Genomic DNA, 56,518 nt, shown 5'->3' with positions numbered 1-56,518 from the left:
TCCCTGGCGTCCCGCATGCGGACGTTCTCGAACGCCGCCTCGACAGGGCATCCGCAGTATGGGATGCACGGCCTGTTCTGGTCGCTGCCCGAGGGGGGGCCATGTCCACCAGCTCCGTCTATGGATTCTTCCGCCAGGCCCTCTGGGACGCAGGCATATCGCACGGGGGTCGCGGCAAGGGACCGAGGGTCCACGACCTCCGCTTCACCTTCGCCTGCCACCGGCTCCGCGCATGGGTGAGGGAGGGGGCCGACGCCAACGCCCTCATGCCGGTCCTCGCCACCTACATGGGGCATGCCGACACCCGGTGCACGGAGTATTACCTCCGGCTCACCGCCGAGCTCCATCCCGGCATGGTCGCCCAGGTCGAGCGCGAGTGCGGGTGGGTGGTGCCGTCATGAGCGAGAGAGCGGACTTCGCCCGCTACGTGACCGCCTACCTCGGCCTTCATCTGCCGGGACAGCGAAACCTCAGCACGAACACCATCGCATCCTACAGGGACGCGTTCAGGCTGCTCATATCGTATCTCGGCGAACGGGGGAAGAGGCCGGAGAGGCTGTCCATGGACGATCTCGGGAGGGACACGGTCGAGGGGTTCATGGCCTGGCTCACGGCACGCGGGTGCTCCGACAGCACGGCGAACCAACGACTGTGCGCGATCAAGGCATTCGTGAACTACGTCAAGGCCGAGGATCCGGCGAGACTGCTTCAGCATCAGCAGGTTCTGGCGATAAGACAGCGAAAGAAGGCCCCGGCGCCCATGGTCCTCCCGGGGCGCGGGGGCGTCGCCGCGATCCTCGCCCGTCCCGACGCATCCACGGCGAGGGGTCGCCGGGACATGGTCCTGCTGACGATGCTCTACGACAGCGGGGCCAGGGTCTCAGAACTGTGCGGCATCACGCTCCGCGATGTCCGCCTCGATGACCCCGCCACCGTCACGCTCATGGGGAAGGGTCGCAGGGTCAGGGTCGTTCCCCTGATGAGCGCGACCGCAGGACTTCTGAGACGGTACATCGACGAGACATGCTCTCGTCCCGATGCGTCGGACCTGGACGGGCCGCTGTTCCCGAACTCCCGTGGCGACCGTCTGACCAGGGCCGGCGTCGCCGATATCGTCGCCCGTCACGCAAGGGGCGCCAGGGAGTCGGGAGCGTCCGTCCCCGATGGGATCTCGCCCCACTCCCTCAGGCACCAGAGGGCCGTCGACCTGTTGGAATCCGGTGTCAACCTCGTATATATCAGGGATCTGCTCGGCCACAGGAGCGTGATCACGACGGAGATCTACGCGACCGTCAGCGTCGCGCGAAGGCGGAAGCTGCTCGAAGAGGCCGCAACCGCCCCCAAGACACGGGACTACCCCGACTGGTCGGAGGACAGGGATCTGATGTCGTGGCTGAAGAGCCTGTGCTAAGAAGGTTATGCAAAGGAACAGGGCTGTCGCGATCGCTCGACCTGCGGCGACAGCCCATTCCTCAACATAATCCGTTTGCCCGCATAATTCCCGTTATGGAAAACTTTCCATAACGGGAAGACGCGCATGGCCTCGGCGCTCTGCATGGCGTGCTGCCAGTCCGACGTCGAGGCCAGGTTCTTCACCGCATCGTCCCTCGTCATGAGGCTCCGCCGTGCCCGTGACGACGGGAGGCTCGACCGTGAGCCCAACCAGGTGGGCAGGGCAGGGCTCCTCGTCATCGACGAGCTTGGGTTCCTGCCGCTCGACACGGACGGCGCGAGGCTCCTCTTCCAGGTGGTCTCGAACGCCTACGAGAGGCAGTCCGTCGTCTTCACGACAAACCTCGAGTTCAGCCGGTGGGGCTCGGTCTTCGGCGACGACCAGATGGCCGCGGCCGTCATCGACAGGGTGGTGCACCACGGACGGCTTCTCCGGTTCCGAGGCGAGCCGCATCGAGTCACCCACGCGCTGATGCAGGACGGGGGTGCTCAATAAGCTGCCCGGCACTCTTGCGATATCTGCTCAGAAACTGATGCGATTTCTGCTCAAGTGCTATTGACTCAACACACCCACTGCGGACGGCGGTGCCCTGTCCCGCCTCTCCGACAGGCTGGACTCCCGCGAGGGGCGAGGGGCGGGTCAGCGTCCCGCGCGGGGGCGCGCGGCCGCCCGCAGGGAGACGACGGGCCCCGGTGTCTGACGACGGGGCCGTGACCTATACTCTTTCCCACGCCCGGGGCCCGCGGCGAGAGCGCGGCGGGCCCGTCATCCCCAAGAACCCGGAGGCGCCCATGGACGCACAGCAAGCCGAAGCCGCGCGCACCCCGCCAGACGCGAGCCTTCTTCGGGGGTGGCGCCGCGACCTGCACCGCATCCCCGAGTGCGGCTTCGACCTCCCCGAGACCCTCGCCTACGTCCGCAGCGTCCTGGGGGGCCTCGTACGGGACTCCCCCGCGGGCAGGGAGGGCACCCTCGGCGTTCTCGAGCCCTCGCGGGGCTGCATCTGCGCGTACTTCGACCGCGGCGGCGCGCCGGCCACGGCGTTTCGCGCCGACTTCGACGCCCTCCCCATCACAGAGCGGACCGGGGCGCCCTACGCCTCCACCCACCCCGGCCGCATGCACGCCTGCGGCCACGACGGCCACGCGGCGATGCTCCTGGGCCTCGCCCGGCGCCTCGCGCTCGACCCCCAGAGGCTTCGCCGGGGCGCGCTGCTCGTGTTCCAGCCGGCCGAGGAGGCGCAGGGCGGCTCCCTCAGCGTCTGCGAGAGCGGCGTCCTGGAGCGCTGCGGCGTGGACCGCATGTTCGGCATGCACCTCTGGCCCGGCCTGGCCGCCGGGGCCGTAGCCTCCCGGCCGGGCACGCTCTTCGCGGCCGGCAACGAGGTGGACGTGGGCTTCTCGGGCACGCCCGTCCACATAGCCCGACACGAGGAGGGCGCCGACGCCCTCGCGGCGGCCGCCCGGTTCCTCACGGAGGTCTATCGCGCGGTCGACGGGCTCGCCCGCGAGGAGCCCCTCGTCCTGCGGTTCGGCTGCGGGCGCGCGGGCCAGGTGCGCAACCAGGTAGCCGGCGAGGCGGTCCTCTCGGGGTCGCTCAGGACCCTCTCGTCAGACATGCGCGCTCGCGCGATGGACGAGGTCCGTCGCGTCGCACGCGAGCAGGCCGCGGCGCTGGGCTGCACGGAGCGCGTCGGCTTCTCGGAGGGAAACCCCACCGTGAGCAACGACGCCGGCCTGCTCGAGGTCGCGCGCGGGGCCCTCCCCGCCCTCGCAGACGTCAAGGAGCCCACCTACACGACGGACGACTTCGCCTGGTACCAGCGGCGCATGCCCGGCGCCTACCTGCTGCTGGGCGCGGGGACGCAGACCCCCCTGCACTCGGACCGGTTCGACTTCGACGAGTCGGTGCTCGCGGTGGGGCTCGACGCCCTCGAGAGGCTCGCGCTCCTCCCCTAAGCCCGCCCGCGCGGGGCGCGGGGCCCTACAACGCGCGGAGGGCCTCCACGAGGGCGGTCTTGGAACTGGTGCGGGCGTCCTTGCGCTTAATCACGCGCGCGGGGCACCCGGCGACCACGGTCCCGGCGCCCACGTCCTCCACGACCACGGCGCCCGCGGCGACCACGGCCCCGGCCCCCACGCGGCACCCCTCGATGACCACCGCGTTGGCCCCCACGAGCACGTCGTCCTCCACGATGACGGGCGTGGCGCTCGCCGGCTCGACCACGCCCGCGAGCACGGCGCCCGCCCCCACGTGGCATCGCCTCCCTACGGTCGCGCGGCCGCCCAGGACGGCGCCCATGTCGATCATCGTGCCCTCGCCCACGACCGCCCCGACGTTGATGACGGCCCCCATCATGATGACGGCACCGTCGCCGATGGTGACCCGGTCGCGGATGAGGGCCCCCGGCTCGATGCGGGCGTTCACCCCCCTGAGGTCGAGCAGCGGCACAGCGGAGTTGCGGCGGTCGCAGTCGACGACCACGTCGGCCAGACGGTCCGCGTTGGCCTCGAGCAGGCCCCGGACGAGGTCCCACTCCCCCATGATCACCTTGTCGCCTGCGCCAAAGACATGCAGGTCGGAGGTATCGGCAGAGCCGTCCCCGCCGGCCGAGAGGTCGAGCGGGTCGCCCTCGGGGTCGCGCTCGCGTATCCAGGCGCGCACGGGGGTGCTCTTCTGGGCGTGCGCTATGAAGTCGATGATCTCCCGGGCGTCCATCTGGTGGGCATCAGCGCCCTGGGCGTCGCCGCTCTGTGCGTCGGTTGCGTCAGTGCTCATGGGTTCTCCCGTCAGTCGAGCATGAGGTCTTCGAAGGTGTAGAGGCCCGCCTCACGGGCTAGAAGCGCGCGGGCGGCCGCGACGGCCCCTGCGGCGAAGATGGTCCGGCTCGTCGCGCGGTGCGTGAACTCAACTTCCTCGTCGGTGCCAAAAAAGCAGACCGTGTGCGTACCCGCGACGGTCCCCCCGCGCAGCGAGTGCATACCCACCTCGTGCGCGGGCCGGGGTCCCACGACCCCCTCGCGACCGTAGGCGACCGCGTCCAGGCCCTGGGGGTCGACGGCGTCGAGCAGGGCCTTTGCGGTCCCGGAGGGCGCGTCGACCTTCTGGTTGTGGTGGGTCTCCACGATCTCGACGTCAAATCCCGACAGCGCGCGGGCAGCCTCGGCCACGAGCCTACGCAGGACGGCCACGCCAAGCGAGAAGTTGGACGCGTGGACCACCCGCGCGACCTCGCCGAGCGCGCGCACCTCACCCATCTGCGCAGCATCGAGCCCGGTCGTGCCCGAGACCAGGGCCGCCCCCGTGCGTCGCACGTAGGCCGCGACGTGTGCGAGCGCCTCTGGCGCGGAGAAGTCGATCACCAGGTCCGCGGGCGCAAGTCCCTCGTCCAGCTCGCCCACGTCCGCCGAGGACAGCGTGGCGACCCGCTCGAAGCCGTCTTCCTTGTCAATAAGCTCTCCCACGAGCGCGCCCATGCGCCCCGCGCCCACGACGACGACCCTCGCGGGGGCCGCGGCCCCCGCCGCCCTCTCAGATGCGACGTCGCCCGTCGCCAAGCCGGCGCTAGCCAACGAGACCAGCCCCCTCGAGCGCGGCAGTGAGGCGGGCGTCGCCCGCGTCGGAGAGGGGCCACAGCGGCTGGCGCCAGACGGGCTCCATCATGCCCATCTTGGCAAGGGCGGCCTTCACGGGTATGGGGTTGACCTCGCAGAACAGCGCATGCACGAGCTCGAGGTTTTGGAGCTGCACCGCGCGCGCCCGCGCGACGTCTCCGACCAGAAACGCGGCGCACAGGTCGTGGACGGTCGCAGGCGCCACGTTCGCCCAGACGGAGATGACGCCGCTCGCGCCGAGCGACATCAGCGGCACGACGATGTCGTCGTTGCCGGAGAACATGCGGAAGTCATCCGAGAGGTAGCGCGCCACCGCCGAGGCGTACTCGATGGACCCGGAGGCCTCCTTGAGGGCCCAGGCGTTGGGGTGTTTAGCCAGGCGCTCGACGTTTCTCTCGGAGATGGAGCAGCCCGTGCGTCCCGGGATGTTGTAGAGCACGCAGGGCACGCCGACGCGGTCGAGCACGTACAGGAGGTGCTGGTAGATTCCCTCCTCGTTGGACTTGTTGTAGTACGGCGTGATGAGCAGCAGGCCGTCGCAGCCCGCCTTGACGAGCATCTCGGCCTTGCGCATGGACTCGGCGGTGGAGTTGGAGCCCGCACCGCCGATCACGGGCACGCGGCCGCCCACGCGCTCGACCACGCAGCGCGCCACGGCGACGTCCTCCTCGTCGGTCATCGTGGAGGACTCCCCGGTGGTGCCCAGCACCAAAAGACCGTCGGTGCCGTGGGAGAGCTGGAAGTCGACGAGCCGCTCCAGGGCGGCGAAGTCGACCGAACCGTCCGAGGAGAACGGGGTGACGAGGGCGGTGATGGAGCCGGTGAGATGGGACATGTCCATGGTGGTTCCTCCAGGTGTGACGTGGGTGACGGGTCAAAGGCGGGCTGGGGCAGGAGGCGCGACCGGGCGGCTAGGCGTCGGGCGGGCGCGCCTCCTCGAGCTTTCGTCTGACCCTCTCCCCGAGGGCACCCACCTCGACGGTGACGAAGTAGTCCTCGGGGGTCTCCGCGCGGCGGACGAGCTCGACGTGGCCGTCCTCGTGCAGGAGGAGCTCCGCCGAGCGGAGCCGGCCGTTGTAGTTGTAGCCCATGGAGCGGCCATGGGCTCCCGCGTCGTGAACGAACAGCAGGTCGCCAATGTGAACCTGGGGCAGAGGACGGTCGCGGGCAAACTGGTCGGAGTTCTCGCAGAGCCCGCCGACCACGTTGTAGGTGCGCGTGGGCGCGGCCCCCTCAAAGCCCATGACGCTGATGTGGTGGTAGGCACCGTAGACGGCCGGGCGCATGAGGTCGGCGGCGCAGGCGTCCACCCCCAGGTAGTCTCGGTAGGTGACCTTCTCGTGGATGACCCTGGTCACAAGGGCGCCGCACGGGGCGAGCAGCCAGCGGCCCAGCTCCGAGAAGATCGCGACGTCGCCCATGCCGGCCGGGACGAGGACGCGCTCAAAGGCGCGGCGCACCCCCTCGCCCACGGCGGCGATGTCCACGGGACGCTCCTCGGGGCGGTAGGCCACGCCCACCCCTCCCGAGAGGTCGACGAAGGTGACGTCCACGCCCGTCTCCCGGCTCACCCGCACGGCCAGCTCGAAGAGGATCCGCGCGAGCGCGGGATAGTAGCCGTCCCCCTGGGCGTTGCTGGCGAGAAACGCGTGCAGCCCGAACTCCCTCACGCCGGCGGCGGCGAGCTCCTTGGCCGCGGCCAGGGTCTGCTCGACGGTCATGCCAAACTTGGAGTCCTCGGGCGCGCCGATGATCTGGTTGGCCGCCGCGAACGTACCGCCCGGGTTCACGCGCAGGCAGACGACGTCGGGCAGACGCCCCCCGAGCGCGTCTGCCAGGCAGGCGACCATGTCGTAGGAGTCCAGGTTGATGAGGGCGCCCATGCGATCGGCATGGACGAAGTCCGCGGGAGGCGTGTCGTTCGAGGAGAGCATCACGTTGCGGCCGATGACGCCGCAGGCGTCCGCGAGAAGGAGCTCGGTCGCGCTGGCGCAGTCGCAGCCGCAGCCGAGCTCCGCGAGGAGCGCCACGATGGCCGGGGTGGGCGTCGCCTTGACGGCGAAGTACTCCTTGAAGCCCGGGTTCCAGGCGAAGGCCTCCTGCAGGCGGCGCACGCGCTCGCGAATCAGAGCCTCGTCGTAGAGGTAGAAGGGGGTTGGGTGGCGAAGCGCCACCTTCTCGAGCTGCTCGCGCGAGACGAACGGTCGCTTGGCCCGCTCAGCCCGCGCGCCCGCCGCTTCCGTGGTGCCGTTCTCGATCGCTTCCAAAACATGCCTCCCGAGGACAAAAGACGCTGGCCGGGGCACGTGTCCCGGCCAGCGTCTCACGCGCTCGTGAGTGCCTCGCGGGTAGCGCCCCTGCGGGTGACTCCCGCAGACAGTCCTGCGAGTGTTTATCGCAGGCCCACCCCTCGCGCCGCGCCCGACGCGTGAGGTTCGGCGGAATTCGCCTCCCCGAGGGGTCACTGCCTGCCGGCTCTCCCACGGCTCTTCTTATCCGCACCTCTACCGTTCTGGCAAATCTAGTGCGCCCCATCGCTGCGCGCAAGGGCCGGCCGCCAGACGTAACACTCCGGCAATCGGCAAGGAGCGGGCGCCGCCGTCATCTCCTCCGGCTACTTTCTAGGGCCATGGCTCGAGAAGCTGTAACGCATGGGTAGGCTTCGCTACATATTTTAGATGAGGAAGCTGATTCCTAACGTGAGCTACTCAAAGGGTAAGAGTCTGCGACGCGTGCGAGAGCGCGTGCGAAAAGACGCACAGTGCCCTACCTTGCCGCCAGGTCCTCCAGCGCCGCACGCGCGATCGACGCCAGGAGGCGGGCGGCGGGCGCGAGCTGCGCCGGGTCGGCGCGAAACGTGGGCGTGTGCAGGGGCGTCGACTCCCCCACGCCCGTGTGCAGGAAGACCGTACGGGCAATCCCCTGGTACTCGGAGAAGTCCTCGCCCCCCGTCGAGGGTCCCTCCTCCACGAGGGTGAGCCCGTCCTGGGAGCGCACTACGTCGCGCACCAGCTCGGTGAGCCCGGGGTCGTTCACGACCGACGAGCAGCCGCAATACCAGTCGACGGAGGTCACGTAGCCCTCCGCCTCGAGCGCCTGGGCCCGAGCTCGGACCTCTCCCTCGACGACGGAGCGCACCGCGGTGTCGAAGGTGCGCACGGTGCCCTCGAGCTCGGCCGTCTCCGGCACGATATTCCACGTGGTCCCCGAGGTGAAGCGCGTGACGCTGAGCACCACCGGCGCAAAGGGGCTCACCACGCGGCTCGGGATGTCCTGGAGCGACCCGACGAGCCGCGCCGTCACGGGGATGGGGTCGCGGCCCAACTCGGGATGGGCGGCATGGCACCCCCTGCCGCGCACCCTGATCAGGAAGCGGTCGACCGAGGCGCTTATCGCCCCGTCGTCCACGGAGATGGAGCCGCCAGGCAGCTCAGCTGACACGTGCTCCCCAAAGAGCTCCTGCACCCCCAGCTCCTGGAGCCTCCCGGTCCCCACGACCTCGCGCGCGCCGACGCTCGTCTCCTCGGCCGGCTGGAAGAGTAGGATGACCGTTCCGGGGAGCTCGTCCCTCTGTGCAGAGAGCAGCGAGGCCGCACCGAGCAGCGCCGTGAGGTGAAAGTCATGCCCGCAGGCATGCATCCTCCCCTCGTGGTGCGACGCGTAGGCAAGCCCGCTTTGCTCCCGCAGGGGAAGGGCGTCGATGTCGGCCCTGAGGCCCACGACGGGGCCGGCGGGGTCGCCCACCACCCGGGCGAGCGCACCGGTGGGCAGGCCCAGGTCGAGCGGCTCCACCCCGTCGATGCCCCCCAGGGTCTCCCTGATCCTCTCGGTGGTCCCGACCTCCTCGAGCGCGAGCTCGGGGTTCTCGTGGAACCAGCGAAAGAGGCGCACGAGGTCTTTGGCGGACGCCCCCCTCGCCTCTGCCTTGCGGTTCCCCGCCGCGGCGCTGATGCTCATTGCACATGCTCCTTTCCAGGACGGCGCGGCACCGACCTCGCGGTGGTGCCGACAGCGCCCGTCACACGTTGTTGTTAGGGCTGCAGCAACCGGGAAGTCGGCCCTCTGACGAGGCCGTGCTTTGTCCCCCCGGGTCGTCTGCCACGGACACGGTCTCCGCGCGCGGCGCCTCGATGATCTCTGGGACCCGCCCGCGCGCGGAGAAGAGCCAGGCCCCTCCCGCGAGCGCAGCCGCGAGCGCCGCGATGACCAGGACCACGGTCAGGGCCCTCACGTGCCTGCCCCGCCTCCTGGCACAGCCCTCCGGCCCCTCTGCGGCGAGAGCTTCCCTCTCAGCGTCACTCATGTCCCTTGCTCCCTTCTGCTCGTGTTGGTCATCCTATGTCGTGGCCCCTGCGCGCGTCGCCGGCCCGCCCCGCGCGCGACAAGGTCCGATGCTAGCGTGTCGCGACGAGGCCCGCGTCATCTGCAGGGGCGGCGTCCGAGGCCTCCGCTCCCACGCCGGCCAGATGGAGCTTGTCAAGGATCCTCGTGCGCAGCGCCAGGAACCCGTCGCTCGTGCGGTCGCGGGGCCGCGCGATGTCCACCCGAATCTCCTCGGAGACCCTACCGGGGCGCGGGGTCATGAGCACGATTCGATCGCTCAGGTAGACGGCCTCATCCACGTCGTGCGTGACGAGGATCATCGTCGTGTGATTGCGCTCGCGCAGAGCAAGGAGCTTGTCCTGGAGGTCGGCGCGGGTGAAGGAGTCCAGAGCCCCCATCGGCTCGTCGAGGAGCAGGACGCGCGGGTTGTTGATGAGGCTGCGTGCAATGGCGACGCGTTGGGCCATGCCGCCACTGATCTGGTGCGGGTACGAGTCGCCGAACCCGTCCAGACCAATGAGGCGAAGGTACTCGTCCACATCGGCGCTGCGCGTGTCGTAGGTGCCCCGAGCCTTGAGGCCAAAGGCGATGTTCTGGCTTACGGTCAGCCACGGGAAGAGGCCCCCCTGCTGGAAGACGAAGCCGCGCTCGGGACTCGAGCCCGCGATGGGCTCGCCGTCGAGCAGGAGCCTGCCCTCCTGGGGGTCGTCGAGGCCGGCGATGAGACGCAGGAGCGTTGTCTTGCCGCAGCCGGAGTGGCCGATGAGAGAGACGAACTCCCCCTCCGCGACGCCGAAGGAGACGTCTTCCAGCGCGACGGTCCGTTTGTCCTCCTCGTCGTCGTAGACCCTGCCCACGTGCTCGACGCTCAGAATGCTCGCTTTGGTGCTCATGACCCGATGACCCCCTTCTGCCAGCGCAGCGCTCTGGCCTGGATGAGACCAAGCAGCTTCGTGATGAGCGAGAAGAGGATGGCCATGATGACGATTGCCGCGAACACCTTGTAGTACGTGGACCACATCTTGGCGGCGTTGATGTAGTAGCCCAGGCCGCCGGGCTGGCCCATCATCTCGGAGATGACGAGCATCACGAAGGCGTTAGCGCAGGCCGTGGTGATGCCGGTGAAGATCTGGGGCAGCGCGTGCGGGACCGAGACGTGCCAGATCCGATAGGCCTTGGACGCGCCCAGCGTGCGGGCGGCCTCGAAGTAGGTCGTAGGTGTTGACATGACGCCCGACGCGGTGCCGAAGGCTATGGGGAACCAGGCGCTGATGGAGATCAGGAACACCGCCGCCGAAAAGGGCGTGGGGAACAGCGTCAGGGCGAACGGCATCCACGCGACGGCCGGGATGATGCCGGTCATCTTGAGGACGGGATGGACCCAGTAGTACACGCGGGGGAACACGCCGATCAAGATACCCGTGCCCACGCCGAAGACGACGCCGGCGAGAAATCCCACGCTGAAGAGGCGCAGGGAGTAGAGCAGGTTCGAGAAGATGTAGGCACCCTCTATGAGGAAGGATTCGAGCACCTGCGACGGACCGGGGAAGAACGGCTGCTGGAGAAGCTGGTACTTGGTGCCGAAGACGTCCCACAGGAGCAACGCGATCCCCATCACGAAGCGAAAAGCCGACCTGTTGTCGAAGTGGAGGCGCCGGGTCTCGTTGCGCGTTGAGACGATACCCGACACCAGGTAGATAAAGGCGATGGCGAAAAGCACGATGCGATAGAGGCCGTTGCGGTTGAGCAGGAGGATCCCCACCCGATACGTGTCGAGGGGAACCGAGGAGACCTGCGGTACGAGCACGTTAGCGGCGACCGCCAGCAGGAAGCCGGCAAGTGTGAAGACGATATGACCCACGTGACGCACGAGCACGCCGTCCTTTTCCTCCACGCCCTGCTGGAAGCGGGCTTGTTCGATAGATGCGGTAGAAGCTTGTGACATTACGAGGCCTCCTAGGCAGGCTCGTCGCCGGTGTCAAGGACCGCGGAGGAGCTCTGCGCGAAGCCGTCGGGATCATCGGTCTCAAGGTAGCCGACCTGCTTGAGCTGCTCGGAGAAGTACTTCACATCATCGACGAAGTTGTGGTCACCGGCTGCGCGCTCCTCAAGGGTCGGGTACTCGTAGTGGGTGAGAAGCTCCGTGGCGAGTTCGACGTCGGTGATGGCGGAATACTGCTTGTCGGAGATGATCTGTGCCGCCTCGGCGGGGTTCTTGGCAATCCAGTCCTGCGAGAGGTGGTAGGCGTGCAGGAGGGCTCCGGCACGCTCGGGGTCCTCCTCGACCCAGGTGGCCGAGCCAAAGAGGAAGCAGCAGTACTTGTCCTTGAACGCCGGATCGGTGGCGATGTCACAGATCACCCGCAGGTCGCCGGACTTCTCCTGGATGGAGGCGACGGGGTCCCACAGCGCCGCGACGTCGATCTCACCGTTGTGGAGCGCCTCGACCTCGAGGTTCGCATCACTGTACGGTAGGAAGGTGACCTCTTCGTCAGCAGGATCCGTCGAGATACCATGGTTCTCGAGCCACAGGAGCGCGACCTGGTGCGGGGTGCCTCCGACCTCGTCGATGCCGATCTTCTTACCGCGGACGTCCTCGGCATCCTGAATCGCGGAGTCAGGCAGGACCTCGAGCTTGATGCAGCCGTTGTGCAGGCCGTCGACGACCTTCATGTTCACGCCCTGCTCGATGGAGGGGAAGAACTGGAAGTCCCCGTTGACGATAGGGATGGTGCCGTTGTTCAGGCCGATCTTGCGTGTCTCGGTATCGGCGGTGATCAGATTGACCTCGAAGCCGGCGTCGGCGAAGTATCCGTTCTCGTAGGCGATGTAGCAGGGGGCGTTGCACAACGAGCCTCCCTTGCCGGGAATGTCCACCTTGCCATACTTGTACTGGGAATCGTCGGTTGAGGAAGCGTCGGAAGCCGTGGAGTCAGCGGAGTCCGTACCGTCGTCAGAGGCAACGCTGCAGCCCGCAAGCGCGAGACCGGCACCGATGACGCTGGAGGCTTTAAGGAACTGACGGCGGGAGATCTGCAGGGAAGAGTACATCGGAGGGTTCCTTTCGTGTGGATGGGAGAAACGGATGTTTCCTCGTCTCGCGCTGAGGCGCAAGGGCACTCCGGCAATAAAAAACCGGGAGGCCAAAGAGGTCTCCCGGACAATGAACGCTACAGGCAGGCTGTCTTGAGCTAGTCTTGCCCCCGTTTGACAGTAGAAAGGGGAAGACGCACAGGAAGCCCCTCGCGGCCCAAAGCCCGGGAGCCGAGCATCCGCATCGGACACATTGCCGTACACATAGTGGCGTTGCTGCTCTGCATGGCGTTTCCCTCCCCTATTTCCTATCGCGGCGCTTGGTTTATAACCATAGCAGCGACCGGTGGCCTGTCAAGGACTTTTCTACGAGACCCCCGGAACCGAAAAAGAATGCAGCGTATTCATTCCGATGAGAGGAACTTCGCGCGTCAACGCAGCTCTCGCCACGCCCCCTACTCCGTCTCCGGCACCCACTCGGTGAGGCAGGCGTCGAGGCCGTCCGCGAGGGCCTCGGTGTCCATGTGCCGCCCGATGAAGCAGACGCGGGTCTCGCGGTCGCCGCAGACGTCGTCCCAGTCGCCCATGACCTCGGGATTGTCGGCGATGAGCTGGCGCTTGGTGTCCTCGGGCGCGGAGTCGATGAACAGCCCCCGCTCCGAGAGCGTGGTCTGACGACCGGCCTGCTCGAACAGGAAGCCCATGTCCGGGTCCTGCGCCACCCAGAGCTGGCCCTTGGCGCGAATGACCTCCTGGGGCCACGTGGTCACGAAGTCGCTGAACTTGTCGATGTCAAAGGGGCGACGCCGCTCGTAGACGAACGTTGAGATGCCGTACTCCAGCACCTCGGGGTCCTCGTGCTCCTCGGGGTGGGCCATCGCGTCGAGCCAGGAGGCGGAGTTATACGCCCTCTCGAAGTCGAAGCGATCGGTGTCCAGGAGCTGGTCCATGGGCACGTCGCCCTGGGTGGCCTCGACGATGACGGCATCGGACTGCAGGCTGCGGATGATCTCCCGGAGCTCGTCGACCTGCGCGCGCGTGACGCGGTCGACCTTGTTGAGCACGACGGTGGTGCAGAACTCGATCTGCTGGATGAGCAGGCTCTGCAGGTCGTCCTCGTCGATGTCGTCGGCGAGAAGGTCCTTGCCGCCGTTGAACTCGTCCCACATGCGCGCGCAATCCACCACGGCCACGATGTTGTCCAGATCGAGCGGGGCGCGGCTGGCGTTCTTGGTTTGGTCGCAGTAGCTCGAGATGGTGTAGGCGATGGGGATGGGCTCGCAGATGCCCGAGGCCTCGATGAAAATGTAGTCGCAGGCGCACGCAGCGGCGAACTGGCCCAGCTGGCGAGAAAGGTCATCGGACAGGGTGCAGCACAGGCAGCCGTTGGTCATGGGGATGAGGTCGCCGCCCATCTCGGACAGGCCGCCCCTGGCTATGAGGTCGGCGTCGACGTTGATCTCGCCGATGTCGTTGACGAGAACCGCCGCCCGGATGCCCTGCTCGTTGGAGAGGATGTGGTTGAGCAGCGTCGTCTTGCCGGCGCCGAGGTAGCCCGTGAGCAGGATGATCTTGATGGGCTTAGGGGTGGTCCTAGTGGTTGGTGCGATGGTCATGTGCTGCCTTTCGTTCGTACGCAAGCGTCTCGTAGGTGGTCGTCGTGCGACGCCGTCACGCGAGTAACCCGATGCTTACCGCGGGGTTCGAGTATAGGCCGCCGACACTGCCAGAAAGCGTCTCTAGTATGTGAAGCCTGTAGTTCTCCAAGAAGACAGGCACTCCGCTCGAGAATCGGGTGAATAGTGCTATCGAATGGAGGACTATCGCGTGCTTTGTGAGATTCGGGACGAGACCCTCGTGGTGCCAGCCCTTGAGATAGGCCATAGGAGCAGCGTTTATTAGGATCCGGCTTTACAAGGCCGCATGAGCAAAACACGAGCAAAATGCGAGAGGGAATGAGAACGTCAGATGGGAACGTCAGAGCTGCCACCAGGCAAAGCCGCGACATAGGAGGGGCAAGACACATGAACCCACTCGACGCCCTCCCTCGCCCTCCCGCCCTCACGCCCGGCCAGAAGGTCGCCTGCGATGCCATCATGTCCGGCGAGAACGTCTTTCTCAGCGGCTCGGCGGGCACGGGCAAGAGCTTCGTGATCGCCCGCGTGCTCGAGGAGCTCGCCGCGCGCGACAGGGCCACGATCGCCTGCGCGCCCACCGCCCGCGCCGCGCTCGTCATCGGAGGCACGACCATCCACAGCGCCTTTCACCTGCCCGTGGCTCCCATCGTCAACCCGTCCGCGCTCGAGGTGCCCGACGCCGTCCACGTCTGCGAGACGGTCCTTATCGACGAGGTCTCCATGGTTCGTCGCGACGTGTTCGACGCCGTCTCCACCCTCATCGCTCGCGAGAACACCCTGCGCCGCCTGGGAGCCAACCCCGAGCACCCCGAGCCCATCCAGCTCGTGTGCGTCGGGGACTTCTGTCAGCTGCCACCCGTCGCTGACAGGGGACAGGGCGCCGCGCTCGCGGATCACTTCGGCGTGAACGCCGCAGATCTGGGCCGCAGCCTGTTCGCCTTTCAGTCCGACTCCTGGGCCTCGTGGGACTTCCAGAACCACTACCTCACCCAGGTCGTGCGCCAGCCTGACGCGGACTTCGCCCGCTCGCTCGACCGGGCGCGGGTGGGTGACCCCTCCTGCATCGGCTGGTTCAACGACCGCTCGTGCCCCCAGAGGCCCGAGGGCGCCGTCATCATCGAGGGCAGAAACCGCGACGTGGACGCCCTGAACGACGCGGAGCTCGACCGGCTCCCCGGAGAGGCGCGCACCTACCTGGGCCAGGTCGTCGGTGACGCGTTCCAGCCGCTTCCCGCCCCAACCGAGCTGCGCCTCAAGGTCGGAGCGCGCGTGATGGCGACCTACAACACGGGCTCGCTCGCCAACGGGGAGCTGGGAAGCGTGGTCGAGCTGCGTCCGAGCTCCGTCGTGTTTCGCTCCGACGAGGGCGTGGCCTGCGAGGTCAAGCCGAACACCTGGACCTACTTCACCTACGGCGTCAACCAGCGCGGCGGCACAGACCGGCTCGTGGGCCAGACCGTGGGCGCGTACACGCAGCTGCCCCTGAGGCTGGGCTGGGCCGTCTCCATCCACAAGAGCCGGGGGCAGACCTACGACAGCGTGGAGGTCGACCCCGCCGCCTGGGACGCCGGGATGCTCTACGTGGCCCTCTCACGCGTCCGGCGCGTCGACCGGATGCATCTCACCCGCCCGATCAGCCGCTCCTGGCTCATGACCTCGCAGGAGGTGGTGGACTTCTACGCCACCATCCCCGGGGCGCCGCGCTTCTTCGGGCGCGTCTTCTCAGGCTTCACCAAGGAGCGGCCCGCCAAGGACTTCTCGCCCGCCGACCCGGACCACATCGACCAGGCCAACCCCCTCTGGGGCAAGGGGGTCGTGTTCACGGGGGACTTCTCGGACGGGACCGAGCGCGACTCTCTGCGCCAGCTCGTGTGCGACCTGGGGGGAAAGCCCCAGACGAGCGTCTCGGGCAAGACCGACTACGTGGTGCAGGCAGATGCCGACTATGCCGTCGGCCGCGAGACGGGCAAGACGAGAAGGGCTCGCGAGAACGCGGCGTCCGGCAAGAGGGACACCCAGGTCATCTCCGAGACGCAGTGGCATGCCCTTGTCGATGCGTGGGTCTCCGCCTAGGAGACGCTCCGGGCGCCTGCCGTCGCGACTTTCGCGCACTCGATGCTGAAAGGCCCCCGACGCTCGCTTCTCAACAGGGGTTTTCCTGACGGCGTCTCATCGAGTGCGCGAAAGTCAGCCAAAATCCTCCCACTGGTATCCTCGACGCATCGCGCATGTCATATAGGGGAGAGAAGGCTCTCCAGCGTGCTCTGAGTGGGGCTACCGCGCCACCGCAAGCATCACGGCAGACTCGATCGCCGCGGCGACGAGCGGCACCGTCCCGTCGATAAACGCGGGCAGGGGGTCAAGCCGGTAGTAGAGCACGTAGCAGACGAGGCTCGCGCACGCGAGCAGGGCAATCAGCACGTAGAGGGCCGCGCGCGCACCGCCTCCCACGACGCCCGCCGCGGCAAGGCACGTGACCACGCACGCCTCGAGCGCGACCCAAGCCACGATAAGCACGAGCTCCGTGGTCGCCTGGCGCTCGAGCGCGAGCGTGGTGACGGCGAGCAGCGCAAGATAGGCGAGGGCCCCACCCACGAGGAACCCCGCGAGCGGCACGTCCTCGGCACCCGGAATCCTGCCCAAGGAGCCAGCCACCAGAGGGGCGCCGATGAGCCCGCACGCCGCCGCCCCCACGATGCAGGCGACCCCCAGCGCGTAGCCCACGCCCCTCACCTGCGCACCGGGCCTGAAGAACGTCACCCACCAGGCAAGATAGAGCATCGCGCACGCGAGGAGCAGCACGTGCCCGCGCCACACCGGCACCAGGGCCGCACCCACATGAGCGTCCGTCACCGCGACCATCTCCTCTCCCCAGGACCGTACGCGTCCCTTAGTCTAGCTTCTGGTCAGAAAGGCAACAGAGCGGGCCATCTCCCTTAACGCCGTCTTTACGCCCCGCGCCCATTCTTCACGTCCTCTTTAGGCCACCTGCGGTCTACTCGAGTCGCACGAATGGATTCGTTGAAAGGGGCATCCATGAACGTAGCCCACACCCGGCCAAACGGCTCCGACGCGTCTTGTCTCGACGCTCTCTTCCTCGACAGAGTCACGTCCCGCATCGTGCTTCTCATCTGCGCGGCCCTCCTGGCGCTCTGCGTCTGGGAGTTCGCTCTTGACGTTTTCGCCTCCTAGGACAACGCATTCGAGCTTCCCTGAGAAATCTCGCGGCGAGTTCCTCCACAAACACCGGAAGGGGAACTATCATCAGTCAGTCGCGCTCGAGGAGGCGAGAAATGCAAGAGGCTCCGATCAGGAAGGAAACGGGTGCGAGCAGCCCCCACAGGCAGAGATGGACGCTCTTTCCCAAGGAGAGCCGCACGCTCGCAGATGCGGCCAAGACGCTCGGCATCCTGGCCGCAGTGACGCTCGTCTCGGCCGCCTTCGAGTTCCTCGGCCTCACCGAGGCGACCATCGTCGTGATGTACGTGCTGGGCGTTCTTCTCACAGCCATCGCCACGCCGAAGCGCGCCTACTGCTTCCTAGCGAGCGCGCTCTCAGTCCTGGCGTTCAACTTCTTCTTCGCCACCCCACGCTACTCCCTCGAGGCCTGGGGGACCGAGTACCCCGCCACGTTCGTCGTCATGTTCGTGGTCGCCTTCGTAGCGAGCTGGCTGACCATGCAGTTGCGCGAGCGCGCGAGCGCCGAGGCAATGGCCTCCCGAAGGACGCAGGTGCTCCTGGACTGCGAGAGGCTCCTGCAGAGGTGCCGCACGAGCGATGACATCGCCCGCGTCATGTGCCGCCAGCTCGTGGAGCTTCTCGGCGATGACGTGACGTGGTTTCCCGCCACCCAAGGCGTCCTCGCGAGGGGGCGGACCCTACGCGCCACGGACCCCGAGGAGGCCGTCCCCGTGACCGCTCTCCCCCCCGACGCCGCCCAGCTCCTCCTGTCACAGGACGCGGACGTCACACGAGACGTCTCGGGACACCTTGACAACTACGCCCTCTACCTGCCGGTCCGCTCGGCCGACGCCCTCTTTGGGGTGGTTGCGGTCCACGTGGGCGACGCGGGCGTGAGACCTGAGGAGCGCACCATCGCAAGCTCCGTCGTGGGCGAGGCGGCACTGGCCCTGGAGCGCGCCCGCGCGCTGACCGAGCGCGAGGAGGCGGCGATCCTAGCCAGAAACGAGCAGCTCAGAGCCAACCTCCTGCGCTCTATCTCCCATGACCTGCGCACGCCTCTGACCACCATCTCGGGAAACGCCGACGTCCTGCTGAGCGAGGGCTCCTCTCTGGACCCCGCGAGCGCGCGCCAGCTCCTCTCCGACGTCTACGACGACGCCCAGTGGCTCGAGGCCCTCGTCGAGAACCTTCTGGCCGCCACCAGGCTCGAAGACGGCACCGTGAGGCTTAGCCTTTCCTACGAGACCGTGGACGACCTGGTCGAGGAGGCCCTGCGCCACGTGGGTCGCGCGACCGAGACGCATCACCTGAGCGTGGTCGGCTCCCCGGACGTCCTGCTCGTGCGCGTGGACGCCCAACTCATCGTCCAGGTGATCGTGAACCTCGTGAACAACGCCCTCGCGCACACCCCCGCGGGCTCGCACGTCATCATCTCCTCGGGACGCGACGGAGACCTCGTGCGCGTGAGCGTGGCCGACGACGGCCCGGGCATCCCGGACGCCGACAAAGACCACGTCTTCGAGTCCTTCTCGACCGCCGGACATGCGCGATCGGACGGCCAGCGCAGTGTGGGACTGGGGCTTTCCCTGTGCCGCTCCATCGTGGAGGCCCACGGGGGGGCCATCTCGCTCGTCGACAACCGCCCGCACGGCTGCGTGTTCAGCTTCACCCTTTCCCTCGAGGAGATGCCGCAAGATGCCCAGGACTGACCCGCTCGTGCTCGTCGTCGAGGACGACGCCGCCGTGCGCAACCTCATGCTCACCACGCTCGAGGCGCGCGGCTACGCCCATCAGAGCGCCGCTACCGCCCGGGCCGCGCTGGCGAGCGCGGCCACCTCAAACCCCGACGTGATCCTGCTCGACCTGGGCCTCCCCGACCTCGACGGCGTCGAGGTCATCCGCCAGGTCCGCAGCTGGTCGCAGACGCCCATCATCGTGATCAGCGCGCGCTCCGAGGACTCCGACAAAATCGACGCGCTCGATGCCGGTGCGGACGACTACCTCACCAAGCCCTTCTCGGTGGGAGAGCTGCTCGCGCGCCTGAGGACGGCCCTGCGCCACCTGAGCTACCTCGCGCAGTCCGGCGAAGCCGGGCCGACCTTCACCAACGGCGAGCTCAGCGTGGACTACGTCGCCAAGACCGCCTCGCTCGCCGGCGAGGAGCTCCACCTCACCCCCATCGAATTCAAGCTGCTCTGTCTTCTGTGCAAGAATGTCGACAAGGTCCTCACCCACCAGTACCTGCTGCGCGAGGTGTGGGGGTCCACCCAGGAGAGCTGCCTGGCGTCGCTTCGCGTCTTCATGGGGACCCTGCGCAAGAAAATCGAGACGGACCCCGCGCACCCGTGCTACATACAGACGCACGTGGGAATCGGCTACCGGATGATGCGCGTCTCGTAGAGGCCCGCGAGACGCCGCTCGGGCCACGCACCGCCACGCGACGCCCAGGTGCCCGAGCATCTTTATTCATCTTTATGCCCGAGACGTGGCGTTCCAAAGCCCTCGCGCATCTGTCTGAAAAATGGCTAATCTTATCGACCGCGTTGTCAAAGCGGGCGCGGGCGGCGTCGCACACTGCGGCTAAGGCCGCGCGGCCGTCCCAGAAAGGATGGGCACTCGTTGGACGAGTCAAGGGCTGTGGCGTCAGAGGACGTCAGCGAGCTAATCGGCGACAGGGTCTTCTCGGCACTCGAGACCTCGCCTGCCGGCCTCACGCAGCACGAGGCCGAGAGCCGCCAGGCCACAGGCGGCAAGAACCTGATCGAGGCGGCCAAGAGGAGGTCTCCCGTCCTCGCGTTTCTCTCCAACTTCACGCACCTCATGGCGATTCTTTTGTGGGCGGCCGGCATCATCGCCTTCCTGGCCGGCATGCCCGAGCTGGGAGTGGCCGTGTGGCTCGTGAACGTCATCAACGGCTGCTTCAGCTTCTGGCAGGAGGCGCGCGCGAGCAAGGCCACCGAGGCGCTCAAGAAGATGCTTCCGGCCTATGCCAGCGTCGTGCGCGACGGAACCGAGCAGAAGATCCTTGCAGAAGACCTCGTCGTGGGCGACGTCATGCTGCTCGCCGAGGGCGACAAGATATCCGCGGACGCGCGCGTGGTCCGTGCGAGCGACCTGCAGGTCGACCAGTCCACGCTCACGGGCGAGTCCAGTCCCGCGCGCAAGTCCGCGGACGCCGTGCTCGAGAAGGACCTCACCCGCGCCGAGACGCCCAACCTCGTCTTCGCCGGGACGTCGGTCTCCGAGGGCAACGGCCGCGTCGTGGTCACGAGCATAGGCATGGACACCGAGTTCGGCAAGATCGCCCATCTCACGCAGAGCATGGAGGATGTCCAGAGCCCCCTGCAGAAGCAGCTCGACCGCCTCACCAAGCAGGTCACGCTGTTCGCGCTCGCTATGGGCGCGGTTTTCTTCCTGCTCGACGTGCTGTTCGTGCACAACGGGCTCGCCACGTCGTTCATCTTCGCCCTGGGCATGATCGTCGCCTTCATCCCCGAAGGGCTCCTCCCCACGGTCACGCTCTCCCTGGCCATGGCCGTCCAGCGCATGAGCAGGCGCAACGCCCTGGTCAAGAAGCTCTCCTCCGTCGAGGCACTGGGCTCGACGAGCGTCATCTGCACCGACAAGACCGGCACCCTCACCCAAAACGAGATGACCGTGAACCACCTATGGACCGTGAGCCGCGAGTACGAGGTCACGGGCGTGGGCTACGCGCCCACGGGCGAGCTCACGTCCGAGGGACGCACCTGGTCCGCGTCAGACGACGAGGACCTGCGCCTGCTCGTGGTCGGCGGAGCCCTGTGCTCCAACGCCCGCCTGCTCGTCCCCGAGAAGGAGGGCGGCCGCTACGCCGTCTTGGGCGACCCCACGGAGGCCTGCCTGCTCACCGCCTGCAGGAAGGCCGGGATAGATCCCGCCGCGCAGGAGAAGGAGACGCCACGCGTGCGCGAGCTGCCCTTCGAGAGCCGACGCAAGCGCATGACCACCGTCCACCAGCTTAGCGAGCCGATTGACGGCGCCAGGCGCGTCGCCTACGTCAAGGGCGCCCCCAACGAGGTCGTGCGGCTGTCCGAGCGCATCCGAAGGAACGGCTCGAGCGTCGAGATGAGCGACGAGGAGCGGCAGGCCATCATGGACGCCAACGACCGCTACGCCAGGGAGGGCCTGCGCGTCCTCGCCCTGGCGTACCGCCCCCTCTCCCCCGACGACCCGAGCGTCCCGTCCGCGATAAGCGACTACGCCCCAGATACCATCGAGCGCCACCTCACCTTCGTCGGCCTTCTCATCATGCAGGACCCGCCGCGCCCCGAGGTGGCCGCCGCCGTAGCCGAGTGCCGGCGCGCGTCGATTCGCGTGGTCATGATCACGGGCGACTACGGCCTCACGGCCGTCTCCATCGCGCGCAAGATTGGCATCGTCCAGGGCGCCGACCCGCGCGTCATCTCGGGCCTTGAACTCGAGAAGATGGATGACGCCGAGCTCAGGGAGGCGCTCATGGACGAGGTGGTCTTCGCGCGCATGGCTCCCGAGCAGAAGCTGCGCGTGGTCTCCATGCTCCAGGCGATGGGCGACATCGTGGCCGTCACGGGCGACGGCGTCAACGACGCGCCCGCGCTCAAGAAGGCCGACATCGGCGTGGCCATGGGCATCACGGGGACCGACGTGGCCAAGGAGGCCGCGGACATGATCCTCACCGATGACAACTTCGCCTCGATCGTCCACGCGATCGAGGAGGGGCGCGCCGTCTACGCCAACATCCGCAAGTTCATGATGTACATCCTGAACTCAAACGTCCCCGAGGCCGTCCCCTCGGCGGTCTACCTGCTCTCCGCAGGCGTGGTCCCGCTGCCGCTTACCACCATGCAGATCCTGACCATCGACCTGGGCACCGACATGATGCCCGCGCTGGGCCTGGGCTGCGAGCCTCCCGAGGCCGACGTCATGGGAAGGCCGCCGCGCGATCCGCACGAGTCGCTGCTCAACCGCCGCGTCGTAGCTAGGGCCTTTCTGTGGTACGGACTTCTCGGCGCGGCGGCGAGCCTCGCGGCCTACTTCTTCGCGCAGCTCCAGGGCGGCTGGAGGCCGGGGATGACCCTGTTCGGGGTGGGAGCCGACCTCGACCCCGCCTACGTGCGCGCTACGACCATGGCGCTCGCGGCCATCGTGTTCTCCCAGATAGGCGAGGTGTGGAACTGCCGCACCGAGACCGACTCGGTCTTCTCGGTGGGCCTCTTCTCCAACCGCCAGATCAATCTGGGCATTGTCTTCGAGGTCTTCCTCGTCGTGCTTCTCAGCGTGGTTCCCCCGCTCCGGGAGATCTTCCACACGTCGCCCCTGGCTCCTTTGGACTACGCGTTTCTGTGCCTTCTGCCACCCGTCATCCTCCTTATGGAGGAGCTGCGCAAGGCGATCGTCCGCAAGCGTCACAATCAGATGAGGAGGCCCGCGACGTCGCGGGCCGAGGGGAGGTAGGGCCAAGATGAACGTCATCGTCGTCGGGCTCGGGCGCATGGGCACGGGACTGGCCACCAAGCTCAGCAGGCAGGGGGCGCACGTCGTCGCCATCGACACCAACCCGGAGACCTTCGAGGGCCTGGGGGCAGACTTCGCTGGGGACACCGTCCGGGGCGTGGGCTTCGACCACGACGTCCTCGAGGAGGCAAAGGTCGAGCGCGCGGACGCCGTGGTCGCCTGCACGACCTCCGACGAGGCCAACATAGTCGTCGCGCACGTGGCCAGAAGCGTCTTTCGGGTCCCGCGCGTCATTGCGCGCCTGTACGACACCAACAAGGCCGACACCTACCGCCGCCTCGGGATACAGACCGTCTCCACCACAGACTGGGGCATCCGGCGCGCGAGTGAGCTGCTCACCTACCATCAGCTGGACACCGTCTTCGGCATGGGCCACGACGGGGTGCGCGTCGTGCGCGCCGATGTTCCGGCCCTGCTCGAGGGTCGGACGGTCAGGGAGCTCACGGCGCTCAGCGAGATCTCGGTCGTGGCCGTGAGCCGCAGCAACGACACGTTCATCCCCCTCATGGGGACCGTGTTCGAGCACGGCGACATCGTCTACGCGGCCGTGGCGTCGGGAGCCTCTGAGAAGTTCGCCTACATGCTCGGCCTGTCCGAGTAGGGAGGAACGCAACATGAACATCATCATCGTGGGCGGCGGCCAGACCGGCTCCTACCTCGCCTCGCTTCTGGGGGGAGACGGCCATGTCGTACACGTGGTCGAGCAGCGCCGCGGCCAGGTCACGCGGCTCGAGGGCGCGCTCGGCGCGGGAGTTGTCGTGTGCGGCAACGGCTCGGACGCCGCCACGCTCGAGGCCGCGGGCATCCTCACGGCGGACGTCGTGGTTGCGGTCACGGGTGCTGACGAGGTCAACCTCGTGGTCTCCATGCTAGCCAAGATGGAGTACGGCGTGCAACGCGTAATCGCGCGCGTGAACAACCCCCGAAACTCCTGGATGTTCACCCCGGGCATGGGCGTCGACGTGGGCGTCAACCAGGCCGACATCCTCGCGCGCTTCGTGCGGGAGGGGCTCGACCTCAAGGACGTCTACACCCTCATGAGGCTGGGGCTGGGCTCGCAGGAGCACGCCATCGTGCAGGTCGAGGTACGCCCCGGCTCGCGGGCCTGCGGGCACATGATCAAAGACGTCGAGCTCCCGGACCAGACGGTCCTAGTGGCCGTCGAGCGCGGCGACGAGATTCTCATCCCCAACGGAGATACGGTGCTCGCCGAGAGCGACAGCGTCATCGCCTTCACGGACGGCGCCGGTCGCGAGAAGATTCACCGCGCCTTCTCGTAGGGCGGGTTCGAGACAATGCTCACAGACCGCCCCCTTCCGCAGCTGCCGTTTGTGCGGCCGCACATGACAGAACTTCTCGACTGACAAAAACCAACGACTCCTCTACCTGCATAAACGCAGAGGGGATGTCGCGCAGCAGCCCGTCTCCGAGTTTTGCGGCCGCACAAGCGGGAGAAGGGGACCGGGACGGGACGAGAAACGCCGCCACGGCCCGCCGCGCCGCGCGCCCTAGTCCCCCACCGTGAGAGAGAACTCCTTGCCGCGATTGACCACGCGACCCTTCTTGTCGACCTGGAAGTGGTAGGTCACGCGGTCGCCACGGACGATGGACTTGGAGTAGTGCAGGGGGATCCCATCCGCGCGCTCCATGCACTTCTTCAGGATGAAGAGGGACGACCCGCCGGGGCACTGTAGGAGCTCGCCCTCGTCGCCGCGGGCCATGGACACGTCGAGCGTGAGGTCCTCCATGCCGAACTCGTAGCCGTAGTGCTCGTCGACGAGCCCGTAGAACGAGACCTCGTCGGCCATCAGGTCCAGGAGCCCCGGGAAGAGCTCCGCGGAGACGAAGAGGTTGTCAATCGCCATGGGGAAGTCCTCCTCGCAGATGAGCCGGCGTACGAAGTAGACCTCCGCTCCCTCGTCGATGCCCAGGAGCCGGGCCAGCTCCGCATCGGCGTGCTCGGCGCCCTTCTCGAGCACCTGCCGGTGAGCGATCCCGTCGAGGCCATGCTCGCTGCCAAAGCCGCGACTCTCGGGCTCGTGCATGCCCAGGACGTGCTTGGGAATGGCCACAAAGGTCCCGCGTCCCTGCACCTTGCGCAGGAGGCCCTCCTCGACCAGGTCCTGCACGGCGCGGCGCACGGTGATGCGGCTCATGCCCGACGAGCGACATAGCTCGGGCTCCGTGGGGATGCGCTCCCCCACCGCGTAGTGACCATCAAGGATGCGCTGTTTGAGCTCAGTCTCGAGCTGAAGGTAGAGCAGACCGTTGGTGGTGGAGTCGAGGGCGAACTCGCGACGCTTCCTGAGGATGCTCCCCTGCCCTGCCATGGCTTCCCCCAACGATAAGAGTCCTAACGAGTCCACTCCTCAAACTGCTCGTCGGTAGCCAGGACGCTGTGACTTGAGGTCATGGGATGGTACGTTCCCTCATCATAGCGGATGCCCGCGGCGCCGACGTCGTAGACGAGCGGCTTGCGCGTCCGCTCGGTCTCGGGGTTGAAGCGCGGGATGGCCGAGATGAGCGACTTGGTGTACGGATGGACGGGGGCCGAGAAGATCTCGTCCGTGAAGCCCGTCTCGACGATGTGGCCCAGGTGCATGACCGCAATCCTGTGCGAGATGTAACGCACCATGGAGAGGTCATGCGCGATGAACAGATACGCCGTGCCCATCTCCTCCTGAATGTCTTTCATGAGGTTCACGACCTGCGCCTGAATGGAGACGTCGAGGGCGGAGATGGCCTCGTCGGCCACGACGAGCCGGGGGTCCATGATGAGGGCCCGGGCAAGCCCCACGCGCTGGCGCTGACCGCCGGAGAACTGACTGGGATAGCGGTTGGCCTGCGAGCGGGAGAGCCCTACGCGGTCCATCATCTGGTACACGCGCTCGGCGCGCTCGCTGCGGTCCATCTTGGGAAAGTGCGCGTCCAAGCCCGTGGCGATGGTGTCGATGACCTTGTGGTGGGGGTTGAGCGAGGCCATGGGGTCCTGAAAGACCATGGACATGTCGGAGCGCAGCATCGTCTCAACCTCGGGGGCAAGCCTGCCCGAGATGTCATGCCCCTCGAAGGTAATCGAGCCCGAAGTTATGTCGTCCAGGCGAATCACGGCTCGGCCCGTGGTGGACTTCCCGGAGCCCGACTCCCCCACGAGGCCGAAGGTCTCCCCGGGATAGATGTCGAAGGAGATGCCGTCGACGGCCCTCACCACGTTGCCGCCCGGAATCTTGAAGTGCTGCTTGAGGTCCCTGACGCTCAGCAGGGGCTTCTCGCCTGTCAGGGTCTCTGCCTGGTCGACCGTCGTGGCGTCCGTCATCACGCGACGCTCCCTTCATCCCTCATCTGGGCGATGCGCTCCGCGAGCTGCGGGGGCATCTCGACCTTGGGCGCGCGCGGGTCGAGCAGCCAGGTGGCCGCCCAGTGATGCTCGCTGATCTTGAACCGGGGAGGCTCCTTGACGAAGTCGATGTCGAGCGCATAGGGGTTGCGCGGGGCAAAGGCGTCTCCCACCACCTCGTTCAGGAGGTTCGGGGGGTTGCCCTTGATCGTGAAGAGGCGCTCCTCGCGCCGGGCGCTCACCGAGGGCATGCTGGAGAGCAGCCCCCAAGTGTAGGGGTGGCGCGGGTCAAAGAACACGTCGGCGGTGGTCCCGGCCTCCACGAGCTTGCCGGCGTACATGACGTTGACGTAGTCGGCGACCTTGGCCACCACGCCCAGGTTGTGCGTGATGAAGATCACGGCGATGTCGAGCTTTCTCTGGAGCTCGAGGATGAGCTCCAAGATCCTGGCCTGGATCGTCACGTCGAGGGCCGTGGTGGGCTCGTCGCAGATGAGCAGGTCGGGATCGCACGACAGCGCGATGGCAATGACCACGCGCTGGCGCATGCCTCCCGAGAGCTGGTGCGGGTAGCTCGCGAGGCGCGCCTCGACGTCGGTGATGCCCACTAGGTCGAGAAGCTCGACGCAGCGCCGGTGCAGGGCGTCCCCCCTCAGGCCCGTGTGATGGACGATGCCCTCGGCGAGCTGTCGCTCGATGGTCATCGTGGGGTCGAGCGAGGTGAGCGGGTCCTGGAAGACCATGGCAATGTGGTCTCCCTTGAGGGCGACCATCTCCTTGTCCGAGAGGGCCATGAGGTCCACGGTCCTCTCGGCGCCGGAGTCGTCCGTGTAGGTGAACTCGGCGGTCCCGGAGTCGACGACCTCGTTGTGGGCGCGGATGCCCATGACCTGCTTGACGGTCACGGACTTGCCCGAGCCCGACTCGCCCACGATGGCCACGGTCTCCCCGCGAAAGACATCCAGGTCGACCCCCCGGACCGCCTGGACGATGCCGTTGGCGGTCTTGAACGAGACCCTCAGGTCACGCATGCGCAGTATCTGGCGACGTTTCTTGGACATGGGACCTACGACCTTTCCGGATCGATCGCGTCGCGCAGGCCGTCACCGAAGAGGTTGAACCCGAGCATGAGCAGGGCGAGCACGACGACGGGGATGAGCACCTGATACGGGAAGATGGTGGCCGCCTTGTAGCCGTCGTTGATGAGGACGCCCAGAGACGCCGTGGGAGCCGGGATGCCCAGACCCACGAAGGCGAGAAAGGCCTCGAGGAAGATGGCATTGGGGACCGAGAACATAAAGGTCACGATGATCTGCGCGAGCGAGTTCGGGAGGATCTCGTGGAAGATGATGTCACGCGACCCCACACCGAGCGTGCGCGCCGCCAGCACGAACTCCTGGTTCTTGAGCTTGAGCACCTGGGCGCGCACGATACGGCTCATGTCGATCCACCCAGTGATGAACAGGGCGATCACGATGTTGCCCAACCCCGGCTTCAGGACCACGATCATGAGCGTGACTATGACGAGCTGGGGAATCGAGCTCAGGACCTCCGTGATGCGCTGCATCACCAGGTCCACCTTGCCCCCGAAGTAGCCGGACACGAGGCCGTAGACCACCCCGACGATCACGTCCACGACCACGGCCACCAAGGCGATGGCCAAAGAGATGCGCGTGCCGCTCCAGACCCTGGTCCAGATGTCGCGACCGAGGTTGTCAGTGCCAAAGAGGTGATAGTCGTCCTTGGCCCCGGCCATCGCGTACGCGTCCTGCCCGCCGCGGTAGCCCGTGCAGATGCCGATCTGCTCCAGGCCGGGAACACGGGGCGGCAGGTTGGCTTGAGCCGAGTTGGTGTCGTAGTAGGTGTAGGGGCTCACGGCCGGGGCGATGAGGGCCACGACCACCACCAGAGCGATGATCACGATGGAGACGGTGGCGCCCCTGTTGGCGAGGAAGCGGTTGAGTATCTCGCGGCCATAGGAGTAGTCCGCGTACTCGCGCTCGGCCGCCTCGGCGTGCTCGGAGCGGCTCAGCTGGAACAGGCCGTCGTCGGTCGCGTCCGCCGCATATGTCTGGGCCTCCATTTACTTGTCCCCCGTTATGCGGATGCGCGGATCGATCACCACGTAGAGGACGTCCACCATGAGCATGGCAAAGATGAACATCACGCTGTAGATGAAGCTGATCGCGAGCACCACGTTGTAGTCGTTGGATTGGATGGCGGTGATGTAGAGGCTCCCCAGCCCCGGTATCGAGAAGATCTTCTCGATGACCAGGCTTCCGGTCATGAGCCCCACGAGCAGGGGAACGAGCACCGTGATGACGCTGATGAGCATGTTCCTGAGCGCGTGGTGGATGACGAGCTTGGCCCTGGGAAGCCCCTTTGACTTGGCGAGCATCATGAAGTCGGAGTCCATGATGCTCACCATCTCGGAGCGGGTGTAGCGCTCGACGCTCGCGAGCGTGAACATGGAGAGCGCTATCACGGGCAGGACCGACGAGGCCAGGGGCTGCGCCGTATTGTAGATGAGCGGGAAGAGCTTGAGCTTGAAGCCCAGAAAGTACGAGAGCGCCAGGGCGAAGACGAAGGACGGCAGGCTCACGCCGAGAACCGCGATGATGGTAGCCGCCGTGTCCCACCCCGAGCGCTGCTTGAGGGCCGCCACGATGCCGAGGACGATCCCGATGAGCGCACCGATGACGCCCGCCTCCAGTCCGATCCCCACCGATACCGCGATGCGCGGGCCCACCATCTGCGCGATGGGCATGTTCGTCTGGATGTTGTAGGAGACGCCGAAGTCGCCGTGCAGCATGTTGCCCACGTAGATGAAGAATCTCTCCATGAGCGGCTTGTCCAGGCCGTAGTAGGCCCTGAGCTGGGCAATCTGATCAGGGGACAGCTTCTCCTCATTGTTGAACGGGGAGCCCGGCATGAATGAGAGAAGCAGGAAGAGCATGAGCAGGATGACGAACAGGGTGACGAGCGCCATGATCAGGCGCTTGGCCACGTAGCGACCCATCTCGCCACCCCTCTGCCCCTCCCTCTTCTTCTCGGTTGTTTCCTGGTCCATGACCGACCTCCCCGTCCTCGGTTTTCAAGTGCGCGCGCCCCTGAGCTACTTCTTCTCGACGTACTTGTAGAAGCAGTCGATGCCCGTGATGTGGGCCGTGACGCCCGTGACGTTCTCCTTGGTGAGAGACGCGAGCCCCGTCTGGAAGATGGGGGTGCACACGGCCTGCTCGGTGCAGACCTCATTGCAGCGCATGAGCTCATCCCAGCGCACGTCGGGGTCGCCGGAGTCGACCGTGTTGGCCTTCTCGTAGTTCTCGTCGAACTCCTCGTTCACCCAGTCAGAGTAGTTGGATGGGTGCGTGGACTCGTACATGGCCAAGATGGCTGTCGGGTCGGCGTAGTCCGGGCCCCAGGCGTGGAAGATGACCTCGTAGTCGCGCTTGCCCTCGAGATCGAGGCGGTTCTTCTTGGGCGTGGACTCCAGGTTGATGGTCAGGCCGTCGAGGGTCTTCTGGACGGTGTCCTGGATGTAGGCGCAGGTGGTCTGCGCGAAGTCCTTCTCCTGGTCGTAGAGGATGGTGAACTCGCGGACGTCCGTCTCGGCCTTGGCCTTCTCCCAGTACTCCTTGGCCTTGGCCTCGTCGTAGGCGTAGAGCTGCGGGCTCGCGGTGGCGAAGTCGGTGCCGTCCTCGCGGGTGTACAGGCCCACCATGCACATCTGGTTCGCGGGCGTGGAGCCGTCCTTGAGCACGTTGTCGCAGATGTCCTGGCGGTTGAGCGCGTAGGCCAGGGCGATGCGGAAGTTCTCGTTGTCGAGGCCGGCCTTGGTGGTGTTGGTCATGAGGTAGTAGATGTAGCTGCCGGCGACCTTCTTGAAGCCGTCCTCGCCGGAGTACTGGTTGACCAGCTCGCCCGTGAGCTCGACGTAGTCGACGGTGCCGCTCTCGTAGGACATGACGGCCTGCTGCGTGTCAGAGATGATCTGCAGGTTGACGCCGGCGAGCTCCACGTTGGCAGCGTCCCAGTAGCCCGGGTTCCTGGTGAGGCCGATGGTGTTGCCCGAGGTCTCGTACTCGGTGAGCGTGAAGGGACCGCAGTAGAGCATGTCGTCCTTGGTCAGGCCGAAGTTGGTGCCCTTCTCCTCGCGGAACTTCTGCTGGACGGGGACCCAGGGCGTGAAGGCGAGGAGGTCCAGGAGGAAGGGTACGGGGTGCTCGAGCTCGACCTCGATGGTCTTGTCGTCGGTCGCCTTGGCCCCCAGGGTGGAGATGTCGGCGTTGCCGGCGATGACGTCGGCGTAGTTCTTGAGGGCGGCCATCTCGATCTGGTACTGGAAGTCGGCCGCGCCGTTGTCCGCGAGGGCGTTTCTCTGCCAGGCGTAGACGAAGTCGGCGGCGACCAGGGGATCGCCGTTGCTCCAGGTGATGCCGTCGCGCAGGTGGAAGGTGTACGTCAGCTGGTCGTCGGAGACCTCGTAGGTCTCGCAGAGGCCGTTTTGGATCTGGCTGTCGGCGTCCTTGACGAAGAGGCCCTCGACGCAGTTGCTGATGACGGCCATGGAGATCGCGTCGCCGGCGACGATGGGGTCGAGCGAGACGACGGCGGTGACGACGGCGATGTTGGCGACCTGTCCCTCGCTCCCCCCGGTCGTGCTCGTGCTGCCGGAGTCCGAGCCCGAGCCGCCGCAGCCGGCGAGGCCCGCGCCCATGAAGGCCAGGCCTGCGCTCGCGCCCGCCTTCATGAAGTCCCGACGTGACATCGTGGGGATACCATACTTGAGGTTCATGATGCTCCCTTTCCCTTGGGAGGGCCCGTCTGGGCCCTCGGTCCGACTACCGCTCGATGGGGTGCGGATAGCCAAAAGCCCCGTGCTTGGTGCAGGTCTCAGACGCTCGCGCGGCGGCGAAGGCCAGCGATCGGGCGACGTCTCTGGTGTCGAAGTAGCTCACGAGGAAGGCGGCGGCGAAGGAGTCGCCGGCGCCCATGGGGTCAATCGCGTCGCAGGCAACGATACCCTGCTCGTAGATGGTGCCGTCAGCGCTGCAGACGCTGCCCCTCTCGCCCCTGGTGACCACCACCACCGAGGGCCCCAGGCTACCGACAAACCCCATCAGCTCGATGATCCGGTCGTCTGAGAGGTCCGCGCCCGAGAGAAACGCGACGTCGACGCTCGGGCATATCTGGCGGAGCCATCCCTCGTCGCGATCGATCGAGAAGTCGTACGAGAGGGGGACCCTCGCGTGAATCCGAGCCAGGTCCGCGTCGACATTGGCCTCGTTGGTGGTGTGACACACGTCGAAGCCGGCAAGAAACGCGAGGTCCTCCTCGGCGACCCTCATCTGGAGCAGGTGGGCGACCGTGTCGCGCGCGCCGTGGAAGAACACCCGGTCACCATCGATGATGCGCACGCCCGGCATGGCGGTGCGCAGGTAGGCCCGACGGCAGCGCTCGGTTCCCACCCCCTCTGCGGCCAGGGAGGCCCGCACGTGATCCGCGGCGCAGTCGTCGCCGAAGACGCCCACGAAGCTGGACTCCTGGGCCCCCGACTGGCGGGCGTTGACCGCCACGTTCACGGCCTGGCCTCCCGGGTAGAAGACGCCATCGTCGAGGTAGCAGTCGCAGACGCAGTCTCCCAGGGCAACGAGCCTCATGCGGGCCTCCCTTCTTCGCTTTTGCGAGCCCTTTTGCCTAGTACTCCATCTGCCACATGTAGCGGCGGACGGAGAGGCTGTGGCCGGTGTCGTGGGCGTGGGCCTCCACGAACACGCGGATGACGGCGCCCAGGATCTCGGGCGCGAAATACTCCTGGACCTCTGCGGGCACGCCACCGAAGTCGAAGTCGTTCTCGTCGATGACGAAGAGCTTGTCGGAGAACTTCCTGGCAAAGGCGAGGGCGCGCTCGTCGAGGTGACGCGTGGCGCCATTGCCCACGGAGATGATGAAGGGAACGTCGAAGTCCGTGATCTCGAAAGGACCGTGGAAGTACTCACCCGAATGGATGCAGCTGGAGTTGACCCACTGCATCTCCATGAGCCAGCAGACGGCCAGCGAATACATCTCGCCGTAGTTGGCACCGGAGCCCATGGTATAGATGAGCTTCTCGCGCTTGGTGTCGGAGGCGTACGTGGTGCACGCGTCCTTGTACTGCGCGACGGCCTTCTCCTTGAGGGCGGGGATCTCGTCCACGGACTTCGAGGCGGCCTGCCACGTGGCGGCCTTACCCGCGTCGAGGACCTTCAGGAATTCGAACCAGGCGCGCAGCTCCACGCAGCCGCCCTTGTCGGCCTCGTCGGCCTCGGAGCCGTGGTCGTAGTGAATCTGATAGCCGGCGGCCTTCCAGAGCGGCGAGTCGACCTCGTTCGAGAAGCAGATCGAAAGGGCTCCCGCGTCGGTGGCGCGCCGGGCGGCGGCGACCGTCTCGGGCGTGTTCCCGGAGTGCGAGATGGTGAAGACGATGGAGTCCTTACCAAAGGCCTTGGGGGTGCCGTAGTTGAACTCGTTCGAGGTGTAGATGGCGGAAGGAATCATGAGCTCGCGATCGAACAGGTACTGCGCCGGCATCATGGACGCCTGCGACCCGCCGCAGGCGACGAAGTAGATGTTGGACACCGCACCCTTCTCGACGCGCTCCTCGACGGCCCTGGCTGCCGCAAGAATCTGATCTTCGTGCTCTTTTTTCATTGCTTTTCCTCCTAGGTTGGACTACCTGAATATAAATATAACGTTGTAAGACGATTTAGAGGTAACTCTTCGGGTGAAGAAACAGATTGCTTACGTGAACGGCGCAAAAGTTACCAGTGCGTAACGCAGGGGACACAAAGGGGCCGCTTGTGATAAGTCCCCGCGACCCTGTGGCCCTGCAGGCGCCACGCGCCGGAGCAAGGACGCTCCGCCTGCGCACCCGCGTGAAAGCGACCGGGCGTGTTGGGTACATCAATAGAATGTGGCCGTAGGTGCCACCCATAGAGAGGAGAGGTTCTATGCCAGCATTTGCGAATCCGTTTCAGGGCAACGTCGACAGAAAGCTCAACGAGGATGAGCTCATCCAGGCGGTCCGCCTGGACCTCGCGGGAGAGCTCGAGGCGATCTACCTCTACGACGCCCACGTCCAGGCGACCGACAACGTGGCCGCCAAGGCGGTCCTGTCCGACATTCGCGACGAGGAGCGCGCGCACGTCGGAGAGCTTCTGACGCTTCTCAAGACCCTTGACCCCAAGGAGGTCGAGCACCTGGCCTCGGGCGAGGGGGAGGTTCAGGAGATGCTGGCCGACCTCGGTATCACGGGACCGAGCGACGACGCGACCTCCGAGGCGCCCGACGCCCCCTCCCCCACCGTAGGCAGCCTGCTCGACCAGTAACTTCCATAAAAGGAGAGAGAAAATCCATGAGCTATCTATCAAGGGAAGCCGTCTCGCTGCCGGCGGAGCTGTGGTCGCGCATCGATGACACCGTCACGCAGACCGCTCGTCAGGCACTCGTGAGCAGACGCTTCCTGCATCTGTTCGGGCCTCTGGGCGTGGGTCAGACCCATGTTGCCATCGATGACGCCGGAGCGCTCGACGAGAAGGCCGACGATGGCCTTCTCACCACCGGAGGACGCACGGTCGCAGAGATTCCCACGATCTACAGTGACTTCACCCTGCTCGCCAGGGACCTGGAGGCCGCCGCTCGCGCGGGGGTTCCCGTCGACGTCTCCAAGGCCGCCGCGGCAGCCGAGAAGTGCGCGCTCAAGGAGGACGAGCTGGTGCTCCTGGGCAACGCGGCGCACGGCTACGACGGCCTGCTCACGGCAGCCGGCGTCAACAAGGTCGCGCTGGATGCCTGGGACGAGGGCGAGAACGCCTTCACCGACATCGCCGACGCGCTGGCGCTTCTCGCCAAGAAGGGCGTCTACGGCCCGTACGCGCTGGTTGTGAGCCCGGAGCTCTTCGCGGGGCTCCATCGCATCCAGCCGGGCACGGGCTCGCTCGAGATCGACCGCGTGCGCGCGCTGGTGGGCGGACACGTCTACCAGACCCCGGTCCTGGGCCAGAAGACGGTCCAGGCAGCGCTTCTGGCCACCTCCGAGCGCAACATGGACCTCGCGGTGGGACTGGACCTGACCACAGCCTACCTCGAGCAGGTCAGCCTCAACCACTCCTTCCGCGTGCTCGAGACCGTGCTCGCGCGCGTCAAGCGCCCGGAGTCCGTGGTGGTGTTCGAATAGTCCCGAAGCTCGCAAGGGCAAAAGAGTCACAAGGAGCGGCCCTGGTGGGCCGCTTTTTTGTTCAGTGATTTTATCTTCTCGTGCGTTTTAAAGAGTTTGTGAAATTCATCCTACAAACTTAGAATATCAGCGAGTTCATGCAAATCACTAAGAGGAGCTCCCGTCACAGCGGGACATCACAAGAACTCATCGCAGCGGGTGGAACATCTCCACGGCCACTAGAGGCATATATGCGCTTTCGCCCTCGTCACCTAGTCCTTGGAAGAATCTATGAGAACGCGGGCCCAGGCCGCCGCCTGCCGTAGGTCCTCGGCATCGGGATGGCCCCTGTGCATAAAGGTGAAGGCACCGCGGCAGTAGAAGTCACCGTCCAGGACCTTGATGTGCCGCTCCTCCAGGCGCTCGCGCATCTGAGCGGCGCCGGACTTCACCAGGGCCGAGGTCCCGAACAGGGCCACCTTTTTCACGCCCTGCGGGTCCAGCTGCTCGATGTAGGCGCGCATCTTCTCGTCCAGGCGCGCGCCATAGACGGCTCCACCCAGGAACAGCAGGCCAGCAGCCTCGTCAAGAGGCACCGAGCAGTCCTGGGCCTCCACGCCCACGGCCTTGCCAATGGCCTCGGCGACCCCTCGAGTGTTGCCCGAGCGAGACTGATACCTCACGGCAATGTTCATAAGCTCCCTTTTTCTCCGTCGACCCGACTCCGTCGCACACGTGCTACACGTCGATCCCGAGCAACGCCTTGGCCAGGATGCCGATCACGTACGAGATGCCCGCCACGCCCAGACTGATGGCCGCCATCTGAAGGAACCGGCTCATCAGGGGCTTGCCCTGCGCCACCGAGACATAGAAGTTGAAGAGGAAGATGACGAGCACGACCACCGCCAGCATGATGCCAAAGGCGGCGACATAGAGCTCGTTGGGAACGAGCAGGTAGGGCAGGACCATCAGGGCGACCGTGATGAGGTAGGCCATGCCCGTGTACAGGCTCGACTTGAGGGCATGCTCGTTGCCCTCCGCCCGCTCGGCCAGATAGTTCGACGCCGCCATGGACAGGGTCGCCGACGCTCCCGTGACGATCGCGGAGAGGGCCACCAGCCGGGTGTTCGCCAGGGCGAAGGTCAGGCCCGCAATGGTGCCCGTGAGCTCTACCAGCGCGTCATTGAGACCCAAGACGATGGCCCCCACGTAGTGCAGCCGCTCCTCGTCGACCATCTCCATGAGGCTGCTCTCATGGTCCTCCTCCTGGTCGATGATATGGCGCGCCTCGGGAATCTCCTTCTCGATGCCCTCCAGCTCGCGGATGCCGAACTCCTCGCCGCTCTCCATGAACTTGATGGTGAAGGTGTCTCCCAGAAGGCGGCCGCACGCCTTTCCGCACCACACGCGCCAGCGGTTGGGCTTTACCTCCTGGCCGGTGTAGCCCCTCCATATCTCGTAGTGGTCGTGCTCGGCGTCGGAGATCTCAAGCAGAGCGGCCTTGTTCTTCTCGTCCTTCTGGCGCTCCGCGATTGCCCGGTAGAGCACGTGTCCCGTGATCTCGTCCTGCTGAAACTTCAAGATCCGCCTGCGAACGGCCGGGTTCAGTTCGTATTCCATGATTGCCTCCTCTGCCTTAGGTACCCATTATGGTGAGGCGCGCGGCCCCACGGTGAAATAGGGCCTCTTTTCCACGCTCGGAGGCCCTGGGGGGACTTGTCAATAGATTTTCGATGGAACCCCGAGTAGCGACACCTCTAACGCCAAGAGAGTCGCAGGTAGAGAGTTTGTCCTTGAAAGGGATACTTTGCCTTCCCTCTAGAATCTATTGACAAGTCCCCATGCGGGCTCCAGGCGATGAGAATTCGCTGATTTTAGGACGGAGGCACGAGAAGACCCTACTTCTTCGAGCCCTTCCCCCGCTCGGCGGCCGCCTTCTTGCCGGCCGCGATGCGCTCCTCGACGCTCGAGGGAGCTGTGGGCGCTCGCCTGACCGCCTTGGGATTGACCGTGATGCCGCCACCCCGAGTCGACCCGCGACCGCGCTTCTCGCCATGCACGAACGCCTTCGCGCGGCCCCAGAAACGATTCCAGCGCCGATTGAGGGACGCCCCGCCCGCAACGGAGCGCATGCCCATGCAGGGCACCGCGATGATAACCGGTAGCAGGTACTCGATCGCGCGCCAGATCACGAGACCGGCCGGCAGGTACGCGCCGAACATGCCCCCGAAGAGATAGGAGAAGCCCACCTCGGCGCCGCCCGTACCCCCTGGCAGGGGGACGGCGTTGATGAGGAGCTCGACCATGGAGCCCGAGGCCAGGCATACCAAGAAGTCGGCGGGCTCTCCGAACGAGCGCAGCACGAAGTACGGCAGCGCGTACATGCAGCCCAGCTGCAGAAGGCTCACCACCATCGTTGCGCACATCTCGGCCACGTTGCTCGCCGAAGACTTGAAGGCGCGAGAGAACTCCATGACCTGCGTGTTCACGAATGCATAGGCCTTCTCGTACTTCTCGTCCTTGAGCCAGCCCCGGCGGTTCGCAAACCGCAGCGCCCAGTTGCCAAGGACCATCACCGGGCGGGGGAACAGGCACAGAAAGAGGATTCCCCCCACCTGGAGAACCTTGAATCCAAAGAGCAAGATACCGATCAGGGTCACGTCACCGAAGGTCTCGTAGAAGTACGACCCGCAGAAGACGAGCATAATCGCGGAGAAGATGCCCTCACCCGCCTCGTAGAGCAGGGTGCGCGTGAAGTTGAGCGCGCTCGCGGCCCCCACCGAGAGGCCCGCGCGCGTGAGGCGGTAGATCTGGGCGGGCGGGGCGCCCGCGCTGTTGGGCGTCATGCGCATGAAGAAGACACCCGAGGCCTCGACGCTCATGAGGTCGCGCAGGCCCACGGGGCAGTCCGGGTCTCCGATGATGGAGAGCGCGTAGGCGAGGACGCCAAAGACGTAGTAGAACAGAAAGCACACCACGCCCGCGACGATCCAGCCCGCGTCCACGCCGGAAAGCGATGACACGAACTCGTCGACCTGTCCGGTGAAGACGAGGTAGAGCGCATAGGCAATCACGACGACGGCCAGAAAGACGATGGTCGTCCGCACCTGCCCCATGCTCTTCTTGTCGGCGGCGCGGTCCTCGGCGGTAACGCCGCGCACTGCGGAGACCTTGAGCGGGACCTTCTTGGCGCCCTTGTGGCCCTGGGGCCTGTTTTGCTCTGATGCCACTCAAACGCTCCCGACGTCATGCCGACAGACCAACGGTTGGACTAGTGTAGCGCGCCTAGGACTCCCTCGTTCAGACCGCGCATAGGTAGCGGCGTTTCTCCTCTCAGAGCCCTCAGACGCGGGAGGGCCGTCCGTCGCGCTGGACGATGCCGCCCCCGAGGCAGCGCGGCCCGTCGTAGACCACGGCGGACTGACCGGGCGCCACCGTGCGCACGGGCTCGGAGAAGCGCAGGGAGAGGCCGCGGGGGGCCTCCTCGAGCACGGCCTTTCTCAACGCTCCCGTGTGACGGGTGCGCACGAGGTAGACACCCTCCTCGGGCGGCTCGCCCGAGATCCAACGGGCGTCGGAGAGCGTGAGCGCGCGCGTCCACAGGCCGGGGCAGGCGGGGTCGGCCGTCACGTAGACGACATTGGCGTCCGTGTCCGTGCAAACCACGTAGCGCGCGGGGCCTCCCCCCAGGTCGAGGCCACGCCTCTGGCCCACCGTGAAGAGGAAGGCCCCGTCGTGACGGCCGAGCACCCTTCCCGTCTCCCACTCCACGATGTCCCCCGCGCGCCGCTCGAGGGAGTCGAGCAGAAACGTACGGATGCCCACCGGACCCACGAAGCAGATCCCGTCGGAGTCGGGCTTGTCCTCGACCCCCAGGCCACGTTTAGCGCACAAGCGTCTGACCTCGGTCTTGTTCGCAATCTCGCCCACGGGCAGAAGCGTGCGCGCGAGCACGTCCTCGCCCACGCGCCACATGAAGTAGGTCTGGTCCTTGTGCTCGTCGACCGCCCGCAGAAGGCGCGCGCGGCCGTCCGCGTCCCGCTCGACGCGCCCGTAGTGGCCCGTGGCCACGAAGTCCGCCCCACGCGCGAACGCGCGGTCGGCGAAGGTCCCGAACTTGATGGTCTGGTTGCACATGACGTCCGGGTTGGGGGTGTAGCCTCGCGCGTAGGCGTCCACGAGGTAGTCCACGACCGTCTCCTGGTAGTCCTTCTCGCAGTCCCAGACCTCCAGGTCGATCCCGAGCGTCACGGCCACGCGCTCGGCGTCGGCCAGGTCGTCTGCCCACGGGCACCTGAAGCCCGGCAGGTCGCGCGACCAGTTGCGCAGGTAGACGGCCGTGACCTCGTGGCCGGCCTCCACGAGCAGCGCGCAGGCCAGGGCGGAGTCGACCCCGCCCGAAAGGCCGCAGAAGACGCGCGTCATCAGCGCGCACCTCCCGCGATCCGGGCACAGGCAGCGTCGTCGAGCCCGCGGCGCCCCATCTCGGCGCGCACGACCCGCACGAGGGCGGCCACCGCGTAGTCCACGTCCGCCTCGGTCGTGGGACGCCCGAGCGTGAGGCGCAGGCTCCCCTCGGCCAGCGCTCGCGGCAGACCGATCGCCTCGAGCACGTGGCTCACGCGCATCCGGCTCGCCGCGCAGGCCGACCCGGTCCCCGCCGAGACCCCCTCGCGCTCCAGGCCGATCACGAGGCGACGCGCCTCCAGGCCCGCGAAGGAGACGTGGAGCAGCCCGGGGAGGCGGCGCTTGGGGTTGTTGGGCCCCGACACCACCATCCACGGCAGTTCGGCGAGAAGGCCCGCGCGCAGGCGGGCGCGCAGGCGGGCGAGGCCGCGCGCCTCCTCGTCGCGGCGGGCGCAGGCGAGCTCGAGGGCGCGGGCGAGGCCCACGATGCCCGCGACGTTCTCGGTGCCGGAGCGCACGCCGCCCTCCTGCCCGCCGCCAAAGACGAGCGGACGCAGACGCACGTCGTCGGAGGCCCAGAGAAGCCCCACCTGTTTGGGGCCGTAGATCTTGGCCGCGGAGAGCGTGAGCAGGTCGACCCCGAGCGAGGACACGTTGACCGAGAGGGCACCGGCCGCCTGCGAGGCGTCCGTGTGCAGGTAGAGAGGGTGGCGCTCCCCCGCCTCGAGGCGTCGCGCGCGCTCGGCGGCCACCACGTGCGAGAGTGCGCGCACGGGCTGGACGCAGCCCAGCTCGCCGTTGGCCAGCTCGACCGAGACGAGCTCGGTGTCCGGCCGGATGGCGGCCGCCACGACGCCCGGGTCCACGATCCCGTCGGGGCCCACGCGCACGCAGCGGTGCTCGTGGGTCGACGCGCAGGCCAGTACGCTCTCGTGCTCCGCCGCGTCCACGACCACGTGTCCGTCCACACAGGCGAAGGCGAGGTTGTTAGCCTCGGTCGCGCCGGCCGTGAAGACCACGTTGTCGGGGCGCGCGCCCAGGAGGCGCGCCGCCGTGTCCCGCGCTCGCTCCATGTCGTCGCGGACGCCCCGCGCGCACTCGTACGGCGCCGAGGGGTTCCAGAAGCGCTCCGAGAAGTACGGAAGCATGGCCTCGAGCACCTCGGGGTCCACGGGCGTCGACGCCGCGTAGTCGAGGTAGACCTCGCGAGCGGCTCCCCTTCCAGCGGGCGTCACGCCCGGGTCCCTTCGTCGGCGATCGTGAGGTTCTGGAAGCGCGACGAGATGAACTCGTCGTCGTAGTTGGTGTCCACCCATCGCTCGAAGGCGTTTGCCGCGGGCACACCCGCGTCGCGGTTGGTCTTGCGGTCGAAGCAGACGAGGGTCATCGCGATGTCGGCCACGAGGTAGACGGCCACGAGGGTCACGAACACGGCCTGACGCCGCGAGGTGGGCATGCCGATCGTGTAGAGCAGCCGCGGCATGACCGCGCGGCACCACGCAAGCCCCAAAAGGCCCCAGAAGACCAGGAAGCGCCAGGCCACCCACTTGGTGATGTGGTCGGGCAGATACTCGTAGGTCCACGACTCGGCGTTGAAGAGGGCCTCCATGCCCCAGCCGGTCATCTGCTCGAGAAGGCCGCCCACGGCGGCGGCGAGCAGGAAGATCTGCCAGTTGCGCGCGGCGTGGGCACGCAGCTCGAAGCACAGGACCGTGAGCAGGACCGCCCCGAACCCGTAGAGGGGCGAGAACGGCCCCCAGACGAGGCCCACGCGGTTCTCGGTGAGGCCGGCGGTGACGAGCATCCAGACCTCCTCGATGAGGAGGCCCCCCATGCTGCCGACGAAGAAGAGGATGATGATCTGATACCAGCTCAGGCGCAGGTGGTCGAGGTACTCGTCGACCGCCTCGCTCGAGGCCTGCCAGCGCGCGAACACCCGAGCGAGGCCGCGACGGCCGTTGGCGCGGGAGAGCTCGCGCGCGAGGACGTCCTCGGACTCCTCGAGGGCCGCCTGGGCGCGCTCGACGTCATTCTCGTCGAGGCGGTCCCCGTGGGAGAGCCAGTTCCAGAAGTAGACGATCGTTCGCACGAAGCCCTGCATCACGGCGAACAGGAAAAGAAGGAGGACGAGTGAGTACAGCATGGCGGTTGCGGCTCCCGAAGGCAGATTGACCTATTCCCAAACGCCCTTAGGATAGCAAAAGGACCGGTCCTGGGACCGGTCCCTCGAGTCACATGGAGCGGGCTACGGGGTTCGAACCCGCGACCTCCACCTTGGCAAGGTGGCGCGCTACCAACTGCGCTAAGCCCGCGACGCGAGGAGCAATACTAGCCCAGACTCCCCCACGAGCGCAAGCCTGATTTCGAAAAAGGTGCGCGGAGGGGCATCCGACGACCGTCCAGGATCTGGGGTCGGTGCCGAGCCCGCATCCACGATTAGGGCGGGTCGCTTTGCGCGACTGGGGCGCTTCTTTGATATTTAGGCGGACTTTTGAGCGCAAGGTTCTTCTCGTCAGGACCTTTACCTGCGCAAACGCAAAACCGAGAAGAGCCTCGAGCTCCAAAACCCGCTCCCCATATCAAAAAAAGGCGCCCCAATCCTCACGGTCCTCACGGGTGGCGCACGGCGGACGGGGGTGGCGCACGGGCCGAAGCGGCGTCTACCGAAAGGCACGCCGTGCCTTCTCGACAAAAAAGGGCACCCCGTGGGGTGCCCAGATTCTGCTGGAGGCGAAGCCCGGATTCGAACCGGGGGTGAAGGCTTTGCAGGCCTCTGCCTTACCACTTGGCCACTTCGCCGTATGAAAAAGGCCGATCGCGACCGGCCCGGCGCTCACATGGAGCGGGCTACGGGGTTCGAACCCGCGACCTCCACCTTGGCAAGGTGGCGCGCTACCAACTGCGCTAAGCCCGCACGTGCACGGAATACTATACGGGTCCTGCCTCCTCGAGGCAAGCACGAATTGCTCCGGACGTGAAATTTCTATGGGTCCCTACGGGCGCGTGGCGGGGGTGACCTGCTCGGGAACCGTGACGGCACCTGGTCCGTCGAAGAGCTTGACGAGACGCACGACCGTCCCCTGTCCTGCGCTCTTGGACGAGATGATGACGGAGTCGGCGAGAAGGCGCATGAGGCGAATTCCCCGCCCGCGCTCGGCCCAGGGGCTCGGCTCGACGGGGTCGCCCCCCTCCTGGGCGGGCGCAAAGCCGCACCCGCAGTCGGCCACGTCGACGACCGCGCGGTCGGCATAGGCGGACACCGTCACCAGAACGCCTCCCTCGCAGGTGTGGTCGACGGCGTTGCCCACGGCCTCGCCGGAGGCCAGCGTCATGTCGAACACCTCGTCGGGCGTGAGGGGCAGCCCCCCCAGAAGCTCGGACACCCGGTCGCGCGCCCCGCCCAGGGCCGTGGCGTCCACGCGAAACGTGGTGCGCCAGCAAGGCAGGACGGAGGGGTCGAGCTCATCGACCTCAAGGCGCGCGCCCGCGCGAGAGACGAGCAGGTAGTCGACCATGCGCATGCGGCACAGAGCCAGGTACACCGAAGGCGAGACGTTGGAGAGCGACAGAAGCCCGCCCAGGCGGCGCATGCGGCGCAGTTCGGAGAGGATGAGCCCCATCCCCGCCGAGTCGACGCGGGTGGATCCGGCCATGTTGAGGAAGATACGGCGGCAGCCCTGGGCGACAAGCGCATCGATGCGTCGACGCACGGAGCCGACCGTGGTGACGTCGAGGTCCCCGTTGACGTTAACGAGCGCTATGTTGACGATGTCATGCATGAGACTGGTTATTCCCCAAAGGGGCGCAGCCTAACGCCGTGCCGAGCGCTGGGAGGGACGCCTCATCTCAGGCGCCGTGGCCCTCCGCGACTCCCAGCTCATCGAAGCGCAGGGCGACCATGGCCACGTCATCCTCCAGGTTCTGGCCCGTGAAGGTGTCAAGCGCCTCAAGGAGGCGCTCCACGAAGCCGTCGAAGGTCTTCCCGCCCGCAGACTCGCGCATCACCAGGTCGCGCAGGCCCTGCTCGCCAAAGAACGCGCCCGAGGGGTCGCGGGCCTCCGTGGTCCCGTCCGTGTAGAGCAGCAGGACGTCACCGGCGCAAAGGCGCACCGAGCCGTCCTGGTAGCCAATGTCGTGAAAGGCGCCGACGACGCCGGACTGCACGTCCAGGATGGAGATCTCGTCGGCCCCGGCGCGCATGAGGATCGCGGGCGGATGGCCCGCCGAGCAGTACGTGAGCGTGGCGGACGCCAGGTCGGCGATGCCCACGAAGAGCGTGGCGAAGGTCTCCACGCGCGAGAAGCCCAGGAGGAAGTCGTTGAGCGAGCGCACCATGCGCGCCGGGTCCAACCCCTCCCACGCGTAGGCCCCCAGCGCCGTCTTGACGGCCGCCGAGACGGACGCGGCCTCCACGCCCTTGCCGGAGACGTCGCCCATGATGACGCAGGCGCGCCGGCCGGGCAGCCGGATGAGGTCGTAGAAGTCCCCGCCCACGAAGGCGGCCTTGGTCGCGGAGGAGTAGACGGCCTGGGCCGTGATGCCCTCGACCTTCTGGAGCTCGTTTCTCATCCCCGTCTGGAGGGCCTGCGAGATGCGCTTGTCCTGGGCCCGCGCCTCCTCGCCCAGGGCGATGCCGCGCACGTCCTCGGCCAGCCGGGAGAGAAACTCGAGCTCGAGGTCATCGAAGGGCTCCGCCCCGTTGGGGCGCAGCACGAGGTTGCAGAAGCGCTCGCCGGCCAGCTCCCCGAGGTCGACCAGCACGCCCACGCAGGGCTCCCCGAGCTCGCGCAGAAACGAGGAGAGCTCGGAGCCGGAGCCCACGCTCACCACGGCGGCTCCGTCGCGTACGGAGCCCCGCTCGAGCTCGTCCAGGTCGACGGGAAGCGCGCGCATGCCCGTGAGGGGCAGGTCGACCATGACGAGGCGCTGGTAGTCGTTCTCCCGGACGCGCACGAGGGTGGCCTCCAGCTCGTCGGCGGCCTCGGAGAGGACCTCGGGCAGGCGACCCCACACGTCGTGACTCGCGTCGTCCCCTGCGGAGAGGAGCTCCTCGCGCAGATCGGTCCCCAGGGCGAGGAGATGGTCGGCACGCTGGGCGCGCATGGCCGAGAAGGCCCCCGCGAGCTGGATCGAGAGGTAGTGGGCCACGGAGTCGAGCAGGCGCGCGTCCTCCTTGACGAGGGGGTGCATCCGCCTCCAGCCCACCTCGATGATCGAGATGACGTGCCCGCCGAACCACACCGGAACCAGCACGAAGCTCGTGAACGGGGGCAGGACGTCGCTCTTGAGGCGCATGATCTCGTGCGTCTCCTCGTTCACGACCTCGCGCGTGACCAGCCGCCCCTGCCTGAGCACGTCGCTCGACGGGGGACAGACCCTCAAGCGCACCGCATGGCCCTCGCGCAGGGCGAGCTTCTCCACGCTGCGGTCGAACGCCATGAAGCGCACGACCTTCTCGTCTGCGAGGCCGCTCGAGAGGCCGCGCAGGTGAAAGCCGTCCGCCTCGGCGAGGTAGACGATCGTGCCGTCGGACTCCATCGTGTCCGTGATCTCCTCGAGCACGCGCCCGAAGAGGGTGTCCACGTCATTGGAGTCCAGGGTGTCGAGCACGATGTTCAGGGCCCCGGACAGCCGATGGTTGGCTCGGCGCAGGTCGTCGAGGGTGCGGTCGTACTCGCGTCCCGCGCGCTCCTCTCCGTTGGCGGGCAGGGCGACGAGGAGGTAGGTCTCCCCCGGGGCCTGGACGACGTCGCAGCGCACGCGGACCGGCATGAGGCGACCGTCCGCGCCCACGCACGAGCAGAGCGTCATCGAGCCGTCGACGGCAAAGGGAAGGTCCGACGCGTCGAACATGCCGTCCGGGTCGGAGCCGTCGGCGGCCGGAAAGAGCCGGCGCACGTCAGTGCCCACGAGCGCTTCTTTGCTCGAGAGGAGCTTGGTGGCCTCGTCGTTCACAAGAAGCACCCGCCCCAGACCGTCGAAGACGAGAACCGCCTCGCTCGTGAGCTGCAGGAGCCTCGAGAGGGTCCCCGCAAGGCTCCCCTCGCCTATTCCCTCGACCCGTCTGGTGCTGAGCGCCGTCCTTGGCATGTGTCACCTCTCGTCGACCTGCGAGGCCCCTGGAAACCCGTGACCTCGCAGGCATTGTACCAAGGGGTGACGTCAAAGGGGCTCCGTGCTGGACGCCGCGGCGCGGCATGAAAAAAGCGGACCACAGGGGCCCGCGTTCTTTCGTGGTGTCGGAGGCGGGACTTGAACCCGCACGACCTTTTAGTCGGTCACTAGCACCTCAAGCTAGCGCGTCTGCCAATTCCGCCACTCCGACAAGCTGCGCTTGCGCGCATGGGATATTATGCACGCTCCCCCATCCCCGCGCAACCCACAACCCAAAAAAGTCTCCCACGGGGCGTGTGCGGTGTTCTAGCTGCGAAAGGTGCCGCAACTGCCCCGCCCAAAGCTGCCAAGGCCGGTCCCGCGGGGCACATGCGGCGTTTCCGGCGCTAAGATCTCTCCCCCGAGCAGGCCCGCTCGAGCTCCCCCACGGGAAGACCTCCGGGAAGGCCTTGGCCCCTTCCTGATCCGACGACTTTTGCGCAGGCAATGAGCCGAACAGGAAGGGGCCAAGACCTCACGAAGCACGTACTTCCAGCACCTAAAGCTCGATCGAGCTCCCCTTGATCGGGTTGGGAGCCGCGTAGTGACAGGCACAGAGGTGACCGGGCTCAATCTCGCGCAGCTCGGGATGCTCGGCGGAACAGCGCTCGGTCGCGATCGGGCAGCGCGTGTGGAAGCGGCAGCCGGAAGGTGGGTCGATTGGCGAGGGCGGGTCGCCCGCGAGGATGATGCGCTTGCGGGTCGCCTGAAGATCGGGGTCGGGCACGGGCACCGCCGAGAGCAGAGACTGCGTGTAGGGGTGCATCGGCCGGTCGTAGAGCGTCTTCCAGTCGGAGTGCTCCATGAGGTTTCCCAGGTACATGACCGCGATGTGGTTGGAGATGTGCTGGACCACCGAGAGGTCATGCGCGATGAACAGGTACGCGGTGCCGTACTGCTGCTGGAGGTCGTTCAGGAGGTTGAGCACCTGGGCCTGGATGGAGACGTCCAGGGCCGAGACCGGCTCGTCGCAGATGATGAGCTTGGGCTTGAGCGCGAAGGCTCGGGCGATGCCGACGCGCTGGCGCTGACCTCCCGAGAACTCGTGCGGATAGCGGTTGATGTGTTCGGGGTTGAGGCCCACAGTGTCCAGGAGCTCCTGAACGTAGAGAGTGCGCTCGGTCGCATCGGTCATGACGCCGTGGATGATGAGCGGCTCGGAGACGATCTCTCCGATGGTCATGCGCGGGTTGAGCGAGGCGTAGGGGTCCTGGAAGATGAACTGCATGTTGCGGCGCATCCCCTTGAGCTCCCTCTTGCTCATCTCAGCGACGTCCTTGCCGTCAAAGATGACCTTGCCTGACGTCGGGCGCGAGAGGCGCATGATGCAGCGACCCGTGGTGGACTTGCCGCAGCCGGACTCGCCCACGAGGCCCAGGGTCTCGCCAGGGTAGATGTCAAAGCTCACGTCCTTGACCGCCGAGACGGAGCTCTTGGAGAAGCGCCTGCCCAGGAGACCGGAGTCCACCGGGAACTCCTTGCACAGGTGCTGCACGGAGAGCAGGGGCCTTCTCTCGTCTGCCATCAGCGCTCGCCCCCTTCCTGCGCAACTGGGCTCGCGGCCGCGGCGGCCGTACGCGAGTTGGCAGGCGCGTGCGCGTGCGCGAACTCGGGATCCATCGAATAGTGGCAGCGCGTGTAGTGGCCCGACGCGAAGGTGTAAATCTCGGGCACCTCGGTGCGGCAGCGCTCGGTCGCGTACGGGCACCTCGGCGAGAAGGAGCAGCCGCTCGGCACGTTGACGAGCGAGGGAGGGTTGCCCTCGATGGGCGTGAGCGGGCGCTTCTCGTCGCCCTCGGGCTTGGGAATGGAGCGCATGAGCCCCCAGGTGTAGGGGTGCGTGGGATGGTAGAAGATCTCCTCGGCGGACCCGAACTCCACGGGATGACCGGCATACATGACCATGATCTTGTCGGCGACGTCGGCCACCACGCCGAGGTCGTGGGTGATCATGATGATCGCGTTGCCGTTCTTCTGCTGCATCTCCTTCATGAGCTCGATGATCTGCGCCTGGATCGTGACGTCGAGGGCCGTGGTGGGCTCGTCGGCAATCAGGATGTCGGGGTCGCAGGCCAGGGCCATGGCGATCATGACGCGCTGGCGCATGCCTCCCGAGAACTGGTGCGGGTAGTCCTTGACGCGCTGGTCCGGGTTGGGAATGCCCACGAGGTCGAGCAGCTCGACCGCTCGGGCGAGTGCCTGCGCCTTGGTGTAGCCGCGATGGAGCCTGAGGCCCTCGCCCAGCTGCCGGCCGATCGTGTAGACCGGGTTGAGCGAGGTCATCGGGTCCTGGAAGATCATGGCGATGTCGTTGCCGCGGATGTGCTGCATCTCGGCGTCGCTCATGGAGAGAAGGGAGCGGCCGCGGTAGCGCACGTCGCCTCCCTCGATCCTTCCCGGGGGCATGTCGACGAGGCCCATGACGGTGAGGGAGGTCACGGACTTGCCGGAGCCGGACTCGCCCACGACACCCAGCGTCTCCCCGCGATCGAGCGTGTAACTCACCCCGTCAACCGCCTTGACCACGCCGTCCTGGGTGTGGAAGTACATCTTGAGGTCATCGACCTCGAGCAGGTGCGAGCCCTCGGGAACGGGCTGGCTCTTGAGCTCTAGCGCGGGCTCGGGGCCCTTGTTCTTCTTCCTGAACATGGCTTAAGCGTCCTTCATCTTGACGTCGAGGGCATCGCGCAGACCGTCGCCGAGCAGGGTGAAGGCAAGCACGGTCATGAGAATGGCAAGGCCGGGCAGGATCATGAGCCACGGCTGCGTGGCCAGGTAGGTCTGGCCGTCCTGGATCAGGTTGCCCCACGAGGGATCCGGGGGGACGACGCCCATGCCCAGAAACGAGAGGGCGCTCTCGGTCAGGATGGCGCCGCCGACGTTCATCGTGGCGTAGACCACGATCGAGGCGACCGAGTTGGGGAAGATGTGGCGCACGATGATGCGGGCGTCGGAGGCACCCATGGCGCGCGCCGCGTCGACGTAGTCGTTCTCCTTGACCGTGAGGATCGCCGAGCGAAAAACGCGCGCGATCGAGGGCCAGCCCAGGATGCCGATGGCGATGAACACGTTTTGGATCCCGTTGCCCAAGACCGCGATCATGGCGATCACGAACAGCGTGTAGGGAAAGGCCATGAAAACGTCCGCGCAGCGCATGATGATCGTGTCCCAGACGCCCCCGTAGAACGCGGCGAGCGCGCCCAGGACCAGCCCGATGGCCGTGGAGATGAGCGTGGCGAGCACGCCGACGGAGAGCGACACCCGAGCGCCGTAGATGACGCGCGAGAGCACGTCGCGACCCAGGGTGTCGGTGCCGAAGGGGTGCTCGGCCGAGGGCGGAAGACGCGAGCTGTCCGTCATGGTCTCTGACTGGGTCTCGGTGGGGCTGCCCAGCGTCTGGGGCACCCAGAGGTCGGCGCTGAGCGCCACGACGACGATGAAGGCGATCCAGATCGCGCCGAACACGGCGAGCCTGTTCTTCTTGAGACGCCTCCAGGCGTCGCTCCAGAGCGTGCGGCTCTGGGCAGGTACCGCCGCGGCGGCGGTGTTCTCTGCTGTCATGCCCTTCCCCCTAGCCCTGGTCCTTGGGAGCGCCGTACCTGATGCGAGGATCAAGGAAGGCATAGCTCACGTCGACGATGAGATTGATGACCATGACGAGCACCACGATGACCGTCACGGAGCCAAGCACGATGGGCCAGTCGCGCGACGAGATCGCGCGGTAGGTCTCGTAGCCCACACCCGGCCAGTTGAACACCGTCTCTGTCAGGATGGCACCGGCCATCATCGCGCCAAAGTCGTTGCCGATGTAGGTGACGACGGGGATGAGGGCGTTCTTGAGCGCATGGTGCCAGATGACGTCGCGACGAGACAGGCCCTTGGCGCGCGCCGTGCGGATGTAGTCCTGGTTCATGACCTCGAGCAGCTGGGAGCGCATGATGCGCGCCGCATAGGCCGTGGAGACCGACGCCAGCGTGATGGCCGGCAGAATGTAGTAGGCCCAGCCCTGAAACTCCGCGTAGGGGGAGAAGTCCGCCGAGATGGGCAGATAGAAGCCCCCGCCCGTGGCATCCTTGAGGAAGATGCCGAAGAAGAGCTGCAGGAGCATGCCGAGCCAGAAGGCGGGCATCGCCACGAGAACCGACGTCACCAACGTGACGAGCACGTCCCAGAACGAGTAGCGCTTTATCGCCGAGATCATGCCGGCCCCTATGCCCACGACCGTCTCTATGATGATGGCCACGATGGAGAGCTTGATCGTATAGGGATACTTGGACATCAGGATATCCGAGACGGACTGCCCCGCCCTCTGATAGGAGACGCCGAGGTCGCCCTGAAGAAGACCTCCGACGTAGAGCACGTAGCGCTTCCACATCGGGGTTGCTATCGGATTGCCGGCCTCGTCGTAGAGGGCGTTTCCGTTCTCGTCGGTCTCGACGAGGTGGTGGGCCACGCGCAGGTTGAGCTCGGTCTGGGCGTCGAGCTTCTTCTCACCCGCCATGAGCTTGATGGGATCACCCGGAACGACGTTCTCCATCACGAAGAGGATGAGCGTCACGCCCAAAAAAACGGGGATGAACTGAATCACTCTTTTGAGGATGTACTTTCCCATGTGCTTTCCTTGTTCGTCCTCGGGGACTGCGCCCTCGTCCTCTCTTCGATGCCCGCGCTTCCGGCGGGTGGAAGAGACGAAGATGACGTAGTGCCCGCATAACCCGGCGGGGCATCGCCTTGCGATGCCCCGCGCGGGAAGCCTACAGATAGGAAACTAACAAGAAGCCGCCCCTATACCTTGAGGGAGGCGGAGGCAAGGCCGGCCAGTCCCTGCGGGCTGTAGTAGAGCGACTCGACCTTCTCGGAGCCCACGTGGTTGTGCGCGTAGAACATAATCGGGATAATCGGCAAGTCGTCGGCGATCTGCTGGTTGATGGCGCGGAAGGCAGCCTTGCGCTCGTCCTCATCGACGATGGCGCGCGCCTTGTTGATGGCGGCGTCCACCTCGGGGCTGTTATAGCGCGAGTAGTTGTTGTCTGCCGTGGAGTAGAAGTTGGGGTAGATGAAGTTGTCCATGGTGGGGTAGTCGGCAATCCAGCCCAGGCGCGCAATCTGGAAGTTGCCGTCAGTCAGACCAGACAGGTAGGCCGCCCACTCCTGGGAGTTCTGCGTGACCGTCAGGCCCACGGCCTCCAGGTCGCCCTGAACGATGGACATGATGTCCTCGTGGCCGCCACCGGAGTTGTAGGACAGCGTGACCTCGGTGCCCTCTAGACCGTTGTCGGCCAGAATCTGCTTGGCCTTGTCCACGTCGTAGGCGCAGTACTCCCACACGTTGGAGGAGTCCTCGTCGATGATCGGCGGGAACACGCAGTCGGCGGGCTTACGCACGCCCTCGAAGAGGGTGTCGACGATGTTCTGGCGATTAATGGCCAAAGAGATCGCATGACGCAGGTTGATGTCAGACATAACGGGGTCATCGACATTGACACAGAGATAGTAGATGGAGCTCTCGGCGCCGATGAGGCCCTGCTTGCCCGGGGTCACGGTGTAGCCGTCCTCGGACTCGCCATACTTCTCGAGTCCCTCCTTGATGCGCCCGGTGAGCAGCTGGCAGAAGTCGATGTTGCCGGCCTCAAACTCGCGAAATGCCGTGTCCGGATCCTTCTGGATGGAGAAGTTGACGGCATCGAGCTTGGGGGCATCGCCGTAGTAGTCGTCGAAGCGCTTGACGTTGATGTACTGGCCGGACTCCCACTTGCCGTCCATCTGGAAGGGACCGTTGCCGATCGGGGCCAAAAGGAAAGCGTCGGCGTCATCGAGGGCGGCCTGCGGAACGGGTGCCAGACCCGGGTGCGCGCAGACGGCCAGGAAGTCGGCCATGGGATAGGAGAGCTTCACCACGAAGGTCTTGTCGTCCGGGCAGGTGAGGCCGGAAATCTCGGTGGCGGCACCGGAGACCATGTCGTCATAGCCAGCCACCGGAGAGATGTGGTAGCCGATCTCGCCGGGCGTGGTCATCTTGGGGTCCGCCAGACGCTCCCAGCCACGCTTGAAGGATGCAGAGTCGACCTTGTCGCCGTTGTGGAACGTGGCGTCCTTGAGCGTGAAGGTGAACTCGGTGCCGTCGTCGGAGACCTCCCACTTCTCGCAGGCCTTGGCGACATAGTCCTCCTTGTCCCAGTCGTAGTTGACCAAGGAGTCAAACAGGATGTGCTCGACCTGCGTGCCCTCGGACTCCTGCACGTTGTAGGGGTCGATGGCGACCGGGTCGTTGATGTAGAACTTGAGGGTGCCGCCCGACGCGGCCTGATCGGTGCCGCCGGTCGTGGTAGAGCTGTCCGTCGAGGTGCTGGCGTTCTTGCACGCAGCAAGCGCGGCGAGTGCGCTGGCGGCGAGCCCTCCCTTGACGAAGGTGCGGCGAGACACTCCGCCCGTCTTGTCCAGAGCCATTGTTTCCTCCTCCTGACGTCTCGAGGCGGGCAGCCCTGTGCCCCATCCCTCGATCCTACCCGGGGCGAGCGCGCTCGCCCCCCTCCTAAAAGCATCTATCCACTTTACCCTAAAAGAGTCAGCGAGAAAAGCTACGGGCTTTGGAAACTCTGAAAGCATCGTCGATAAAAGAGAGAGGGCATCGCTGCCCCCTCCCCGTCTCTGCTGGTAGACCCTAGCCCAGCGTGCCCGTGGGGAACGAAATGGCCATGACCACGATGCACGCGATGAAAACCGTTGCCGTGATAACCGTGAGACGATCGAGGTTCTTCTCCCACACGCCCGATCCCGCCGCCGAGTTGTACAAAGACGAGGCGATCATGTCGGAGACACCCGTGCCCTTGCCGGAGTGCATGAGCACCAAGACGACGGTGAGCGCGCCGGACAAGAACAGGAGCACGAGCAGGATGATGTTGAGCGCGTTCACGAAGCTCTCCTTCTGGGGCAGGGAAACTGCCACGCGGTCGTTCTTCAGAATAACCCTTTTAGGTTAGCACAAAGGGGCCCGGACACGAAGCCCGGACCCCTTGCCTTCTGTACCACGAGATCGTGCTATGCCATGGCTGCCTTGACCATGGCCGCAAAGGAGTCGGCGGCCAGGGAGGCGCCACCGACGAGCGCGCCATCGACGTCTTGCTTCTCCAGGAAGCCCGCCACGTTGCCCGGCTTGGCGGAGCCGCCATACAGGATGCGAATGCCGTCGGCCGCCTCGGCCCCGAAGACCTCGACGAGGGTCTGGCGGATGGCGCCGCAGACCTCCTGGGCGTCATCGGCCGTGGCGGTCTTGCCGGTGCCGATCGCCCAGATGGGCTCGTAGGCAATCACGTAGGCAGACGGGTCGTCGACCTCGAGGCCCTCGGTGTCCCTCTTGATCTGGTCGACCACGTAGGCCACGTGCGTGCCCGCCTCGCGGACCTCGAGGGGCTCGCCGCAGCAGCTGATGGGCACGATGCCGTGGGCCATGAGGGCGCGGGTCTTCTTGTTGACGTCCTCGTCGGTCTCGCCGAAGTAGCCGCGACGCTCGGAGTGACCGATGATGCAGTGGGTCGCGCCCACGGCCTCGAGCATGTCCGGGGCGGTCTCACCGGTGTAGGCTCCCGACTCCTCCCAGTACACGTTCTGCGCGCCGAGCGCGAAGGGGGCGCTCGCCTGCGCGATGACCTCGGAGACGCCCTTGAGGTCGACCGTGGGCGGGCAGACCACCACGTCAACGTCACCGGTGCCGCCGGAGAGCTCGTCGGCCAGGCCCTGGGCCAGGACGATGCCCTCGCCGTAGGTCTTGTTCATCTTCCAGTTCCCCGCGATCATCCTCTTACGCATCGAGAAGCGCCTCCACTCCCGGAAGGGTCTTGCCCTCGACGAGCTCCATGGAGGCGCCGCCGCCGGTGGAGATCCAGCTCATCTTGGAGGCCAGGCCAAACTTGTTGATGGCCGCGACGGAGTCGCCGCCGCCTATGATCGACGTGCAGTCGGAGTCGGCCACGGCGCGCGCGACGGCCTCGGTGCCGTGGGAGAACTGGTCCATCTCGAAGACGCCCATGGGACCGTTCCAGAACACGGTCTTGGCGCCCTCGATGGCCTCGTCGAACAGGGCGACGGTCTTGGGACCGATGTCCATGCCCATACGGCCGCCCGGGATGTTGTCTGAGTCCACGACCTCGCCCGTGGCGTCCTCGCCAAAGTGGTCGGCGACCACGTTGTCGATCGGCAGGAGGATCTTGACGCCCTTGGCCTCGGCCTTCTTGAGCATCTCGCCCGCACGCTCGACCCAGTCCTCCTCCTTGAGGGAGGTCCCCACGCTGTGGCCCTGGGCAAGGAAGAAGGTGTAGGCCATGCCGCCGCCGATGATCAGCGTGTCGGCGGAGTCGATGAGGTGGTCCAGGACGCCGATCTTGCTCGAGACCTTGGAGCCGCCCACGATAGCCACGAAGGGCCGCGTGGGGTCGGCGAAGATGGAGGTCAGGGTGTCGACTTCCTTCTCCAGCAAAAAACCGGCGTAGGCGGGCAGGTAGGCGGCCGGGCCCACGACGGAGCCCTGGGCGCGGTGCGCGGTGCCGAAGGCGTCGAGCACGAAGAGGTCGCCGTAGGACGCGAGCGTCTTGGCGATCTGGGGGTCGTTCTTCTTCTCGCGCTTGTCGAAGCGAACGTTCTCGAGGACGAGGATGTCCCCGGGCGCAAGCGCCGCCACGGCGTCGGCGGCCTTCTGGCCGTAGGTGTCGTCGACGAACTTCACGTCATAGCCCGTGAGCTCGGCGAGCTTATCGGCCGCGGGCTTGAGGGAGAGCTCGGGCTCGGGGCCGTCGCCCTTGGGGCGGCCGAGATGGCTCATGAGGATGGTCTTGGCGTTGTGCTCCTTGAGGTACTGGATGGTGGGGATGGCCGCGCGCACGCGCGTGTCGTCGGTCACCACGCCGTCCTTCAGGGGGACGTTGAAGTCGACGCGCATGAGGACGCGCTTGCCGTCCACGTCCGCGTCACGGACGGTCTTCTTGGTGAATGCCATGCTCGCTCCTTGGAGAGAGAGGTTGCCAGAGGGGAAGGGGCGCGGCCGCGGCCCTGTAAGCTGCGACCGCGCCCCTCGTGAAAAGCCTGCGAAGCGAGAGCTACGCGACGAACTTCTCGAAGTACTTGATGGTGCGGACCATCTGGGAGGCGTAGGAGTTCTCGTTGTCGTACCATGCGGTGACTTGGACGAGGGTCTTGCCGCCGGCGAGGGGCTGGGCCACCGTCTGGGTGGCGTCGAAGATGGAGCCATGGGTCTCTCCGACAATGTCGCGCGAGACGATCTGATCCTCGTTGTAGGAGAACGTGTCGGGGATGGTCGCGGCGTAGGCCTTCATGGCCGCGTTGATCTCGTCGGCCGTGACGGCCTTGTCGACCACGGCGTAGAGGTTCGTGAGCGAGCCGGTGGGGGTGGGGACACGCTGGGCGGCACCGGTCAGCTTGCCGTTGAGCTCGGGGAGCACGAGACCGATGGCCTTGGCGGCACCTGAGCTGTTGGGGACGATGTTCTCGGCCGCCGCGCGGGAGCGACGGAAGTTGCCCTTGCGCTGCGGGCCGTCGAGCGTCATCTGGTCGCCGGTGTAGGCGTGGATGGTCGTCATGATGCCGGACTCGATGCCCGCGAAGTCGTTCAGGCCCTTGGCCATGGGAGCGAGGCAGTTGGTGGTGCAGGAGGCGGCGGAGATGATGTTGTCATCTGCGGTCAGCGTCTCGTGGTTGACGTTGAAGACAACCGTGGGCAAGTCGTTGCCTGCGGGAGCGGAGATGACGACCTTCTTGGCGCCGGCGTTGACATGGGCCTGCGCCTTGGCCTTGGAGGTGTAGAAGCCGGTGCACTCGAGGACGACGTCGACGCCGAGCTTGCCCCAGGGCAGGTTGTTGGCGTCGGCCTCCTTGTAGATGGTGATCTTCTTGCCGTCGACGGTGATGGAGTCCTCGTCGGCGACGACCTCGTGGTCGCGGGCGTAGTTGCCCTGGGTAGAGTCGTACTTAAGCAGGTAGGCGAGCATCTCGGGAGAGGTGAGGTCGTTGATGGCGACGATCTCGGAGCCCTCGTGACCGAACATCTGGCGAAACGCCAGACGACCGATACGACCAAAGCCGTTAATTGCAACCTTTACTGCCATGCTTTCTCCTTTCACGTGGCCGCCGGGGCTTGTCCCAGGCATGCCAAGTTGTCACAGAGCGCAAAACGTACTTTGGGTAGTGTACCCCACACGAGATTCACTAGGCACGTGATTGGGGGGGCACCGAGTCTTTGGCCCCCACCTGCGAGAAGCGTGTGAGCGCTAGAGGTCCGCCCCGGGGCTCCTCTCGGCGCGCTCCGCCTCCTCGACGAGGCCCTGCAGGCGCAGCACCCTATGGTATATGGCGGACTTGGACGCCGGCGGGTCGAGCTCGGCACCGAGCGCCACCAAGGAGAGCTCCGGGTGGGCGCGGCGCGCCTCGCAAAACGACGCGAGCGCAGGCGGCAGGGACGCCAGGCCGAGGGTGCGCTCGGCGCGGTCGATGAGATCGAGCTGGGACAGGGCAGCCCCGCTCGAGCGCACTTGATTGGCCATCTCGGCGTTGACGCGGCGGTTGACGTCGTTCTTGACCGACTTCTGCGCGCGGGCCGCCTCCACGACGCGCGCCATGCGGCGGGCGCCCATGGCGCGCAGGAGCACGATGATGTCGTCGAAGCTCTTGAGGTAGATCGCAAAGGCGCCACGCCGGCGATTGAGACGAGCCGAAACGCCCAGGGAGCCGATGAGCTCGGCCAAGCCACGGGCGAAGTCCTCCCTCGTCACCGCGATCTCCAGGTGAAAGTCACCCCGGGGATCGGCGATGAAGCCGCCGGCCATGAAGGCCCCGCGCACGAACGCCGAAAGGCCCTGAGGCGAGCGGACGAGCGAGGCAGGCACCCCCGTCGTTAGGCCGCGACCGGTCGCGAGGATCCCCAGGCGCACGAGGTCTTCAGCGAGCGCGTCCTGCTCGGGTATCTCGATCAGGTAGTTCCTCGTCTTGTGCAGGACCGAGCGACGCACCGTAAGCGACGTCTCGAGGTCGAAGATCTTGTGCGTGAGCTTGATGAGGGTGCGCGCAACCGCGCCGGTCTCGGTGGTGATCTTGATCGAATAGCGCTCCGGCCCCCTGAAGGAGAGCGTCCCGCAGACCCTGATCAAGGCCGAGAGCTGCGCGAGCTCGGAGGTGACGTCCGGAGCCTCGACGCGGGAGAGCTCGTCTTTGACCTCTGCGGTAAACGACATGCTAGCTCGTCCTCGCGCCGGCGAGCGGCAGGTCGCGGTGGGACAGGCTCACGTGGTAGCCGCCCTTCTCGAGGTAGGAGGCCGTGGCGCTGGCGATGGCCACGCTGCGATGCTGGCCGCCCGTGCAGCCCACGCCAATCGAGAGGTGGGCCTTGCCCTCGGCCACGTAGCCGGGCATGACCACGTCGAGGAGGCCCCACCATGCGTCGAGGAACTTCTCGGTGGTGGGGTTGTTGAGGACGAAGTCCGCCACGAGCTGGTCGTTGCCCGTGAGGGGCCGCATCTCGGGGTCGTAGAACGGGTTGGGCAGAAAGCGCACGTCGACCATGAGGTCAGCCTCGGCGGGCATGCCGTGCTTGAAGCCGAAGGAGAAGACGCTGACCTCCATGAGCTGCTGGTCGCCAAGCTCCGA

At 66.4% G+C, this 56,518-nt stretch carries 53 protein-coding genes, 4 tRNA genes and 1 riboswitch (2 of these 58 running past the window's edge); of the genes, 15 read left to right on the top strand and 42 right to left on the bottom strand.

The features are described from left to right. The 5 genes from INP52_RS10075 to INP52_RS03815 form a co-directional block, all read left to right on the top strand. On the top strand, positions 1–240 hold the final stretch of the coding sequence (locus INP52_RS10075; RefSeq protein WP_332307369.1) for a tyrosine-type recombinase/integrase. Its footprint begins 549 nt before the window's first position; the window shows 240 of its 789 coding nt (coding positions 550–789); the start codon falls outside the window, past its left edge; its stop codon occupies positions 238–240. Beyond that, the gene (locus INP52_RS10070) at positions 237–401 is read left to right on the top strand and encodes a hypothetical protein (RefSeq protein ID WP_332307368.1); all 165 of its coding nucleotides are present in this window, start codon (positions 237–239) and stop codon (positions 399–401) included. Before INP52_RS10075 ends, INP52_RS10070 begins: the two co-directional genes overlap by 4 nt. Continuing rightward, the gene (locus INP52_RS03825) at positions 398–1,411 is read left to right on the top strand and encodes a tyrosine-type recombinase/integrase (RefSeq protein ID WP_194372553.1); all 1,014 of its coding nucleotides are present in this window, start codon (positions 398–400) and stop codon (positions 1,409–1,411) included. Before INP52_RS10070 ends, INP52_RS03825 begins: the two co-directional genes overlap by 4 nt. 126 nt (positions 1,412–1,537) lie before the next feature. Next, a complete protein-coding gene (locus INP52_RS03820) occupies positions 1,538–1,948 on the top strand; it encodes an ATP-binding protein (RefSeq protein ID WP_194372552.1) in 411 nt (136 codons plus the stop codon). A gap of 296 nt (positions 1,949–2,244) precedes the next feature. Further along, positions 2,245–3,411: a M20 metallopeptidase family protein gene (locus INP52_RS03815; RefSeq protein ID WP_194372551.1), complete on the top strand. Its 1,167-nt coding sequence runs from the start codon at positions 2,245–2,247 to the stop codon at positions 3,409–3,411. 25 nt (positions 3,412–3,436) lie between these two features. Here the strand turns inward: INP52_RS03815 and dapD are convergent, their stop codons facing one another. The 10 genes from dapD to INP52_RS03765 all read right to left on the bottom strand — a co-directional run bounded on the left by dapD (position 3,437) and on the right by INP52_RS03765 (position 14,039). Next, entirely contained in the window at positions 3,437–4,231 is a 795-nt protein-coding gene (gene dapD, locus INP52_RS03810; RefSeq protein ID WP_228478411.1) for a 2,3,4,5-tetrahydropyridine-2,6-dicarboxylate N-acetyltransferase, read from the bottom strand. 11 nt (positions 4,232–4,242) lie between these two features. Beyond that, positions 4,243–5,025, bottom strand: coding sequence for a 4-hydroxy-tetrahydrodipicolinate reductase (dapB, locus tag INP52_RS03805; protein WP_228478410.1), 783 nt, complete (start codon positions 5,023–5,025; stop codon positions 4,243–4,245). Next, positions 5,018–5,908: a 4-hydroxy-tetrahydrodipicolinate synthase gene (gene dapA, locus INP52_RS03800; protein WP_194372550.1), complete on the bottom strand. Its 891-nt coding sequence runs from the start codon at positions 5,906–5,908 to the stop codon at positions 5,018–5,020. The genes dapB and dapA overlap by 8 nt, the downstream gene beginning before the upstream one ends. Before the next feature lie 70 nt (positions 5,909–5,978). After that, positions 5,979–7,334, bottom strand: a complete 1,356-nt coding sequence (locus INP52_RS03795; RefSeq protein WP_228478409.1) for a diaminopimelate decarboxylase family protein — start codon at positions 7,332–7,334, stop codon at positions 5,979–5,981. Positions 7,335–7,408: 74 nt separating this feature from the next. Then, positions 7,409–7,582, bottom strand: a riboswitch (Lysine riboswitch). Positions 7,583–7,833: 251 nt separating this feature from the next. Further along, complete coding sequence (locus tag INP52_RS03790; protein WP_194372549.1) at positions 7,834–9,024, bottom strand: M20 metallopeptidase family protein; 1,191 nt, start codon at positions 9,022–9,024, stop codon at positions 7,834–7,836. Positions 9,025–9,085: 61 nt separating this feature from the next. Further along, positions 9,086–9,370, bottom strand: coding sequence for a hypothetical protein (locus tag INP52_RS03785; RefSeq protein WP_194372547.1), 285 nt, complete (start codon positions 9,368–9,370; stop codon positions 9,086–9,088). Between the two features lie 91 nt (positions 9,371–9,461). Further along, entirely contained in the window at positions 9,462–10,283 is an 822-nt protein-coding gene (locus tag INP52_RS03780; protein ID WP_194372545.1) for an ABC transporter ATP-binding protein, read from the bottom strand. Next, positions 10,280–11,335: an ABC transporter permease gene (locus INP52_RS03775; RefSeq protein ID WP_194372543.1), complete on the bottom strand. Its 1,056-nt coding sequence runs from the start codon at positions 11,333–11,335 to the stop codon at positions 10,280–10,282. The genes INP52_RS03780 and INP52_RS03775 overlap by 4 nt, the downstream gene beginning before the upstream one ends. Positions 11,336–11,346: 11 nt before the next feature. Then, complete coding sequence (locus INP52_RS03770) at positions 11,347–12,441, bottom strand: ABC transporter substrate-binding protein (protein WP_194372541.1); 1,095 nt, start codon at positions 12,439–12,441, stop codon at positions 11,347–11,349. A 437-nt stretch (positions 12,442–12,878) separates the two neighbouring features. Next, the gene (locus INP52_RS03765; protein ID WP_194372539.1) at positions 12,879–14,039 is read right to left on the bottom strand and encodes a CobW family GTP-binding protein; all 1,161 of its coding nucleotides are present in this window, start codon (positions 14,037–14,039) and stop codon (positions 12,879–12,881) included. A 196-nt stretch (positions 14,040–14,235) separates the two neighbouring features. Here INP52_RS03765 and INP52_RS10065 point away from each other — a divergent pair, with 196 nt between their 5' ends. Together INP52_RS10065 and INP52_RS03760 are read left to right on the top strand one after the other, a co-directional pair. Continuing rightward, positions 14,236–14,325 carry a type II toxin-antitoxin system RelE family toxin gene (locus INP52_RS10065; protein ID WP_332307367.1) on the top strand — a complete coding sequence of 30 codons (90 nt, stop codon included), beginning with the start codon at positions 14,236–14,238 and terminating at the stop codon, positions 14,323–14,325. Positions 14,326–14,447: 122 nt separating this feature from the next. Continuing rightward, complete coding sequence (locus tag INP52_RS03760) at positions 14,448–16,133, top strand: AAA family ATPase (protein WP_194372537.1); 1,686 nt, start codon at positions 14,448–14,450, stop codon at positions 16,131–16,133. Between the two features lie 201 nt (positions 16,134–16,334). Here the strand turns inward: INP52_RS03760 and INP52_RS03755 are convergent, their stop codons facing one another. Then, positions 16,335–16,922, bottom strand: coding sequence for a hypothetical protein (locus tag INP52_RS03755; protein WP_194372535.1), 588 nt, complete (start codon positions 16,920–16,922; stop codon positions 16,335–16,337). Between the two features lie 174 nt (positions 16,923–17,096). On the opposite strand from INP52_RS03755, the gene INP52_RS03750 reads away from it, so the two are divergent. The 6 genes from INP52_RS03750 (at position 17,097) to INP52_RS03725 (ending at position 24,055) form a co-directional block, all read left to right on the top strand. After that, positions 17,097–17,252 (top strand): hypothetical protein, encoded by a 156-nt coding sequence (locus INP52_RS03750; protein ID WP_194372534.1) that lies wholly within the window; start codon positions 17,097–17,099, stop codon positions 17,250–17,252. Between the two features lie 101 nt (positions 17,253–17,353). Continuing rightward, positions 17,354–18,952, top strand: coding sequence for an ATP-binding protein (locus INP52_RS03745; protein WP_194372531.1), 1,599 nt, complete (start codon positions 17,354–17,356; stop codon positions 18,950–18,952). Further along, positions 18,939–19,643, top strand: a complete 705-nt coding sequence (locus INP52_RS03740; protein WP_194372529.1) for a response regulator — start codon at positions 18,939–18,941, stop codon at positions 19,641–19,643. The genes INP52_RS03745 and INP52_RS03740 overlap by 14 nt, the downstream gene beginning before the upstream one ends. Positions 19,644–19,862: 219 nt before the next feature. Further along, entirely contained in the window at positions 19,863–22,715 is a 2,853-nt protein-coding gene (locus INP52_RS03735) for a cation-translocating P-type ATPase (protein ID WP_194372527.1), read from the top strand. Positions 22,716–22,722: 7 nt separating this feature from the next. Continuing rightward, positions 22,723–23,376, top strand: a complete 654-nt coding sequence (locus INP52_RS03730; protein ID WP_194372525.1) for a potassium channel family protein — start codon at positions 22,723–22,725, stop codon at positions 23,374–23,376. A gap of 13 nt (positions 23,377–23,389) precedes the next feature. Beyond that, the gene (locus INP52_RS03725; protein ID WP_194372523.1) at positions 23,390–24,055 is read left to right on the top strand and encodes a potassium channel family protein; all 666 of its coding nucleotides are present in this window, start codon (positions 23,390–23,392) and stop codon (positions 24,053–24,055) included. Between the two features lie 228 nt (positions 24,056–24,283). On the opposite strand, the gene INP52_RS03720 is transcribed toward INP52_RS03725, so the two are convergent. The 8 genes from INP52_RS03720 to INP52_RS03685 are packed head-to-tail and all read right to left on the bottom strand — an operon-like array spanning position 24,284 to position 32,805. Then, positions 24,284–25,105, bottom strand: coding sequence for a GntR family transcriptional regulator (locus INP52_RS03720; protein ID WP_194372521.1), 822 nt, complete (start codon positions 25,103–25,105; stop codon positions 24,284–24,286). Positions 25,106–25,128: 23 nt separating this feature from the next. Then, positions 25,129–26,091 carry an ABC transporter ATP-binding protein gene (locus tag INP52_RS03715; protein ID WP_194372857.1) on the bottom strand — a complete coding sequence of 321 codons (963 nt, stop codon included), beginning with the start codon at positions 26,089–26,091 and terminating at the stop codon, positions 25,129–25,131. Then, a complete protein-coding gene (locus INP52_RS03710) occupies positions 26,091–27,173 on the bottom strand; it encodes an ABC transporter ATP-binding protein (protein ID WP_194372519.1) in 1,083 nt (360 codons plus the stop codon). Before INP52_RS03710 ends, INP52_RS03715 begins: the two co-directional genes overlap by 1 nt. Before the next feature lie 5 nt (positions 27,174–27,178). Further along, the gene (locus tag INP52_RS03705; RefSeq protein ID WP_194372517.1) at positions 27,179–28,195 is read right to left on the bottom strand and encodes an ABC transporter permease; all 1,017 of its coding nucleotides are present in this window, start codon (positions 28,193–28,195) and stop codon (positions 27,179–27,181) included. Then, positions 28,196–29,182, bottom strand: a complete 987-nt coding sequence (locus tag INP52_RS03700; protein ID WP_228478408.1) for an ABC transporter permease — start codon at positions 29,180–29,182, stop codon at positions 28,196–28,198. It abuts the gene before it with no gap. A 45-nt stretch (positions 29,183–29,227) separates the two neighbouring features. Then, positions 29,228–30,910, bottom strand: a complete 1,683-nt coding sequence (locus INP52_RS03695; protein WP_194372515.1) for an ABC transporter substrate-binding protein — start codon at positions 30,908–30,910, stop codon at positions 29,228–29,230. Between the two features lie 46 nt (positions 30,911–30,956). Beyond that, complete coding sequence (locus INP52_RS03690; protein ID WP_194372513.1) at positions 30,957–31,775, bottom strand: PfkB family carbohydrate kinase; 819 nt, start codon at positions 31,773–31,775, stop codon at positions 30,957–30,959. Positions 31,776–31,812: 37 nt separating this feature from the next. Beyond that, positions 31,813–32,805: an SIS domain-containing protein gene (locus INP52_RS03685; RefSeq protein WP_194372511.1), complete on the bottom strand. Its 993-nt coding sequence runs from the start codon at positions 32,803–32,805 to the stop codon at positions 31,813–31,815. Between the two features lie 299 nt (positions 32,806–33,104). Between INP52_RS03685 and INP52_RS03680 the strand changes: the two genes are divergently transcribed. Both INP52_RS03680 and INP52_RS03675 read left to right on the top strand, forming a co-directional pair. Further along, positions 33,105–33,482, top strand: coding sequence for a demethoxyubiquinone hydroxylase family protein (locus INP52_RS03680; RefSeq protein ID WP_194372509.1), 378 nt, complete (start codon positions 33,105–33,107; stop codon positions 33,480–33,482). Between the two features lie 26 nt (positions 33,483–33,508). Next, positions 33,509–34,330 (top strand): family 1 encapsulin nanocompartment shell protein, encoded by an 822-nt coding sequence (locus INP52_RS03675; RefSeq protein ID WP_194372507.1) that lies wholly within the window; start codon positions 33,509–33,511, stop codon positions 34,328–34,330. Positions 34,331–34,581: 251 nt separating this feature from the next. Here the strand turns inward: INP52_RS03675 and INP52_RS03670 are convergent, their stop codons facing one another. The 23 genes from INP52_RS03670 to rapZ form a co-directional block, all read right to left on the bottom strand. Beyond that, on the bottom strand, positions 34,582–35,004 hold the full coding sequence (locus INP52_RS03670; protein WP_194372505.1) for a flavodoxin family protein: 423 nt from the start codon (positions 35,002–35,004) through the stop codon (positions 34,582–34,584). Between the two features lie 43 nt (positions 35,005–35,047). Further along, positions 35,048–35,929: a VIT1/CCC1 transporter family protein gene (locus INP52_RS03665; protein WP_194372503.1), complete on the bottom strand. Its 882-nt coding sequence runs from the start codon at positions 35,927–35,929 to the stop codon at positions 35,048–35,050. A 278-nt stretch (positions 35,930–36,207) separates the two neighbouring features. Continuing rightward, a complete protein-coding gene (locus tag INP52_RS03660; protein ID WP_228478407.1) occupies positions 36,208–37,539 on the bottom strand; it encodes a lysylphosphatidylglycerol synthase transmembrane domain-containing protein in 1,332 nt (443 codons plus the stop codon). Between the two features lie 112 nt (positions 37,540–37,651). Continuing rightward, complete coding sequence (gene mnmA / locus INP52_RS03655) at positions 37,652–38,734, bottom strand: tRNA 2-thiouridine(34) synthase MnmA (RefSeq protein ID WP_194372501.1); 1,083 nt, start codon at positions 38,732–38,734, stop codon at positions 37,652–37,654. Then, positions 38,734–39,951, bottom strand: a complete 1,218-nt coding sequence (locus INP52_RS03650; protein WP_228478406.1) for a cysteine desulfurase family protein — start codon at positions 39,949–39,951, stop codon at positions 38,734–38,736. The genes mnmA and INP52_RS03650 overlap by 1 nt, the downstream gene beginning before the upstream one ends. After that, complete coding sequence (locus INP52_RS03645) at positions 39,948–40,859, bottom strand: putative ABC transporter permease (protein ID WP_194372492.1); 912 nt, start codon at positions 40,857–40,859, stop codon at positions 39,948–39,950. Before INP52_RS03645 ends, INP52_RS03650 begins: the two co-directional genes overlap by 4 nt. Positions 40,860–40,952: 93 nt before the next feature. After that, a tRNA-Gly gene (locus INP52_RS03640) sits at positions 40,953–41,028 on the bottom strand. Between the two features lie 413 nt (positions 41,029–41,441). Continuing rightward, positions 41,442–41,515, bottom strand: a tRNA-Cys gene (locus INP52_RS03635). A 39-nt stretch (positions 41,516–41,554) separates the two neighbouring features. Next, positions 41,555–41,630: transfer RNA gene (locus INP52_RS03630), tRNA-Gly, on the bottom strand. A gap of 79 nt (positions 41,631–41,709) precedes the next feature. Beyond that, positions 41,710–42,495: an ATP-binding protein gene (locus tag INP52_RS03625; protein WP_194372490.1), complete on the bottom strand. Its 786-nt coding sequence runs from the start codon at positions 42,493–42,495 to the stop codon at positions 41,710–41,712. Between the two features lie 67 nt (positions 42,496–42,562). Continuing rightward, on the bottom strand, positions 42,563–44,806 hold the full coding sequence (locus tag INP52_RS03620) for a SpoIIE family protein phosphatase (RefSeq protein WP_194372488.1): 2,244 nt from the start codon (positions 44,804–44,806) through the stop codon (positions 42,563–42,565). Between the two features lie 144 nt (positions 44,807–44,950). After that, positions 44,951–45,041 (bottom strand) — tRNA-Leu (locus tag INP52_RS03615). 327 nt (positions 45,042–45,368) lie between these two features. Continuing rightward, the gene (locus INP52_RS03610; RefSeq protein ID WP_194372486.1) at positions 45,369–46,394 is read right to left on the bottom strand and encodes an ABC transporter ATP-binding protein; all 1,026 of its coding nucleotides are present in this window, start codon (positions 46,392–46,394) and stop codon (positions 45,369–45,371) included. After that, the gene (locus INP52_RS03605) at positions 46,394–47,518 is read right to left on the bottom strand and encodes an ABC transporter ATP-binding protein (RefSeq protein ID WP_194372484.1); all 1,125 of its coding nucleotides are present in this window, start codon (positions 47,516–47,518) and stop codon (positions 46,394–46,396) included. The genes INP52_RS03610 and INP52_RS03605 overlap by 1 nt, the downstream gene beginning before the upstream one ends. A 3-nt stretch (positions 47,519–47,521) precedes the next feature. Then, entirely contained in the window at positions 47,522–48,430 is a 909-nt protein-coding gene (locus INP52_RS03600) for an ABC transporter permease (RefSeq protein WP_194372482.1), read from the bottom strand. A 10-nt stretch (positions 48,431–48,440) separates the two neighbouring features. Next, positions 48,441–49,481, bottom strand: a complete 1,041-nt coding sequence (locus INP52_RS03595) for an ABC transporter permease (protein ID WP_194372480.1) — start codon at positions 49,479–49,481, stop codon at positions 48,441–48,443. Positions 49,482–49,654: 173 nt separating this feature from the next. Next, positions 49,655–51,316: a peptide ABC transporter substrate-binding protein gene (locus INP52_RS03590; RefSeq protein WP_194372478.1), complete on the bottom strand. Its 1,662-nt coding sequence runs from the start codon at positions 51,314–51,316 to the stop codon at positions 49,655–49,657. A 214-nt stretch (positions 51,317–51,530) separates the two neighbouring features. Further along, the gene (secG, locus tag INP52_RS03585) at positions 51,531–51,782 is read right to left on the bottom strand and encodes a preprotein translocase subunit SecG (RefSeq protein WP_194372854.1); all 252 of its coding nucleotides are present in this window, start codon (positions 51,780–51,782) and stop codon (positions 51,531–51,533) included. 125 nt (positions 51,783–51,907) lie between these two features. After that, positions 51,908–52,675 (bottom strand): triose-phosphate isomerase, encoded by a 768-nt coding sequence (gene tpiA / locus INP52_RS03580; protein WP_194372476.1) that lies wholly within the window; start codon positions 52,673–52,675, stop codon positions 51,908–51,910. Further along, positions 52,668–53,858 (bottom strand): phosphoglycerate kinase, encoded by a 1,191-nt coding sequence (locus INP52_RS03575; RefSeq protein ID WP_194372474.1) that lies wholly within the window; start codon positions 53,856–53,858, stop codon positions 52,668–52,670. Before INP52_RS03575 ends, tpiA begins: the two co-directional genes overlap by 8 nt. A 100-nt stretch (positions 53,859–53,958) precedes the next feature. After that, positions 53,959–54,984: a type I glyceraldehyde-3-phosphate dehydrogenase gene (gene gap / locus INP52_RS03570; RefSeq protein WP_194372472.1), complete on the bottom strand. Its 1,026-nt coding sequence runs from the start codon at positions 54,982–54,984 to the stop codon at positions 53,959–53,961. Between the two features lie 162 nt (positions 54,985–55,146). Then, the gene (gene whiA / locus INP52_RS03565; protein ID WP_194372470.1) at positions 55,147–56,106 is read right to left on the bottom strand and encodes a DNA-binding protein WhiA; all 960 of its coding nucleotides are present in this window, start codon (positions 56,104–56,106) and stop codon (positions 55,147–55,149) included. Between the two features lies 1 nt (position 56,107). Beyond that, positions 56,108–56,518, bottom strand: the final stretch of a protein-coding gene (gene rapZ / locus INP52_RS03560) for an RNase adapter RapZ (protein ID WP_228478405.1). The gene runs 534 nt beyond the window's last position; only the last 411 of its 945 coding nucleotides appear in the window; the start codon falls outside the window, past its right edge — the gene reads right to left on this strand; the stop codon is at positions 56,108–56,110.

Source organism: Thermophilibacter immobilis (assembly GCF_015277515.1).
GTDB classification, from domain to species: Bacteria; Actinomycetota; Coriobacteriia; order Coriobacteriales; family Atopobiaceae; genus Thermophilibacter; species Thermophilibacter immobilis.
The sequence above is the reverse complement of the archived record's forward strand: the minus strand, read 5'-3'. Positions and strand labels throughout refer to the sequence as shown.

Excerpts from the sequence above, each read along its gene's own strand:
- INP52_RS03825 (WP_194372553.1), top strand. The coding sequence starts at position 398 with ATGAGCGAGAGAGCGGACTTCGCCCGCTACGTGACCGCCTACCTCGGC.
- INP52_RS03820 (WP_194372552.1), top strand. The coding sequence starts at position 1,538 with ATGGCCTCGGCGCTCTGCATGGCGTGCTGCCAGTCCGACGTCGAGGCC.
- INP52_RS03815 (WP_194372551.1), top strand. The coding sequence starts at position 2,245 with ATGGACGCACAGCAAGCCGAAGCCGCGCGCACCCCGCCAGACGCGAGC.
- dapD (WP_228478411.1), bottom strand. The coding sequence starts at position 4,231 with ATGAGCACTGACGCAACCGACGCACAGAGCGGCGACGCCCAGGGCGCT.
- dapA (WP_194372550.1), bottom strand. The coding sequence starts at position 5,908 with ATGGACATGTCCCATCTCACCGGCTCCATCACCGCCCTCGTCACCCCG.
- INP52_RS03790 (WP_194372549.1), bottom strand. The coding sequence starts at position 9,024 with ATGAGCATCAGCGCCGCGGCGGGGAACCGCAAGGCAGAGGCGAGGGGG.
- INP52_RS03785 (WP_194372547.1), bottom strand. The coding sequence starts at position 9,370 with ATGAGTGACGCTGAGAGGGAAGCTCTCGCCGCAGAGGGGCCGGAGGGC.
- INP52_RS03780 (WP_194372545.1), bottom strand. The coding sequence starts at position 10,283 with ATGAGCACCAAAGCGAGCATTCTGAGCGTCGAGCACGTGGGCAGGGTC.
- INP52_RS03775 (WP_194372543.1), bottom strand. The coding sequence starts at position 11,335 with ATGTCACAAGCTTCTACCGCATCTATCGAACAAGCCCGCTTCCAGCAG.
- INP52_RS03770 (WP_194372541.1), bottom strand. The coding sequence starts at position 12,441 with ATGTACTCTTCCCTGCAGATCTCCCGCCGTCAGTTCCTTAAAGCCTCC.
- INP52_RS03765 (WP_194372539.1), bottom strand. The coding sequence starts at position 14,039 with ATGACCATCGCACCAACCACTAGGACCACCCCTAAGCCCATCAAGATC.
- INP52_RS10065 (WP_332307367.1), top strand. The coding sequence starts at position 14,236 with ATGGAGGACTATCGCGTGCTTTGTGAGATTCGGGACGAGACCCTCGTG.
- INP52_RS03760 (WP_194372537.1), top strand. The coding sequence starts at position 14,448 with ATGAACCCACTCGACGCCCTCCCTCGCCCTCCCGCCCTCACGCCCGGC.
- INP52_RS03755 (WP_194372535.1), bottom strand. The coding sequence starts at position 16,922 with ATGGTCGCGGTGACGGACGCTCATGTGGGTGCGGCCCTGGTGCCGGTG.
- INP52_RS03750 (WP_194372534.1), top strand. The coding sequence starts at position 17,097 with ATGAACGTAGCCCACACCCGGCCAAACGGCTCCGACGCGTCTTGTCTC.
- INP52_RS03745 (WP_194372531.1), top strand. The coding sequence starts at position 17,354 with ATGCAAGAGGCTCCGATCAGGAAGGAAACGGGTGCGAGCAGCCCCCAC.
- INP52_RS03740 (WP_194372529.1), top strand. The coding sequence starts at position 18,939 with ATGCCCAGGACTGACCCGCTCGTGCTCGTCGTCGAGGACGACGCCGCC.
- INP52_RS03730 (WP_194372525.1), top strand. The coding sequence starts at position 22,723 with ATGAACGTCATCGTCGTCGGGCTCGGGCGCATGGGCACGGGACTGGCC.
- INP52_RS03725 (WP_194372523.1), top strand. The coding sequence starts at position 23,390 with ATGAACATCATCATCGTGGGCGGCGGCCAGACCGGCTCCTACCTCGCC.
- INP52_RS03720 (WP_194372521.1), bottom strand. The coding sequence starts at position 25,105 with ATGGCAGGGCAGGGGAGCATCCTCAGGAAGCGTCGCGAGTTCGCCCTC.
- INP52_RS03715 (WP_194372857.1), bottom strand. The coding sequence starts at position 26,091 with ATGACGGACGCCACGACGGTCGACCAGGCAGAGACCCTGACAGGCGAG.
- INP52_RS03710 (WP_194372519.1), bottom strand. The coding sequence starts at position 27,173 with ATGTCCAAGAAACGTCGCCAGATACTGCGCATGCGTGACCTGAGGGTC.
- INP52_RS03705 (WP_194372517.1), bottom strand. The coding sequence starts at position 28,195 with ATGGAGGCCCAGACATATGCGGCGGACGCGACCGACGACGGCCTGTTC.
- INP52_RS03700 (WP_228478408.1), bottom strand. The coding sequence starts at position 29,182 with ATGGACCAGGAAACAACCGAGAAGAAGAGGGAGGGGCAGAGGGGTGGC.
- INP52_RS03695 (WP_194372515.1), bottom strand. The coding sequence starts at position 30,910 with ATGAACCTCAAGTATGGTATCCCCACGATGTCACGTCGGGACTTCATG.
- INP52_RS03690 (WP_194372513.1), bottom strand. The coding sequence starts at position 31,775 with ATGAGGCTCGTTGCCCTGGGAGACTGCGTCTGCGACTGCTACCTCGAC.
- INP52_RS03685 (WP_194372511.1), bottom strand. The coding sequence starts at position 32,805 with ATGAAAAAAGAGCACGAAGATCAGATTCTTGCGGCAGCCAGGGCCGTC.
- INP52_RS03680 (WP_194372509.1), top strand. The coding sequence starts at position 33,105 with ATGCCAGCATTTGCGAATCCGTTTCAGGGCAACGTCGACAGAAAGCTC.
- INP52_RS03675 (WP_194372507.1), top strand. The coding sequence starts at position 33,509 with ATGAGCTATCTATCAAGGGAAGCCGTCTCGCTGCCGGCGGAGCTGTGG.
- INP52_RS03670 (WP_194372505.1), bottom strand. The coding sequence starts at position 35,004 with ATGAACATTGCCGTGAGGTATCAGTCTCGCTCGGGCAACACTCGAGGG.
- INP52_RS03665 (WP_194372503.1), bottom strand. The coding sequence starts at position 35,929 with ATGGAATACGAACTGAACCCGGCCGTTCGCAGGCGGATCTTGAAGTTT.
- mnmA (WP_194372501.1), bottom strand. The coding sequence starts at position 38,734 with ATGACGCGCGTCTTCTGCGGCCTTTCGGGCGGGGTCGACTCCGCCCTG.
- INP52_RS03645 (WP_194372492.1), bottom strand. The coding sequence starts at position 40,859 with ATGCTGTACTCACTCGTCCTCCTTCTTTTCCTGTTCGCCGTGATGCAG.
- INP52_RS03625 (WP_194372490.1), bottom strand. The coding sequence starts at position 42,495 with ATGCATGACATCGTCAACATAGCGCTCGTTAACGTCAACGGGGACCTC.
- INP52_RS03620 (WP_194372488.1), bottom strand. The coding sequence starts at position 44,806 with ATGCCAAGGACGGCGCTCAGCACCAGACGGGTCGAGGGAATAGGCGAG.
- INP52_RS03610 (WP_194372486.1), bottom strand. The coding sequence starts at position 46,394 with ATGGCAGACGAGAGAAGGCCCCTGCTCTCCGTGCAGCACCTGTGCAAG.
- INP52_RS03605 (WP_194372484.1), bottom strand. The coding sequence starts at position 47,518 with ATGTTCAGGAAGAAGAACAAGGGCCCCGAGCCCGCGCTAGAGCTCAAG.
- INP52_RS03600 (WP_194372482.1), bottom strand. The coding sequence starts at position 48,430 with ATGACAGCAGAGAACACCGCCGCCGCGGCGGTACCTGCCCAGAGCCGC.
- INP52_RS03595 (WP_194372480.1), bottom strand. The coding sequence starts at position 49,481 with ATGGGAAAGTACATCCTCAAAAGAGTGATTCAGTTCATCCCCGTTTTT.
- INP52_RS03590 (WP_194372478.1), bottom strand. The coding sequence starts at position 51,316 with ATGGCTCTGGACAAGACGGGCGGAGTGTCTCGCCGCACCTTCGTCAAG.
- tpiA (WP_194372476.1), bottom strand. The coding sequence starts at position 52,675 with ATGCGTAAGAGGATGATCGCGGGGAACTGGAAGATGAACAAGACCTAC.
- INP52_RS03575 (WP_194372474.1), bottom strand. The coding sequence starts at position 53,858 with ATGGCATTCACCAAGAAGACCGTCCGTGACGCGGACGTGGACGGCAAG.
- gap (WP_194372472.1), bottom strand. The coding sequence starts at position 54,984 with ATGGCAGTAAAGGTTGCAATTAACGGCTTTGGTCGTATCGGTCGTCTG.
- whiA (WP_194372470.1), bottom strand. The coding sequence starts at position 56,106 with ATGTCGTTTACCGCAGAGGTCAAAGACGAGCTCTCCCGCGTCGAGGCT.